Annotated in this window: 55 protein-coding genes and 1 other RNA gene (1 of these 56 cut by a window edge); 51 read left to right on the top strand and 5 right to left on the bottom strand. The window is 48.8% G+C overall.

The genetic code is table 11. The features are described 5' to 3' along the window. The 23 genes from CZ379_RS13670 to rnpB form a co-directional block, all read left to right on the top strand. Positions 1-2,588 (top strand): SbcC/MukB-like Walker B domain-containing protein (locus CZ379_RS13670; RefSeq protein ID WP_110932122.1); only part of this gene is annotated, 2,588 nt, incomplete at its 5' end. 310 nt (positions 2,589-2,898) lie between these two features. Continuing rightward, positions 2,899-3,264, top strand: coding sequence for a histidine triad nucleotide-binding protein (locus CZ379_RS13675; RefSeq protein WP_110932123.1), 366 nt, complete (start codon positions 2,899-2,901; stop codon positions 3,262-3,264). A 130-nt stretch (positions 3,265-3,394) separates the two neighbouring features. Further along, entirely contained in the window at positions 3,395-3,568 is a 174-nt protein-coding gene (gene rpsU / locus CZ379_RS13680; RefSeq protein ID WP_005547957.1) for a 30S ribosomal protein S21, read from the top strand. Between the two features lie 16 nt (positions 3,569-3,584). Continuing rightward, positions 3,585-4,028 carry a GatB/YqeY domain-containing protein gene (locus tag CZ379_RS13685; protein WP_110932124.1) on the top strand — a complete coding sequence of 148 codons (444 nt, stop codon included), beginning with the start codon at positions 3,585-3,587 and terminating at the stop codon, positions 4,026-4,028. A gap of 457 nt (positions 4,029-4,485) precedes the next feature. Beyond that, positions 4,486-4,773: a sporulation protein YqfC gene (gene yqfC, locus CZ379_RS13690; protein WP_110932125.1), complete on the top strand. Its 288-nt coding sequence runs from the start codon at positions 4,486-4,488 to the stop codon at positions 4,771-4,773. Between the two features lie 6 nt (positions 4,774-4,779). Continuing rightward, positions 4,780-5,961, top strand: coding sequence for a sporulation protein YqfD (gene yqfD, locus CZ379_RS13695; protein ID WP_110932126.1), 1,182 nt, complete (start codon positions 4,780-4,782; stop codon positions 5,959-5,961). Between the two features lie 6 nt (positions 5,962-5,967). Further along, complete coding sequence (locus tag CZ379_RS13700; RefSeq protein WP_110932127.1) at positions 5,968-6,939, top strand: PhoH family protein; 972 nt, start codon at positions 5,968-5,970, stop codon at positions 6,937-6,939. A gap of 96 nt (positions 6,940-7,035) precedes the next feature. After that, positions 7,036-9,312 (top strand): HD family phosphohydrolase, encoded by a 2,277-nt coding sequence (locus CZ379_RS13705; RefSeq protein ID WP_110932128.1) that lies wholly within the window; start codon positions 7,036-7,038, stop codon positions 9,310-9,312. Then, positions 9,296-9,796 carry an rRNA maturation RNase YbeY gene (gene ybeY, locus CZ379_RS13710; RefSeq protein ID WP_110932129.1) on the top strand — a complete coding sequence of 167 codons (501 nt, stop codon included), beginning with the start codon at positions 9,296-9,298 and terminating at the stop codon, positions 9,794-9,796. The genes CZ379_RS13705 and ybeY overlap by 17 nt, the downstream gene beginning before the upstream one ends. Beyond that, complete coding sequence (locus CZ379_RS13715; protein WP_110932130.1) at positions 9,796-10,164, top strand: diacylglycerol kinase family protein; 369 nt, start codon at positions 9,796-9,798, stop codon at positions 10,162-10,164. The genes ybeY and CZ379_RS13715 overlap by 1 nt, the downstream gene beginning before the upstream one ends. Before the next feature lie 66 nt (positions 10,165-10,230). Beyond that, positions 10,231-10,638 carry a cytidine deaminase gene (locus tag CZ379_RS13720; protein WP_110932131.1) on the top strand — a complete coding sequence of 136 codons (408 nt, stop codon included), beginning with the start codon at positions 10,231-10,233 and terminating at the stop codon, positions 10,636-10,638. A 44-nt stretch (positions 10,639-10,682) separates the two neighbouring features. Continuing rightward, positions 10,683-11,585 (top strand): GTPase Era, encoded by a 903-nt coding sequence (gene era / locus CZ379_RS13725; RefSeq protein WP_110934375.1) that lies wholly within the window; start codon positions 10,683-10,685, stop codon positions 11,583-11,585. 158 nt (positions 11,586-11,743) lie between these two features. Beyond that, positions 11,744-11,896 (top strand): YqzL family protein, encoded by a 153-nt coding sequence (locus CZ379_RS13730; protein WP_110932132.1) that lies wholly within the window; start codon positions 11,744-11,746, stop codon positions 11,894-11,896. 26 nt (positions 11,897-11,922) lie between these two features. Then, complete coding sequence (recO, locus tag CZ379_RS13735; protein WP_110932133.1) at positions 11,923-12,672, top strand: DNA repair protein RecO; 750 nt, start codon at positions 11,923-11,925, stop codon at positions 12,670-12,672. A gap of 58 nt (positions 12,673-12,730) precedes the next feature. Next, complete coding sequence (locus CZ379_RS26215; protein ID WP_199925605.1) at positions 12,731-12,889, top strand: hypothetical protein; 159 nt, start codon at positions 12,731-12,733, stop codon at positions 12,887-12,889. A gap of 139 nt (positions 12,890-13,028) precedes the next feature. Further along, positions 13,029-13,916 carry a glycine--tRNA ligase subunit alpha gene (gene glyQ / locus CZ379_RS13740; protein WP_110932134.1) on the top strand — a complete coding sequence of 296 codons (888 nt, stop codon included), beginning with the start codon at positions 13,029-13,031 and terminating at the stop codon, positions 13,914-13,916. After that, the gene (glyS, locus tag CZ379_RS13745) at positions 13,909-15,987 is read left to right on the top strand and encodes a glycine--tRNA ligase subunit beta (protein ID WP_110932135.1); all 2,079 of its coding nucleotides are present in this window, start codon (positions 13,909-13,911) and stop codon (positions 15,985-15,987) included. The genes glyQ and glyS overlap by 8 nt, the downstream gene beginning before the upstream one ends. A 32-nt stretch (positions 15,988-16,019) precedes the next feature. After that, positions 16,020-16,481, top strand: coding sequence for a YaiI/YqxD family protein (locus tag CZ379_RS13750; protein WP_110932136.1), 462 nt, complete (start codon positions 16,020-16,022; stop codon positions 16,479-16,481). A 43-nt stretch (positions 16,482-16,524) separates the two neighbouring features. After that, the gene (gene dnaG / locus CZ379_RS13755) at positions 16,525-18,345 is read left to right on the top strand and encodes a DNA primase (protein WP_110932137.1); all 1,821 of its coding nucleotides are present in this window, start codon (positions 16,525-16,527) and stop codon (positions 18,343-18,345) included. Positions 18,346-18,390: 45 nt separating this feature from the next. Beyond that, positions 18,391-19,521, top strand: a complete 1,131-nt coding sequence (gene rpoD, locus CZ379_RS13760) for an RNA polymerase sigma factor RpoD (RefSeq protein WP_110932138.1) — start codon at positions 18,391-18,393, stop codon at positions 19,519-19,521. Positions 19,522-19,704: 183 nt separating this feature from the next. Further along, on the top strand, positions 19,705-20,484 hold the full coding sequence (locus tag CZ379_RS13765; protein WP_110932139.1) for a tRNA (adenine(22)-N(1))-methyltransferase: 780 nt from the start codon (positions 19,705-19,707) through the stop codon (positions 20,482-20,484). Beyond that, complete coding sequence (locus tag CZ379_RS13770) at positions 20,460-21,575, top strand: Nif3-like dinuclear metal center hexameric protein (RefSeq protein WP_110932140.1); 1,116 nt, start codon at positions 20,460-20,462, stop codon at positions 21,573-21,575. The genes CZ379_RS13765 and CZ379_RS13770 overlap by 25 nt, the downstream gene beginning before the upstream one ends. Before the next feature lie 102 nt (positions 21,576-21,677). Then, positions 21,678-22,093: RNase P RNA component class A (gene rnpB, locus CZ379_RS13775), an RNA gene on the top strand. 138 nt (positions 22,094-22,231) lie between these two features. Here rnpB and CZ379_RS13780 read toward each other — a convergent pair. After that, complete coding sequence (locus CZ379_RS13780; protein WP_110932141.1) at positions 22,232-24,151, bottom strand: S8 family peptidase; 1,920 nt, start codon at positions 24,149-24,151, stop codon at positions 22,232-22,234. Between the two features lie 145 nt (positions 24,152-24,296). Between CZ379_RS13780 and CZ379_RS13785 the strand changes: the two genes are divergently transcribed. The 5 genes from CZ379_RS13785 to thiI all read left to right on the top strand — a co-directional run bounded on the left by CZ379_RS13785 (position 24,297) and on the right by thiI (position 28,415). Further along, positions 24,297-24,524 carry a DUF1540 domain-containing protein gene (locus CZ379_RS13785; protein WP_110932142.1) on the top strand — a complete coding sequence of 76 codons (228 nt, stop codon included), beginning with the start codon at positions 24,297-24,299 and terminating at the stop codon, positions 24,522-24,524. 37 nt (positions 24,525-24,561) lie between these two features. Continuing rightward, positions 24,562-24,954 carry a hypothetical protein gene (locus tag CZ379_RS13790; protein WP_234404913.1) on the top strand — a complete coding sequence of 131 codons (393 nt, stop codon included), beginning with the start codon at positions 24,562-24,564 and terminating at the stop codon, positions 24,952-24,954. A 154-nt stretch (positions 24,955-25,108) separates the two neighbouring features. After that, entirely contained in the window at positions 25,109-25,855 is a 747-nt protein-coding gene (locus CZ379_RS13795; RefSeq protein ID WP_110932143.1) for a lytic transglycosylase domain-containing protein, read from the top strand. A 171-nt stretch (positions 25,856-26,026) separates the two neighbouring features. Then, on the top strand, positions 26,027-27,178 hold the full coding sequence (locus CZ379_RS13800) for a cysteine desulfurase family protein (RefSeq protein WP_110932144.1): 1,152 nt from the start codon (positions 26,027-26,029) through the stop codon (positions 27,176-27,178). Between the two features lie 4 nt (positions 27,179-27,182). Next, positions 27,183-28,415, top strand: coding sequence for a tRNA uracil 4-sulfurtransferase ThiI (gene thiI / locus CZ379_RS13805; protein ID WP_110934377.1), 1,233 nt, complete (start codon positions 27,183-27,185; stop codon positions 28,413-28,415). Positions 28,416-28,466: 51 nt separating this feature from the next. On the opposite strand, the gene CZ379_RS13810 is transcribed toward thiI, so the two are convergent. After that, positions 28,467-29,171, bottom strand: a complete 705-nt coding sequence (locus tag CZ379_RS13810; RefSeq protein WP_110932145.1) for a TerC family protein — start codon at positions 29,169-29,171, stop codon at positions 28,467-28,469. A gap of 141 nt (positions 29,172-29,312) precedes the next feature. On the opposite strand from CZ379_RS13810, the gene CZ379_RS13815 reads away from it, so the two are divergent. The 6 genes from CZ379_RS13815 (at position 29,313) to CZ379_RS13840 (ending at position 34,650) form a co-directional block, all read left to right on the top strand. Continuing rightward, positions 29,313-29,966: a TerC family protein gene (locus CZ379_RS13815; RefSeq protein WP_110932146.1), complete on the top strand. Its 654-nt coding sequence runs from the start codon at positions 29,313-29,315 to the stop codon at positions 29,964-29,966. A 104-nt stretch (positions 29,967-30,070) separates the two neighbouring features. Beyond that, positions 30,071-30,568 carry a hypothetical protein gene (locus CZ379_RS13820; protein ID WP_110932147.1) on the top strand — a complete coding sequence of 166 codons (498 nt, stop codon included), beginning with the start codon at positions 30,071-30,073 and terminating at the stop codon, positions 30,566-30,568. Positions 30,569-30,725: 157 nt separating this feature from the next. Continuing rightward, entirely contained in the window at positions 30,726-32,567 is a 1,842-nt protein-coding gene (gene typA, locus CZ379_RS13825) for a translational GTPase TypA (RefSeq protein ID WP_110932148.1), read from the top strand. A gap of 59 nt (positions 32,568-32,626) precedes the next feature. Further along, the gene (locus CZ379_RS13830) at positions 32,627-32,941 is read left to right on the top strand and encodes a YlaH-like family protein (RefSeq protein WP_110932149.1); all 315 of its coding nucleotides are present in this window, start codon (positions 32,627-32,629) and stop codon (positions 32,939-32,941) included. Between the two features lie 97 nt (positions 32,942-33,038). After that, positions 33,039-34,127 carry an LCP family protein gene (locus CZ379_RS13835; RefSeq protein ID WP_110932150.1) on the top strand — a complete coding sequence of 363 codons (1,089 nt, stop codon included), beginning with the start codon at positions 33,039-33,041 and terminating at the stop codon, positions 34,125-34,127. Between the two features lie 70 nt (positions 34,128-34,197). Then, entirely contained in the window at positions 34,198-34,650 is a 453-nt protein-coding gene (locus tag CZ379_RS13840) for a pyridoxamine 5'-phosphate oxidase family protein (RefSeq protein WP_110932151.1), read from the top strand. 40 nt (positions 34,651-34,690) lie between these two features. Here the strand turns inward: CZ379_RS13840 and CZ379_RS13845 are convergent, their stop codons facing one another. Continuing rightward, positions 34,691-35,380 (bottom strand): YhcN/YlaJ family sporulation lipoprotein, encoded by a 690-nt coding sequence (locus CZ379_RS13845; protein WP_110932152.1) that lies wholly within the window; start codon positions 35,378-35,380, stop codon positions 34,691-34,693. A 110-nt stretch (positions 35,381-35,490) separates the two neighbouring features. Here CZ379_RS13845 and CZ379_RS13850 point away from each other — a divergent pair, with 110 nt between their 5' ends. Both CZ379_RS13850 and CZ379_RS13855 read left to right on the top strand, forming a co-directional pair. Continuing rightward, positions 35,491-36,822, top strand: coding sequence for a PhoH family protein (locus CZ379_RS13850; protein WP_110932153.1), 1,332 nt, complete (start codon positions 35,491-35,493; stop codon positions 36,820-36,822). Between the two features lie 160 nt (positions 36,823-36,982). Then, the gene (locus CZ379_RS13855) at positions 36,983-38,254 is read left to right on the top strand and encodes an ABC transporter substrate-binding protein (protein ID WP_110932154.1); all 1,272 of its coding nucleotides are present in this window, start codon (positions 36,983-36,985) and stop codon (positions 38,252-38,254) included. Between the two features lie 21 nt (positions 38,255-38,275). Here CZ379_RS13855 and CZ379_RS13860 read toward each other — a convergent pair whose 3' ends face one another. Both CZ379_RS13860 and CZ379_RS13865 read right to left on the bottom strand, forming a co-directional pair. Beyond that, the gene (locus CZ379_RS13860; RefSeq protein WP_110932155.1) at positions 38,276-39,367 is read right to left on the bottom strand and encodes a hypothetical protein; all 1,092 of its coding nucleotides are present in this window, start codon (positions 39,365-39,367) and stop codon (positions 38,276-38,278) included. 147 nt (positions 39,368-39,514) lie between these two features. Beyond that, positions 39,515-39,751: a DUF2626 family protein gene (locus CZ379_RS13865; RefSeq protein ID WP_110932156.1), complete on the bottom strand. Its 237-nt coding sequence runs from the start codon at positions 39,749-39,751 to the stop codon at positions 39,515-39,517. Between the two features lie 345 nt (positions 39,752-40,096). Between CZ379_RS13865 and CZ379_RS13870 the strand changes: the two genes are divergently transcribed. From CZ379_RS13870 to CZ379_RS13940, 15 genes are all read left to right on the top strand, one after another. Then, the gene (locus CZ379_RS13870; RefSeq protein ID WP_110932157.1) at positions 40,097-40,750 is read left to right on the top strand and encodes an RsfA family transcriptional regulator; all 654 of its coding nucleotides are present in this window, start codon (positions 40,097-40,099) and stop codon (positions 40,748-40,750) included. A 111-nt stretch (positions 40,751-40,861) separates the two neighbouring features. Then, positions 40,862-41,824, top strand: a complete 963-nt coding sequence (locus CZ379_RS13875) for a ketopantoate reductase family protein (RefSeq protein WP_110934378.1) — start codon at positions 40,862-40,864, stop codon at positions 41,822-41,824. Between the two features lie 65 nt (positions 41,825-41,889). Next, complete coding sequence (locus tag CZ379_RS13880; RefSeq protein WP_110932158.1) at positions 41,890-42,273, top strand: DUF3397 domain-containing protein; 384 nt, start codon at positions 41,890-41,892, stop codon at positions 42,271-42,273. Between the two features lie 236 nt (positions 42,274-42,509). Beyond that, entirely contained in the window at positions 42,510-44,210 is a 1,701-nt protein-coding gene (locus CZ379_RS13885) for a peptide ABC transporter substrate-binding protein (RefSeq protein ID WP_110932159.1), read from the top strand. 179 nt (positions 44,211-44,389) lie between these two features. Then, positions 44,390-45,322 (top strand): ABC transporter permease, encoded by a 933-nt coding sequence (locus CZ379_RS13890; RefSeq protein WP_110932160.1) that lies wholly within the window; start codon positions 44,390-44,392, stop codon positions 45,320-45,322. 3 nt (positions 45,323-45,325) lie between these two features. After that, the gene (locus CZ379_RS13895) at positions 45,326-46,276 is read left to right on the top strand and encodes an ABC transporter permease (protein ID WP_110932161.1); all 951 of its coding nucleotides are present in this window, start codon (positions 45,326-45,328) and stop codon (positions 46,274-46,276) included. Between the two features lie 11 nt (positions 46,277-46,287). Beyond that, on the top strand, positions 46,288-47,283 hold the full coding sequence (locus CZ379_RS13900) for an ABC transporter ATP-binding protein (RefSeq protein ID WP_110932162.1): 996 nt from the start codon (positions 46,288-46,290) through the stop codon (positions 47,281-47,283). Beyond that, positions 47,280-48,218: an ABC transporter ATP-binding protein gene (locus CZ379_RS13905; protein WP_199925606.1), complete on the top strand. Its 939-nt coding sequence runs from the start codon at positions 47,280-47,282 to the stop codon at positions 48,216-48,218. The genes CZ379_RS13900 and CZ379_RS13905 overlap by 4 nt, the downstream gene beginning before the upstream one ends. Before the next feature lie 147 nt (positions 48,219-48,365). After that, positions 48,366-50,003, top strand: coding sequence for a bacillithiol biosynthesis cysteine-adding enzyme BshC (gene bshC, locus CZ379_RS13910; protein ID WP_110932164.1), 1,638 nt, complete (start codon positions 48,366-48,368; stop codon positions 50,001-50,003). Positions 50,004-50,059: 56 nt separating this feature from the next. Beyond that, positions 50,060-51,328 (top strand): adenosylhomocysteinase, encoded by a 1,269-nt coding sequence (locus CZ379_RS13915; RefSeq protein WP_110932165.1) that lies wholly within the window; start codon positions 50,060-50,062, stop codon positions 51,326-51,328. Between the two features lie 360 nt (positions 51,329-51,688). Further along, positions 51,689-52,126 carry a division/cell wall cluster transcriptional repressor MraZ gene (gene mraZ, locus CZ379_RS13920; protein ID WP_110932166.1) on the top strand — a complete coding sequence of 146 codons (438 nt, stop codon included), beginning with the start codon at positions 51,689-51,691 and terminating at the stop codon, positions 52,124-52,126. Positions 52,127-52,146: 20 nt separating this feature from the next. Then, a complete protein-coding gene (gene rsmH, locus CZ379_RS13925; protein WP_110932167.1) occupies positions 52,147-53,118 on the top strand; it encodes a 16S rRNA (cytosine(1402)-N(4))-methyltransferase RsmH in 972 nt (323 codons plus the stop codon). 4 nt (positions 53,119-53,122) lie between these two features. Next, positions 53,123-53,551 carry a hypothetical protein gene (locus CZ379_RS13930; RefSeq protein WP_110932168.1) on the top strand — a complete coding sequence of 143 codons (429 nt, stop codon included), beginning with the start codon at positions 53,123-53,125 and terminating at the stop codon, positions 53,549-53,551. Positions 53,552-53,572: 21 nt separating this feature from the next. Next, positions 53,573-55,822, top strand: coding sequence for a penicillin-binding transpeptidase domain-containing protein (locus CZ379_RS13935; RefSeq protein ID WP_110932169.1), 2,250 nt, complete (start codon positions 53,573-53,575; stop codon positions 55,820-55,822). An 81-nt stretch (positions 55,823-55,903) separates the two neighbouring features. After that, positions 55,904-57,671, top strand: the 5' portion of a protein-coding gene (locus CZ379_RS13940) for a stage V sporulation protein D (RefSeq protein ID WP_110932170.1). Its footprint extends 182 nt past the window's final position; the window shows 1,768 of its 1,950 coding nt (coding positions 1-1,768); its start codon is at positions 55,904-55,906; the stop codon falls past the right edge of the window.

Here is a 57,671-nt window from a genome sequence, read left to right on the forward strand (position 1 = left end):
CTCGCGCTGCGACGGAGGCGGCAGAGGCGGCCGCTGCCGAGCTCGGGCGCGAGGAGCCGGTGCTGCTGCTGCGCCTGGACCAGCTCGAGCAGGCGAAGGTGCTGCAGGCGGAGTGCGAGGAGCTGGAGGCGGAGGTGAAGCACCTCCAAGCCAAGCGTGAGCAGGGAAGTGCGCAGCACCGGCAGCTCAGCGAAGAGCTGGACAAGCAGGAGCAGCTGCTGGCCAAGGCGCAACAGCGCAAGCAAGAGCTCGAGGAGCGGCTGAAGCAGAACGAAGTGAAGGCATCTGACCGCAGGCAGGTTCAAGAGGCGCTTTCCCGGCAGCAGAGAATAAACAATGCCCGTGAGGCGTTGAACAAGGCGGAGGCGGATGAGCGCAAGCATGTGCAGCAGTCTGCCGAGGCAAATACTCGCTTGGAAACTCTGGCCAAGGAGGGAGCAATCTATTCGGAGGAGCGTCAAGCTCTGATCGGGAAGGGATGGCAAGCTAGAGAGAGGTTGGCAGGACTGAAAGCTGGGGCTGCTGAATTCGAGAAACGAGTAGAGCGTCATGAAGCGGCTTTGAAGCGCTTCGCTAAAGAGCGGGATGAGCATCAATGGTCTTTGCGATTGGCTGAGGCGCTAAGCAGCGGACAACCATGTCCGGTGTGCGGCTCAACAGAGCACCCATTGCCGGCGGCTCCGAGCACGGATACAAGCAGCTTGTATTTGGGCGAGTCGGAACTGGAGAAGGCTGGGGTTCTGCTGGTGCAGGCTCGCGATCTCCGCTACGCGGTGTCCAGAGATTCGGATGCTTTTAACAGCTTATTAAATACGATGGAGGGCCAGTCTCAGGGTCAGGTTGGTGACAAGGATGAGAACAAGCTTCAGGCTCACAATCTAGATATAACTCAAGATCCAAGTCAAGATCCAAATCAAGATCAAGGTAGTTCTGCCATTTTTGCAGCATACCGGGAGGCTGCCGCATCGATCTCCGTTGAATCGGATGCACCGCCCTCTTTCGAAGCAGATGTAGACGAAATAGAGCTGAATATCGAATCGCCCGAAGCGATAACTGTATTAGTACAGCAGCATGAGGGCCTGACGACAGAACAGGACGACTGGCACAGGGAATTTGCTTATTTTGAGCAACAAGCCAAACTACAGCAGCACAAGTTAACCGAGATACAGACCAAGCTGGCTTCTGCAAAGGCGGAGGCCACCTCGGCGGCCGCATTAGCCGAGCAATCCTGCCAGAACAGCCTTGCATGCCGGGATGAGCTGGCCCAGCTTAATAAGGAATGGGAACAAGAGCATCCGGATTTGACTCCTGATGAAGCGGTAAGCCGAATGGAGCAAATTCACGAGCGTGACCGCATTACGGAGGAGATCAAGCAGCGATTAGCTCTAAGCATACCTTTTATTGAAGAGAAGACGGCGAATATCGCCCAACTGCAGCGCGGCATCACCGAACTTGATAAATCATTATTGCAGTGGGAAATTCAAATGCAGGGCAAACAGGATTTACTCCGAGATAAGAAGGCTCGCCTAACGACCTGGATTGGCGAGGAATCTGCTGACATCCTGCTACATAATACTCGGCAGCGCATTGATTTATTGCGGACACAGGCTGAAGCGGGCAAGCGCAGTCAATCAGAAGCAGAGATAGAACGTCAGCGGCGCAGTCAGGAAGACGTATTGGCGCAGCAAGCTGCCTTGGCGGCCCAAGAGCAGGAGACGAAGCTGTTGGAGCAGTGGCAGGCAGAGCTTGCCGCCTCTCCGTTCGAGCATGAACAGCAAGCATCAGCAGCGCTCATGGATGGGGAGCAGATGAAGTCCTTGGAGCAGCAAATCCAATCCCACCGGGATGCCGAGCGAGAGCTGATGATCAATCTTAAAGAGCTTGAGGCCAAACTGGAAGGCCGGAATGTGACGGAAGAGGAATGGCAGGAGTGCAGCGAAGCGCTGCGATTGGCCAAGGAACAGGATGAGGCTGCGTTGCAATTGAAGGCTAGGTCGCAGCGAGACTTAGAGGATCTAGACAAGAGGCATATTCGCTGGCAGAAGCTTGAGGAAGCCCGCTTGAAACGGGAGCATGAGGCGGGGCTGCTTGCCAAGCTGCAAGCTTCTCTCCGCGGGAATGCATTCGTTGAATACATTGCGGAGGAGCAGTTGATGAACGTCAGCCAAGCTGCATCACAGCGGCTGCGCTTTCTAACAAATCAGAGATACGCGCTGGAGAGCGATTCCGGTGGCGGATTTGTTGTTCGCGACGACGCGAATGGCGGAGTGAAGCGGCCGGTAGCTACTCTATCAGGCGGGGAGACATTTCTTACTTCCTTGGCGTTGGCGTTGGCTCTATCCGCGCAAATACAGCTTCGCGGCCAGTATCCGTTGCAGTTCTTCTTCTTGGATGAAGGCTTTGGTACATTGGATCCCGAGCTGCTGGATACGGTCATTACTTCTTTGGAGCATCTTCATCATGACCATTTGTCCGTCGGGATTATTAGCCACGTGGCCGAACTTCGTGCTAGATTAGCCCGCAAACTGATCGTTATACCTGCTGAAAGCGGTGGCGAAGGTTCTCGTGTTATGCTGGAGAGCCTATAGCAGAAGGCAGGCGAGCGGAATCCTAGAGCAGACAAGCGTATTTGGAACCAAAATAGATTAATAAAAAAATTAGGTGAAAACATTTTCGGAACCGTGATGTATATCACAGATACAGCTTCATCCGGCTGTTATACTACAGTTAGCCGACATCATTTTGCAAGCACCCCGTCGGACGTATTGGTGACAGAGACTCTTTTGGGTCCAATACGTCCGTACGACCAGCGAACTCGATTCCGAGGGAGCAGGGTGCTTCTTTTTTTTGCTAATTTTAGGTATGATGGTACATATATATTCGTAGGAGGCAATGGAAATGGAAAATTGTTTGTTTTGCAAAATCGCAAAAGGAACCATCCCATCAAACAAAGTGTACGAAGATGATACCTTTCTCGTATTCCATGATATTCAGCCGGCGGCGCCGACGCATGTACTGATTATTCCCAAAAAGCATATTGCGACGATGAACGATGCGGGACCCGAGGATTATGCCATGCTCGGAGAGTTGCACCGGGTGGCTCAGGAAGCCGCAAAGAAACTGGGGGTTGCCGAGACGGGCTATCGCCTCATCAACAACTGCGGCCCTGACAGCGGACAAGCTGTCTACCATATCCATTATCATTTAATAGGCGGGGCAAAACTCGGAGCACTTGTTCAAAGTTCCGATTCACATGCCATCTAAAAATTTAATGGTGAAAATGAAAGATAAAAACTAGGTGTTTGGTTGACACCCCATTTATTTTTCCCCTATAATGAAGAGTGATGAACCGTGTTATGCTCTTGGACGGTCTGGTCGGAGGGAGGGAAAACTGGTGTCTGAAACTAAAGTTCGCAAAAACGAGACAATTGATGCTGCACTTCGTCGCTTTAAGCGTTCCATCGCAAAGGATGGCGTATTGGCTGAGGTGAAGAAACGCAAGCATTATGAAAAGCCAAGCGTAAAGCGCAAGAAAAAGTCCGAGGCTGCTCGTAAGAGAAAGTTTTAGGAGGAATTAGCTACCAATGAATCTTAGCGAGCGATTGAACGAAGATATGAAGCAAGCGATGAAGAGTCAAGACAAGTTCAAACTCTCCACCATTCGAATGGTTCGTGCTACGATCAAGAATCTTGAAATAGATCTGAAAAGACCTTTGAACGATAATGAAGTGCTTGATATCCTAAGTCGTGAAATCAAACAGCGCAAAGATGCCCTCCAAGAATTTGAAAAAGCAGGACGCGATGATCTTGCTGCAAAGGTCAAAGCTGAAGCTGAGATTATTGCCGTGTACCTTCCTGAACAGCTTACAGAAGAAGAAATTAAAGTCATTGTACAGCAGACCATCCAGGAAACCGGTGCTTCTTCGAAGGCAGAAATCGGGAAAGTCATGAGCGCACTAATGCCCAAGGTCAAAGGCCGGGCAGATGGGAAGCTCGTGAATCAGGCGGTTCAGCAGCTTTTGCAATAGCATACGCAAACGAACACCTTCTACATTATGTAGAGGGTGTTTTTTGTTGTGTGCATTTATGCTTCAACCAGGTTGAGTTTTTGTAATATTACCGCATACCGCAGCAGGAATGCTGCTTACTCGATCTTATGAACGAAATTGTTAGAAAAGCAGGTAATGAGACTTCGACATGCTTCCATCGTCATTTCCATCAACGGATCCCAGCTCCACGCAAACAATGAAATACAGTTGTTCTGAGGAATAGTCGCCATAAATTCAAATAGAAGCATTAAATCCAGTTAAACTCCAATCTCCAATTTTCAAACTCTAATCTCCAGTCTCCAAACACCAAACTGAACTTGATGAAGAGGGTTACTCGTCAAACTGGTTAATCGCTCTGCCTCCTTTTTGCCCCGGCTCTCATAAATTCATCCTCAGGCGCATATTTTGTAGGGTAGAGGAAGGAGGGTTGCCTTAAATGAGCCAGTTATCACGGAAAATTCGCAAATGGGCAGTCGAAGCTCTCGACTTGCCGGGGGAACTTGTATTCGATTTACCGAGGCTCACCATGATCGGCAACAAGCAACTGCTGATTGAGAATCATCATGGCTTGGTTCACTTCTCTCCGGAGGAAATGCATCTTGAGCTAAAGCAAGGGATGCTGAAGGTGGAGGGAGCAGAGCTTGTGATCAAGGCAATCATGCCCGAGGAAATCATGATTGAAGGCCGGATTTTCGGCATTAAATATCAAGGAGTGGAGGAGTGAACCCTCATGAAATCATCGGTGTTGTCCCGTCTGCGCGGCAGCGTGACCATTATCGTCCGTGGTCAGCATCTCGAGCAGCTAATTAATGAGCTCGCCAAGGAAGGCATAGAGATATGGAATGTGCGTCCCCTACCGGAGCGAAAGATGGAGATGAACATACAGCTGGACGACTACTTCGCCCTTCGTCCATTATTAAAGCGGACAGGCTGCAGGATGTCCGTCAAACGCCGAATAGGCGTGCCATTTTTGCTCAATAGGCTGTGGCGCCGCAAGATTTTTATCGCAGGCTTTGCTCTGTTTATAGCAATAATATTTGCTCTATCCTCTCTTGTGTGGGATATTGAGGTACAGGGAAATGAAGAAATCTCTACCGAAGACGTGCTGCTTGCTGCTCGCGCGGAGGGGATCTATCCTTTCCAATGGATATTCCGCATGCCAAAGCAGGACAAGTTATCGGCTGAATTAACGCGCAAGCTGCCAGGGACATCTTGGGTCGGTGTATCTCGAAGCGGAACGCGGATTACCATTCAGGTCGTTGAAGCCACTCGTCCAAAGGAAGAGGAACTGCATAGCCCGAGCCATCTTGTCAGTAACTCCGATGCCATTATTACGCACATTTATGCCGAGAGAGGGCAGCCTGAGGTGAAGAAGCATGATCGGGTCAGAAAGGGGCAGGTGCTCATTGCCGGGGTTCAAGGCAACAGCTATGTTGTAGCCAAAGGAGAGATTAAGGGAAGCGTTTGGCATGAGTATAATATTGAGGTGCCGCTAGTGCGGAAACAGAATGCATACACCGGGGAAAAAAAGGTGAAGGGGTATTTATTCTTTGGCAAAACGGCCATCCAAATTACCGGCTACGGAAGCGTGGGGTTTGCCCATTTCCAAACATTGAGTGAGATTGACCCGCTGACCTGGAGAAGCTTGAAGCTTCCCATCGGCTGGATGAGCGAGAAGCTGCTGGAAACGACAGAAATTCAATTGAAGATTTCGGAAAAAAAAGCAAAAGAAGACGGTATCGAAAGAGCTTTAAGAGACATTCATGCGAAACATGGTGTCGAATCGAAAATAATGAGTCAAAAAATTTTGCATGAGAAGTCAGACAATGGTAAAGTTTATATGAAAGTGCTTTTTGAAGTAGAGCAGAATATAGCGGAAGAACTTCCGATAGTACACGAGCAAGGAGAATGAGTCTATTTGTCAGAACAAATTTCGCATACAAAAATTACATTGCAAAATGCATCAGAAGGGTTGTCTTTATTCGGTCCGCAGGATACTTTTTTGAAGCTGGTCGAGCGCAGCGTGAGCGCTGGCGTCGTTTTGCGAGAGTCGGAAATATCGATCCGTGGCGAATCCCGTCAGGTGGAAATTGCTAAGCAACTGTTTGAAGTACTGCTGGAGCTGATCCGTAACGGCTATATATTGACCGAGAGAGACGTCCTCTACGCGATCGATTTGGCGAAGGAGCTCCGCGCCGATCAATTGCTTGATTTATACAAGGGTGAGATTGCTGTCACCTATCGAGGGAAACCGATACGGGTCAAAACGATTGGACAGAAGCATTATGTGACGACGATTAAGAAGCGTGACATTGTGTTTGGTGTCGGCCCAGCGGGAACGGGCAAAACTTATTTAGCTGTTGTCCTTGCGATTACTGCTCTTAAGGAAGGCACGGTCAAACGGATTATCCTTACCCGGCCTGCGGTAGAAGCGGGAGAGAATCTTGGGTTTTTGCCAGGTGATTTGCAGGAAAAGGTAGACCCTTATTTACGTCCACTGTACGATGCTTTATATGATGTGATGGGACCTGAGCAAACGGCTAAAGCATTGGAGCGCGGCCTTATCGAAATTGCGCCGCTCGCCTATATGCGTGGTCGGACGCTTGACGATTCCTTTATTATTTTGGACGAGGCCCAGAATACGACGCCGGAGCAGATGAAGATGTTTTTGACGCGACTTGGCTTTGGTTCCAAAATGGTCATCACGGGTGACGTAACACAGATCGACTTGCCCAAAGGGAAGAAGTCGGGGCTGATCGAAGCGAAGAATATTTTGCAGGAAATTGAAGAAATCGGGTTCGTTTATTTTACGGAATCAGACGTTGTGCGTCATTCGCTTGTACAGAAAATTATTGTTGCTTATGACCGTGCTGCTGAAAATCAGGGTTAATCCGACTAGCTTGGAACCTACAGTTGAACCGATCATATTCCTAAATGTATAAATGTAAGGTTGCCGGGCTTTAAATTTTTCAGGAGGGCTGTCACTATGACCTCAAACGAAACGCAAAAAGGTAAAATGCTGCAATCCCGAACAGCCGGATGGAGACATAGCGTATCTGTACGCTATGTTCTGTTTGCGCTGCTTATTATTATGTTCTATGCTAGTTTGGCGCCTAAGCTGCTGCCAGAAACCTATGATATTGCTGTTGGGCTGCCGAGCGACAAAGAAATCCTCGCTCCTATGGAAATTCCGGATACCAAGGCTACGCTGAAGGCGCAGGAAGAAGCAGCTGAAAAGGTGGGGCAAGTTTACACGATTCTGCCGCTACGCAATGAGGCGCTCATCGGGCAAATGCTTGATCGGATATTCCGCCTTAACCAGGATGATCAGGTGTCGACCGACGATAAGATTAAAATTTATCGTGAAGAATTGCCTCAGCGGGCTGAGGATCATATTCAGAATTTTATTCGGAACAACAGAAATTCGCCTAACTATTCCGAGAAGCTGTTCGAAGAAGTGAACGAGCGGATCAGTGAGCAGGCTTATCAGATTTCTGAAGAGACGTTTATTAAAATCCCTCGGCTGACACCGGAGGATATAAATGAAATGAAGCCTGTGGCTGCCGATATTGTAGCTAGGCTGACTACAGATCAAATTGTGGATGCCCAGACAGCGCGTGCCAAGGTTGCGGAGCAAGTGAGCACGAGTTCGTTGAGCAAGCGCGTATCCCGAGAAGTCGTCCAGGAGTTGGCCCGGCTAGCGATTACAGCAAACAAGTTCTATGACGAGGAAGCTACAAAAGCGGCGAAGGTAGAAGCGCGCGAGAACACGCCGACCGTATTCATCAAACAAGGGGATGTGCTGGTGCAAAAAGGGGAGAAAATTACCCCGGAAATGTACTCCTTGCTGGAAAAGAACGGGCTGCTCAAGGATGAAGTGAATTATTGGCCGCAATTCGGCCTGGTTATTCTGTCTTCGCTGCTGGCGGTCGGTCTTATTATGTATATCCGTCAATCGGAAGGCGCCAGCCGCTTCAAGTACAACAACGCGCAGTTCGTTATGCTGCTTCTCATTATTTTGATTACGATTATGTCGATGCACGTCGTCAATATTGTGCAAAATGAACAGCGGCCTTATATCGGCTATATTGCGCCTGTCGCGGTAGGAGCCATGCTGATTACGCTGCTGCTTGATATGTCTTTGGCTTATATTTGTTCTATATTGTTCAGTATATTGGCTAGTATTATTCTTAATGTGCATAAAGGCCAAATTTTTGATTTCCAATTTGGATTCTTTGCAGTCGTAATTTCCTTTGCAGCTATATTTGCCATCCACCGGGCCAGCCAGCGTTCGACGCTGCTAAAGGCAGGGATTATGATTACGCTGTTTGGGGCCTTGGCGGTATTCACGCTGATTCTGGTTGATAATAATGGCTGGACGGAATCCAGTACGCTGTATGCCATTGGATTTGCCGTGGCAGGCGGGCTGCTGACGACGATCCTAGTGATTGGCCTAATGCCTTTCTTCGAGGTCACATTCGGGATACTTTCCGCCTTGAAGCTGGTCGAGCTCTCCAATCCGAACCATCCTTTATTGCGCAAGCTGCTCACGGAGACGCCGGGAACGTACCATCATAGCGTCATGGTCGGCAATTTGTCGGAGGCGGCCGCGGAGGCGATCGGCGCTAACGGATTATTGTGCCGGGTAGGCTCGTATTATCATGATATCGGAAAAACAAAGCGTCCGAGCTATTTTATCGAGAATCAGAACAATATGGAGAATCCGCATGACTTTATCGATCCTAAGCTAAGCAAATCGATTATTATCGCACATGCCCGTGACGGGGTAGAGATGCAAAAGGATTATAAGCTGCCTAAGCCGATCCGCGACATAGCGGAGCAGCATCATGGAACGACCTTCCTGCACTATTTTTATCATAAGGCGCTTAGATTGGCTGAAGAGCAGGGCGTTGAACCGGACTTTACGGAGGAGGACTTCCGTTATCCAGGGCCGAAAGCGCAGTCGAAGGAATCGGCGATTGTCGGAATTGCCGACAGTGTAGAGGCGGCGGTTCGCTCCCTGCGTAAGCCGACCGTGGAACAGGTTGAGACGATGATCGAGAAGATCATCAAAAGCCGTCTCGACGACCATCAATTCAATGAATGCGATCTGACGATGAGAGAGCTGGATGTCATCGCTCAGACGTTGAAGGAAACGGTGATGGGCATTTTCCATTCGCGGATCGAGTATCCGGAAGAAATTAAAAAGGTAAGTAATGGAGAGAAAGACGGGGGGCAGGAAGGTCATGGGGCTAAAGCTTGAATGCAACAATGAGCAAGAAATTCTCGAAATCGGGGAAGATTTAATAAAGCTATTGAATACGCTGCTGCAAAAAGCGGGAGAGGCCGAAGGAGTTTCCGAAGGCGAAGTAGCCCTTACTTTTGTGGATGATGAAGAGATCCATGCGCTCAATCGAGAATATCGAGGGATTGATCGGCCTACGGATGTGCTCTCTTTTGCTATGAATGAATCGCTGGAAGATGAGCAAGAAATTATTTACGAGCTGGAGGAAGGCGAAGAGCTGGAGGACGGCTTTGGCGACATGCTCGGAGATATTATTATTTCGGTGGAGACGGCGAAGGCGCAAAGTGAAGATTACGGTCATTCTTTGAACCGGGAAATCGGATTTTTATTCGTTCACGGCTTCCTGCATCTGCTTGGCTACGATCATCAGGATGCAGCGAGCGAAGCGGAGATGATGGGGAAGCAGGAGGCTGTCCTCGCCCAAGTAGGGCTGACCCGCTAATGAAGCCCGCACCGAAATGGAGCGACACTTTCCGTTATGCTGCTGAAGGCATTGTATCAGCGCTGAGGTCGGAGAGGAATATGCGGATCCATTTGCTAGCCGCGGTCATTGTTCTGCTGGCTGCCATGTATTTTCGGCTTCCAGGTCGTGATATCGCAGTGCTGCTTATCGTCATTGGCCTTGTCATTGCGGCAGAGCTAGTTAACACGGCGTTGGAATCCATTGTGGATCTCGTCTCGCCGGAGTGGCATCCACTCGCGAAGAAGACAAAGGATACTGCGGCCGGCGCAGTGCTTGTCATGGCGATGGTTGCGGTATGTGTGGGATGCTTGCTATTTTATGAGCCGGTCATGGGGTATTTTCAGTAGCTCCTGATGACGAAATGCAAGAGGAGAGTACTTACGTTTTTCTTATTGCCAGAGGAGATGATGACGATGGATAACACGAATTTGCTGTTAGAAGCGATTAAAGCACGGGCTGCTGCGTATATCCCTTATTCAGGCTTTGCGGTCGGCGCCGCACTGCTTGATGCGGATGGCCATGTTCATCACGGCTGCAATATTGAGAATGCGGCCTACGGGCCAACCAACTGCGCGGAGCGCACAGCGCTGTTCCGTGCTATAGCGGATGGACTTGCTCCGCGAAGCTTCCAGGCGCTTGCTGTTATCGGCGAAACGGATGAGCCCATTGCGCCGTGCGGTGTATGCCGTCAGGTTATGCTGGAGCTGTGCAGTCCCGACATGCCCGTTATTCTTGGCAACATGAAAGGCGATATTAGGGAAACGACGGTTGCCGAGCTGCTGCCTGATGCCTTCGGGCCTGCCGATTTGCAGAAAGCGTAATCTCACATCAGATGCAGTATCGCACGAAGAAAGGACTAGAGAAAATGGCGAAGAAAAAGTTTAAATCCGGGTTTGTAGCCATCGTCGGCAGGCCGAATGTCGGCAAATCGACATTGATGAACCATATTATTGGGCAGAAAATTGCAATTATGTCCGATAAGCCGCAGACGACGCGGAACAAAATCCATGGTGTATATACGACAGATAACATGCAGATCGTGTTCCTGGATACTCCAGGCATCCATAAGCGCCAATCGAAGCTTGGGGATTATATGAACACGACCGCATTGAATACATTAGGCGAAGTAGAAGCTGTACTGTTCCTCGTGGATGCTTCCGAGGGATTCGGAGGAGGCGACCGATTCATTATCGAGCGGCTGAAGGACGTCAACACTCCCGTGATTCTCGTCATGAATAAGATCGACCGGATCGAGCCGGAGCAGCTGCTGCCCATGATTGAGCAGTATCGCGATCTGTATAATTTTGCAGAAATCGTGCCGATTTCTGCAATACTCGGCAATAACGTCACTACGCTGCTTGAGCAAATCGGCAAATATTTGCCGGAGGGGCCGCAATATTATCCTGAAGACCAGATTACCGATCATCCTGAGCAATTTGTCTGTGCCGAATTGATTCGTGAGAAGATTCTGCACTTAACGCGTGAGGAAGTGCCGCATTCCATTGCAGTGACGATCGAAGATATGCGGGTGGAGGATAATGGGGTTGTCTATATTTCCGCGGTAATATTTGTAGAGCGGGATTCGCAGAAAGGAATCATTATCGGCAAGCAGGGCGCGCTGCTTAAAGAAGTCGGCAAGCAGGCAAGACAGGATATTCAAAATTTACTCGGTTCAAAAATCTTTCTCGAGCTATGGGTCAAAGTGAAGAAGGATTGGCGGAACCAGGAACGAATATTGAAGGATCTTGGCTTCCATCGAGACGCTTAGCCCGCGGATGGCTGCTTGTTCGAGACGAGCTAATCCGCGGTTTTATGCTCATTTAATACTTGTCAGTTATGGTAGTTATTACATCACATAGTCCAGGCTCACCGGGTCATCCTATTATTCATAATGCAGCTTCATTTCCGAAGAAAGGATGAATACGAATGCGAGATTTTTCGTGGAAGTATTTTGCGATGACTGGAGATGTCGATGCTTACATGCTATACAAAGAATCCGGCAGCGATTCCTCAGGGGAAGCTGCGGCAGCGGCAGAGCTGGATGCTACGGAGCAGGATGTAGACGCGGCTCCGCTGTAACAACAAAGCAGGCTTGGGGGAGAAACATGCTATACAGGGTGGAAGGAATCGTCATCCGCAGCATGGATTATGGTGAGGGGAACAAGATCATTACGCTGTGCACGGCAACGCACGGCAAGATCGGGGTTCTCGCCCGCGGGGCTAAAAAGGTCAAGAGTCGTCATGCTGCTCTGACCCAGCCATTTACTTATGGTGAATATACGTTCTATAGGCAAAAAGAAGGTCTTGGAACGCTTAATCAAGGTGAGATTATAGAATCTCACTTTTCTTTACGTGAAGATTTATATTCGGCGGCCTATGCATCCTATGCGTGCGAGCTACTGGATCGGACGCTGCAGGATGAAGAAGTCGGCAGCTTCTGGTTCAATCAGCTTAAGGCTTGCCTGGCCGGACTCTCCGCTGGCAAGGATCCGGTAATCGTCATTCATTTATTCGAAATGAAAATATTGCAGGCGGCTGGTTACGGCCCGGTCATAGAGGAGTGTCTATCCTGTGGACGGCAGGACGATACGCACTTCATCAGCCCGCGGCTTGGAGGGAGACTGTGCCGCAGCTGCAGGCATCATGATCCTGCCGCGATGAAGGTAGCCCCGGGAACCTTCAAGCTTTTATCATTGTTTGAGCGCATGGATCTGCGCCGTTTAGGCAACGTTGAGGTAAGGGATTCGACAAAGGAAGAGTTAAAAAAAATTATGCGTGCTTTCATTGATATGCAGCTTGGCCTGCAGCTGAAATCCAGGAACTTCCTTGATCAATTAGACAAATATGAAATTTGACTTTATATTCGTAATTCATGTATTATAGAAAAGATTTCTCTTATTAGAGACTCGTGCGTTGAATGGGAAAAGTAGTGGTTCTTTAACCGGATTAGCGACTCGGGGATGGTGCAAGCCCGAGCTGGAGAGATTCATGAAAGGGCGGCCCTGGAGCACGAAAATGATCGTGAAAAAGCGGATTTTGCAAAACGACGGCTCATATGGCAGCCTGCCGTAATGCAAATCAAGTAGGGTGGAACCGCGGGAAGTAACAGCTCTCGTCCCTACGTCTGAACAGCAGGCGTAGGTGACGGGAGCTTTTTGCACGTCATTTTACCGTCAGCTGAACACGAACAAGTGTGAAGGAGTTGTGGTTCATGAATTTTCAACAAATGATATTAACGCTGCAGCAGTTCTGGGCGGAGCAGAATTGTATCGTTGTGCAGCCTTATGATGTGGAAAAAGGCGCAGGAACGCTCAACCCGATGACGTTCTTGCGTTCGATTGGGCCGGAGCCTTGGAATGTCGCTTATGTAGAGCCCTCCCGCAGACCGGCGGATGGCCGGTATGGCGAGAATCCGAACCGGTTGTATCAGCATCATCAGTTTCAGGTTATTTTGAAGCCTTCTCCTGATAATATTCAGGAAATATATCTTGAGAGCTTGGAGCGGCTTGGCATTAACCCGCTGGAGCATGATATCCGTTTTGTTGAGGATAACTGGGAGCATCCAGGTCTCGGCGCATGGGGCCTAGGCTGGGAAGTATGGCTTGACGGTATGGAAATTACGCAGTTTACGTATTTTCAGCAAGTTGGGGGCATCGAAACGAATCCCGTCGCCGTTGAAATTACGTACGGTATGGAGCGCCTCGCTTCTTACATCCAGGAGAAGGAAAACGTATTCGACCTCGAGTGGGTTAATGGAACATCGTATGGCGATGTATTCCATCAGCCGGAATTCGAGCATTCCAAGTACACGTTCGAGACTTCGGATGTGAAAATGCTCTTTACCTTATTCAACATGTACGAACAGGAAGCTTCCAAGGCTATGGATCAGCATCTTGTATTTCCGGCCTATGATTACGTCCTGAAATGTTCGCATACGTTCAATCTGCTTGATGCGCGCGGTGCGATTAGCGTGACGGAGAGAACAGGGTACATTACGCGCGTGCGTAATTTGGCCCGCCAGGTGGCGGCAACGTATTTGGAGGAACGAGAGAAGCTTGGATTCCCAATGCTGAAGAAAGGGGGCGAAATCCATGGCTAAGGATTTATTATTTGAAATCGGGCTTGAGGAAATGCCGGCCCGTTTTATTCGCGGTGCTATGGAACAGTTGAGTGATCGGACGGTAAAATGGCTGGACGAGCACCTGATCCAGCATGGTGAGGTTGCTGTTTATGCGACTCCTCGCCGCCTAGCGGTGCTGGTTAAAGAGGTGGCGGACAAGCAAAAGGACGTTCACGAAGAAGTAAAAGGCCCTTCGCGCAAAATCGCTTTGGACGAAAATGGACAGTGGAGCAAAGCAGCGCTTGGTTTCGCGCGGAGTCAAGGTGCTGATCCGGAGCAGTTCACCTTTAAAGAGCTCGGAGGCACCGAGTACGTATATGTAAGCAAGAGCCAGACCGGTGTTGAGACTTCTTCGATCATAGCCGGGGGATTGGCGGATATTCTGCATGCGATGAACTTCCCGAAAAATATGCGCTGGGGCAGCTATGAATTTAAATTCGTACGGCCGATCCGCTGGATAGTAGCTTTGTTGGGCAGTCAGGTTATCGACATCGAAATCGCGGGTGTAAAGTCAGGCAATGTTACGCGTGGGCATCGTTTTCTCAGTGGAGAGATTGAGATTGGACAGCCGTCGAATTATGTGGAGGCGCTGCGTAAAGGCCATGTGATCGCTGATGTGGATGAGCGCCAGGAAATGATACTTCAGCAAATTAACGCCTTGGCTAAAGAGCAAGGTTGGAATATTTCGGTGAAGGAAGATTTGCTGGAGGAGGTACTGTTCCTGGTGGAAACGCCGACCGTGCTGTTTGGAACCTTCGAGGAATCATTCCTGCACATTCCGCAGGAGGTGCTGATTACTTCGATGCGCGAGCATCAACGTTATTTCCCGGTACTGAATGAACAAGGGGAGCTCCTTCCTTATTTTGTAACTGTGCGGAATGGCAATGCCGATCACATCGAAGTTATTGCCAGAGGCAATGAGAAGGTGCTGCGGGCTCGGTTGTCCGATGCTAAATTTTTCTATGAAGAGGATCAGAGGCTGGCGATTAAGGATGCTTTATCGAAGCTGGAGAGCATTGTCTTCCATGAGGAGCTTGGCACAGTCGGCGATAAAGTACGCCGTATCCGGCGCAATGCCGAGAAGCTGGCCGCTGAGCTAGGGATCGATACGGGAACCGCTGAAGCGGTTAATCGCACCGCGGAAATTTGCAAATTCGATCTCGTTACACAGATGGTCTATGAGTTTCCCGAGCTACAGGGCGTGATGGGCGAAGATTACGCGCGCAAGGCTGGAGAATCGGAAGCCGTGGCGAAGGGGATCTTCGAGCATTATCAGCCTAGATTTGCCGGCGATGCGGTACCGGGCTCCGAAGTAGGCTCGATTGTTAGCATTGCCGATAAAATCGATACGATCGCAGGCTGTTTCTCTATCGGCATTGTTCCGACGGGGTCGCAGGATCCTTACGGTCTTCGCCGCCAGGCTGCAGGGATCGTACAGATTATTTTAGAGCACAAGCTCTCGCTTACGCTTCCCGTGCTGTTCGAAATCGCCTTGGAAACACATCAACATTTCCATGATTTGAAACGATCGAAGGAAGAGATATTAAAAGATCTGACGGACTTCTTTGGACTACGGATTAAGAAGACGCTGTCTGATCATGTCCGTTACGATGTCGTAGATGCGGTCATCTCAGCGGGCTATGACGATGTAGTTTCCGTTATGGCAAGAGGAGAAACGCTGATGGCTGCGGTGAACAATCAAGACGATTTCAAAACGACGGTCGAATCGTTTGGCAGAGTAAGCAACTTGGCTGCGAAGGCATCTTCTGAGAAAGTGCGTTCGGATTTATTGAATGAGCCAGCGGAATCACAGCTGTACGAAGGCTGGAAGTCGGTGAAGACTGAATATCAAAAGGCATTGGAACAACGGGATGCCGTCAAGGCTTTGCAATTGATTTCTAGCCTGAAAGGCGATATTACCTTGTTCTTCGATAAAGTCATGGTTATGGCTGAGGATGAAACGGTTCGTGCCAATCGTCTGGCATTGCTCAAAGCCATTGATGAAGACCTGAGAATATTCGCCGATTTCAGCAAGCTCGTTTGGGCATAATACCAGATTAAAAGGGTGGGAGTCTGAGTCAGATGAGTATACGTATTGTCGTTGACGGGGACTCCTGTCCTGTTAAAGCTGAAATTGTTGATACAGCTGCAAAGTTTGGTGTCGGTGTACTGATGGTATCCTCCTATGACCATGTGATTAAGCAGGTCTCGGGGGTTACCGTTGTTCAGGTTGACCGCAGCCAGCAAAGCGCGGACTTGTACATTGCCAACCATATCGCTAGAAACGATGTGGTGGTTACCCAGGACTATGGATTGGCTGCGCTGGCTTTAGCCAAATCTTGCCGAATATTGTCGCCAAGGGGCGACGAGTATCATTCGGGCAATATTGAATATTTGCTGGAGCGTCGTCATCATCACGCAAAAGCAAGGCGCGGCGGCCGTTATTTCAAAGGGCCAAAGCCCTTTACGGACGATGACCGTAAAAAGTTTATCGATGTGTTGTCAAAAGTTTTGCGAGATATGCAGGAGAATGTACAATTTTAGCGAATTACTATTTACGTGTTATATAGAGATGAAGGTGGTTTGGATGAGTACCGGACGAGGAATTCCGGAGGAGATCATCGAGGCGGTCTTGCAGCAGCATGATATCGTCGATACGGTGGGCAAGCACGTTCATCTAACTAAACAGGGCAAATATATGAAGGGGCTTTGTCCCTTTCATTCGGAGAAGACGCCGTCTTTTACGGTGACGCCCGAACGACAAATGTTCCACTGCTATGGCTGTGGCAAAGGCGGAAATGCCATCAGATTCAGGATGGAAATCGAAGGACTATCCTTCCCCGAAGCAGTCAGAGCCATGGCGGAAGAGGCCCATATTCCATTTGAGGATAGAGCCTTTCGGCCAGGGGGTGCCCCTGTAAGCCGGGAAATGGAACAATTATTGCAGGCCCACGAATGGTCTTCCAAGCTGTATCATTTTCTACTGAAAAATACAGAGCATGGCAAACCAGCCATGGACTATTTGAAGTCAAGGGGGTTTAGCGATAAGGCTATCGACACATTCCAAATCGGTTATGCCCCGGCACGCTGGGATACGCTTGTTCAATTTTTAGACAAACGCTCATTTGATCTCAGTGCGATGGAAAAAGGCGGTTTACTGTCGTCCAAGCAAGACGGATCAGGGTTTGTTGACCGCTTTCGCGACCGGATCATCTTTCCGTTGCATAATCGCAGCGGTAAAGTGATCGCTTTTGCAGGCCGAATTCTCGGGGAAGGCCAACCCAAATATTTAAATTCCCCTGAGAGCAGGTTATTCACCAAGAGCCGAACGCTCTATAATCTTCACCAGGCTAAGACGGAAATCCGCAAGTCGCGCCAAATCGTATTATTTGAAGGATATGGCGATGTGATCAGTGCATGGGAGGCTGGAGTTCATAACGGGGTTGCCACGATGGGAACCGCGCTGACCGAAAGCCATGCCAGTATGATGAGGACTCTCGCAGACGAAATCATCGTGTGCTATGACGGTGACAATGCGGGACAAGCCGCAGCCTTGAAGAGTATTCCTATATTGGAGGCTACAGGCTTCCAAATCAAAATTTCACTGATTAGTGAAGGACTCGACCCGGACGAATTTATTCAGAAATACGGGGCCGAGCGTTTCAGGATACAAGTCTTGGATGGCGCTGTTTCAGCAGTTAAATTTAAGCTTATATATCTGAGAAAAAACCATATACTGCTAGAAGAAGATGGAAAGGTCGCCTACATCAAGGATGCTCTGGAAGTAATAGCGCCTCTGCCGTCGCCGACAGAACGGGAGATTTATTTGAAGGAATTGTCTGCCGAGCTGCAGGTTTCATTCGATAGCTTAAAACAGGAATGCAACCAATTCCGCCAAGGTATGCAAAAAAGGACATCCCATGGGGATAATAACGCCAAAAGGTGGAATAATGTTAGGCATAAAAAAGGCAAGGCTTCCATGCCTACATTGCTGCCTGCTTATCATGTCGCGGAACGTAGATTGTTATCCTTTATGCTCCAGCATGAAGAAGTCGCCCGCTATGTGGGCGATCGCCTTGGAGATAGTTTTAACATCAATGATCATGCGGCGATTGCTGCTTATCTATACGCCTATTACGCAGGGGGGAAAGAACCGGATGTCAGCCGTTTTATATCATCCTTACAGGATGACCGGCTGGAGCAAGCCGTCACTTCCATCGCAATGATGGATACTCCCGATGAGTGGACGACTCAGGAGCTGGACGATTGTATTCGGGAAATTCAGCGTGTTCCGCTGCAAGCCCAAATTCAGCGTAAGAAGGAAGAAATGGTTTCGGCAGAGCGTGCCGGGGATTTTTTGCGAGCGGCACAAATTGCAAGTGAGATTATAGCCCTAGAGAGACAATAGCTGGATGAATTTTCGCGGATGTTTCTAGGGAGGAGGGAGTCAAGTATGGCGAACGATCAGCATACGGAATCTGAAACAGAACTGACTTTGGATCAGGTTAAAGATCAGCTGATTGAATTAGGCAAGAAAAGATCTTCGTTGACGTACAAAGAGATTATGGAGAAGCTTTCGCCTTTCGATCAGGATCCAGAGCAAATGGACGAGTTTTTTGAGCATTTGGGGGATTTGGGAATAGATGTTGCGAATGACAGCGATGAGGAGCTTACCCATCGCAGTAGTGATGACGAGAGTCGTGGAGAAGGCGATGAATTTAGCTTTGACGACGATTTGACATTACCCCCCGGAATCAAAATCAACGATCCGGTGCGGATGTACTTGAAGGAAATCGGCAGAGTGCCCCTGCTATCGGCTGACGATGAAATTGAACTAGCCAAGCGGATTGAGAACGGTGATGAGGAGGCGAAGCGACGTCTGGCAGAAGCTAACCTCAGACTCGTGGTCAGTATTGCGAAGCGATATGTAGGCCGCGGGATGCTCTTCCTCGATTTGATTCAAGAAGGAAATATGGGTCTCATTAAAGCGGTGGAGAAGTTCGACTTCAAGAAGGGCTTTAAATTCAGTACCTATGCGACATGGTGGATTCGTCAGGCCATTACGCGGGCGATTGCCGACCAGGCTAGAACGATCCGTATACCGGTTCACATGGTAGAGACGATCAATAAATTGATTCGAGTATCCCGGCAATTGCTGCAGGAACTCGGACGCGAACCGACGCCAGAGGAGATTGCTGCTGAAATGGAGCTAAGCGTCGAGAAGGTTCGTGAAATTATGAAGATTGCTCAAGAGCCTGTTTCGCTAGAGACACCGATCGGTGAAGAAGACGATTCGCATTTGGGCGATTTCATCGAGGATCAGGAGGCGTTGGCTCCAGCCGATGCCGCAGCATATGAACTGCTGAAAGAACAGTTGGAGGACGTGCTGGATACGCTGACCGAGCGTGAAGAGAACGTTCTGCGCCTGCGCTTTGGACTTGATGACGGCCGGACGAGAACGCTGGAGGAAGTCGGTAAAGTGTTTGGTGTAACGCGGGAAAGAATCCGCCAGATTGAAGCGAAGGCTCTGCGCAAGCTTCGCCATCCGAGCCGCAGTAAACGGTTGAAGGATTTCCTGGAATAGTTGTGTAACCTTGACCCTTCTGCAGCAGCAGAAAGGTCTTTTTTTTCAGAAAAGTTGCACCTATTTCCATTACATTTACTTTTTACCTATTTTTTCTTGCTGATTTTATTTTAGCTTTTTTCCGGGCCTATTGCAAATGAAAATGGTGTGGATATTTGTTGGATGGAGGGAGTAGTTACTCGGATGAAATTGTCATCAAGATTGCAGCAAATTGCGGACAGGCTGCCGCCAGGCTGCCGTTTTGCAGATATCGGCTCGGATCATGCGCTTCTGCCGGTATGGGCTGTTAAGCACGGAGCAGCGGTATCCGCTGTGGCCGGAGAGGTCAATGCCGGGCCATTGGAAGCCGCAAAGAGACAAGTGGCGGAAGCTGGATTAAGCCAGAGAGTCGCAGTTCGTAAGGGAAACGGGCTTGAAGTGATCGCTGCTGGCGAAGTAGATGCGATTACAATCGCTGGAATGGGTGGCGCGCTTATAACCTCGATTCTTGAGGCGGGACAAGATAAGCTTAAGAGAGTGAAGCGGCTTATTCTGCAGCCTAATGTGGGAGAGGATTTCGTCAGGCGCTGGCTGCTGGAACATGATTGGTATGTAACGGATGAGACGATCCTGGCTGAAGACGGTAAAATTTATGAGATCATTACGGCGGATGCCGTGCCTGATGCCAGCCAGCTGAATGAAGAGCTGTACAAGGACAGGCTGCTGCAACAAGGGGAGGAGGATGCAGAGAGCGGCGTAGCGTTAACGAAGGAATTGTTATTGATGCTAGGCCCTAGGTTAGCCGCCCAAGCCAGTGACGTATTTCTGGAAAAATGGAAATCGGAAATTTCCAAGCTGGAGAAAATCCATCGTTCCGTTGCCGCTTCTCAGCTCCCAGCTTCCCGGGACAAGGCGCAGGAGCTAAGTTTATTAATAAAGCAACTTAAGGAGGTGCTGGCATGTTTGCCAAAGGTCAGACAGTAATCCAATATATGGAGCAGCTGGCTCCAAAGCACGTTGCCATGGAAGGCGACAAAATCGGCTTGCAGCTTGGAACGCTGCAGAAAGAAATTCGCAGCGTACTGATTGCCTTGGATGTAAATGAAGAGGTCGTCGATGAGGCTATATCGCTGGGCGCTGACTTAATTATTGCACACCATGCGATCATTTTCAGGCCGCTTGCGGGACTGCAAACGGACACGCCGATGGGGAAGGTTTACGAGAAGCTGATTAAAAATGATATTGCCGTCTATATTAGCCATACGAATCTGGATGTCACCGAGGGTGGGATGAACGACTGGATGGCTGAGGCGCTGGGCATTGAGGATGTGATTCCGCTCGAGGATATTCATACGGATAAGCTATATAAGCTCGTCGTCTTCGTTCCGAAGGATCATCATCAGAACGTATTGGATGCTATTCTTCATGCAGGGGCCGGCTGGATCGGCAATTATAGCCACTGCAGCTTTAATCTCGAAGGTTATGGCACGTTTATGCCGCGTGAAGGAACCGACCCTTATTTAGGTCAGCAGGGAAAGCTGGAGCGCGCGGAGGAAATTCGCATTGAGACGATCATCACCGATAGCGTTCGCAATAAGGTCATCCAGGCCATGCTCAAAAAACATCCTTATGAAGAAGTGGCCTATGATCTTTACCCGATGGATCTTAAAGGCCGCGCTCTAGGTCTCGGAAGAGTCGGGCGAGTGGCGGAGCCTGTTACACTTGAAGCTTTTGTCGAACGGGTAAAAGAGAAGCTGGAGGTTCCGGCCGTTCGCGTCATCGGGGATTTGAATCGGCAAATTAAGAAGGCTGCTGTCGTTGGAGGATCGGGTGGACGCTATTGGAAGCACGCCCAATTCCGCGGAGCCGACGTGCTCGTTACCGGAGACATTGATTATCATACCGCTCAGGACGCCCTCATGGCGGGCATTGCGCTGATTGACCCTGGGCATAATGCCGAGAAGATTATGAAGTCGAAGGTAGCGGACTGGCTCAAGGATAAGCTCTCTGAGCACAAGTATGAGACGAAGGTGCATGCCTCGGCCGTTGATACAGAGCCGTTTATGTTTCGATAACAGCGTAAGGTGCGGGCATCTTGGCATAAAACGTCAGCTTTGGTGGCGATTCATACTTGTGATTATGGAGCAATCCCTGTATACTAACAAGTGTTGCCTTCGAAAGTTTGACAGACAATCGCCGGCGGCTAAATGGCCGCGGGAGGAAAGTCCGGGCTCCATAGGGCAGGGTGCTGGATAATGTCCAGTCGGCGCGAGCCGAAGGATAGTGCCACAGAAACGGACCGCCGATGGCCGCCGCAAGGCGAGCACAGGCAAGGATGGAACCGAGGTGTAAGAGACCCCGAGGAACGCTGGTGACTTCGTTCCTGGTAAACCCCACTTGGAGCAAGACCTAATGAGACGCAGCTTGCGCCCGTATGGGCCATGAGCAGCTTTTGCCCGAAGCGCGTCTAGGTTGGTCGCTGGAGCCGTGCAGTAATGTACGGCCTAGATAGATGATTGTCGCCTAGTAGCGGAAGGGTAGTTCCCGAATGACCGCAAACGGTACAGAACCCGGCTTATGGCAAACTTTCATCACTGCAACATGTTATTTAATTGCGAACAGACATTGCGCTGTTCTATTCCAACAATCAGAGAAGATCGCTAGCCTTTGCCTAATGGCAGCCAAGCGATCTTCTTTTTATTATGCGTATGAACGTATATGCGAATCAACGTCACATTTTTTGCTCCAATAGCCGCTTAAGCCTCTGATCAATGTGCTGGGGCCAAAGTTGAAGCGGAGCCGTGCTGCCACCGGCGGCCTCCAGCGCCGCATAGACATCAATTTGTCCGTGGCCGTATAGATTGTCGTGGCCAGGGTCGCCAAGATCGATGACATTGCTGCGGATAATGTCCATTACTTCCGTATTTTTTAGATCCGGATTAACGGAGCGAATCAAGGCGGCAAGCGCGGCGACGTGGGGGCTCGCCATGGATGTACCCGATAATGCAGCGTATTGGTTGTCCGGGTAGGTGCTGGCAATGCTCTCTCCTGGCGCCACAACATCGACATAATCGCCGTAATTGGAGAATGACGCCTTTTGCAAATTGTAATCGGTGGCGGATACGGACAGTACCTCTGGATAAGCTGCGGGGTATCCTGGGCGTTCCGTATTATCATTGCCTGTAGCCGCGACAAGAACGACATCCTTGTCATAAGCATATTTGATCGCTTCATGCAGAAACTGGGCATCAGCGTAATTTCCGAGGCTTAAATTGATCACTTTAGCTCCATTATCCACGGCCCAAATAATACCTTGCGCAACAGAATAAGTCGTGCCGGAGCCGGAATTATCCAGCGCTTTAACCGGTAGAATTTTTCCTCCCCACATCATTCCGGCGATGCCTTCCCCATTATTGACATTCGCTGAAATAATTCCGGCAACATGAGTGCCGTGGCCCACATCATCGATAGGCTCCTCGTCAGGAGCGACTACGTTATACCCCTTGAGAAGCCGTCCTTTCAGATCCGGATGAGACAAATCCACTCCTGTATCCACTACAGCCACGATGACATCGTTGCTGCCCTTGGATAATTTCCAGCCTCGGTTCGTCTCGATGATGGGCAAATTCCATTGATATTCCGAGAAGAGCATATCGTTGGGAATTTCCGGGCTATCGGCGACCGGAGCCGTTTCATTCGTTAAATACAAATAATGCGGCTCGATAAAGGCGGGATGCCATTTTTGGACGAAGTATTTTTTCAATTCCTCCATGCTCATGGTTTCGGATTGAAAAATATAGGTGTTGCGAATGGCTCTTGGGCGTTTAGCCGTATCTGCCTTAATATCCGCCTGGATTTGGGCGAGTTGCCGCTTGGACGGAGGCTCGTTAAAAGTTACCACGATTTCATTCTCGTAATAATGGCTCGCTTTCTCATTGTCATGGCCCGTCTTTACAGTAATGTCTTTAAGCGTATCCGTATGCACGGATTCGATTTTATATTTACCCTCTTTCGGGTAAGGGATCAAGCGCAGATTTTTGTCTTGGTGTTCCTTCACTCGCTTTAGGATGTGGGTATCCATGACGGCGATGACCCCATCCTTGTTATGCTTGGAAGGCTCGGCAACGACAAAAAAATGAGGATCTTTTTCGGGAAACGCAGGTGATTCGTACGTTTGGGACTTGCGGAGCGCTTTACGAGCGAGTCCCGTGTAGTAATCCATTTGCTTCTGGATTTCCGGTGAAATCCGTTCATTAGAGCTGTGGAATCGCTTATCCTTTTTTTCCGCGGAGCTGTACAGCATGATTGTACGGAATTGCTTATGCCCCTTTTGCAGTTCTCGTATATCGGCGGACAGCTTAGGGAGCGAGGTGTCTTTTAGCTCTGCGGCCAATTTCTTTAAATGCCCTTTGGAATCGAGCCTCGCCAGTCTTTCCGTCGCCGTCACGTCTCTCCGCAGCATAAGCTGCTTTAAATGTTGCTCATCGGCCGGGCTCGGTACGTTTAGCTGCTTGGATTGCTGTATACGCGGCCTCGTTTGCTGCTGCTTGACTTCGTGCTGCGAGCCCGGACTAAGCGTCGGAAAAAAAGAAAAAATCGCTATGGCTGCAGCCGCGAATAATCCAATTACAACCCATCTACCCCATTTCATTGACATCCCTCCTGCTGTAATTTCATGTATCCGTAGGTTGAGGAGTTAGCCTTCATATTATTCCTAAGCTGCTGTATCGAATTGACATTAATTCGGTCGCATAGCCATCATCTTGGCGGGGGAAAATGTATGCGAGGTGATCATAATGCCAAATGGCAATAAACCAATCGTTAGATGCAGCGTCTCCAATTGTTCGTATTGGGGAGAACAGAATTATTGTAATGCGGATCTGATTATGATCGATATCGATAAGCATGCGGATCGCAAATATGATGCGGAATTCGCAGGCGAGGAATTTGATAGCGAACATAAGGATACCGCCGCTTCATCTGCTGCTACTTGCTGTCACACATTTAAGCCCAAATCATCGTAAGAAGCAGGGAAAGTCATAATACTTGGAGGTGCTGAAGATGACGGACGACAATAAGGATAAAATGGAATTGTTTAAAGATGAGTTGGATAACGATAGCGAGCGTGTGGATTATCCTCGCCGTACCCATCAGGAGGAGTATTCCGCCGAGGTAGCGCCGACAGGGACGTTTGAGAGCTCGCGGGGAGACCGCGAAGCCGACCGGGACGACACAGCAGATGATACCGGAACAGCCAGCCGCACTGTTGGTTATGTAGGTGTGGGTCTGGGAATTGCCTCCTTGTTCGTGTGGTCGATTATTCTAGGGCCCCTTGCCGCTGTAATGGGCTTCTACGCTTATAGCCAAGGCAGCAAAACATCTGGAGCTTGGGCGATTGGGCTGGGTGCTATCGCTACGTTAAGTTATTTCTTTTTGATTCCTTTTACTCGATAATTTTTGTTTTTAGCGCAGACTTTCGTCTTTACACGACGAAGGTCTTTTTTTATTTAAGGAAATTATTTTCGGAAAAAGGTGGTTATTGTCGGATTTCAAGTGTAAAATATAGGATAGATCATTCCGTGGGGAGAAAGAGGAGTTAAAGAATAAGATGGAAATCGATACGCGCACAATGGGACAGCTGATTCAGCTCCAAATGATGAATGATATCGACCTTCAAGGCACTTCTGTTCAAAGAACCACTTCCGGTGGCGAAGATTCTTTATTTGATATATTGCTGCAAGAGCTAATGACGGCGGAGGGACAAGAGAAGACTATGACGCAGGACGGCATGCTTAATGCGGGCCAAATGCTGTCAGGTTCGATGGACAATGCCCTTTGGTATATTCTCGGGCAGCAGATGTATAGTGAGACGGAGATCGCCTCCATTCCTGTTGAGGGCTCTTATTCTACTGCGGGAATGTCTATGGCTACAGGTGCAGGGCTAGGTATTGACGAGCTTGTTAGCCGTGCCAGCCGAGCTTATGGTGTCGCGGAGAGTCTAATCAAGGCCGTTATCGAGACCGAATCCTCCTTTAACGCAAATGCCGTATCGTCCGCTGGGGCTAAAGGGCTGATGCAGCTTATGGATGGAACTGCCAGAGGTCTTGGAGTAAGCAATCCGTTTGATCCGGCTCAGAATATCGATGGTGGAACGCGTTATTTGTCCTCCCAGTTGAAGCGTTTTGGCGGCGAGGAGAAGACGGCTTTAGCAGCTTATAATGCAGGGCCTGGACGCATTCAGCGTCTTGGAATAAGCAATGATCTTGAATTGATGGAGAAGTTGCACTTGCTTCCGAAGGAAACGCAAAATTACATTACAAAGATCGATAATGCTCGATTAAAGTATGAAATATAACGGTTGACGGGAGAGCTTGCCCGTATGTTTGGATATGCAATAAGTCAGAGATCATTTGAGAAAACGCTGATTCGCTGCGATTTCCCATTTGGTCTTTTTTTTGACAATGACGATATAGCAATAATTCCGTTACAATAGACAAGGATTATATTGATAAACTAGGGGGATGAAATGAAGTATTTTGATCATGCTGCTACAACCCCGCCCCATGAAGACGTCATTCGTACGGTCGCGGAAGTGATGACCCAGCATTTCGGGAACCCATCTTCCTTGCACCGGTTGGGGGAAGACAGCAGCAAGCTGCTGTCCAGAGCTAGAGAGGTTTGCGCGCATGCTCTTGAGGTGAAACCGGGGGAAATCATATTTACGGCCGGAGCGACTGAGAGCAATAATTTGGCGATCAGGGGCATTATGGCCGAGTATCGTCATCGCGGTAATCATATTGTTACAACATCTATAGAGCATCCGTCTGTATATGAAACCTGCCGCCAGCTAGAGAAGGAAGGATGTATGGTTACTTACGTTCCGGTGCAGGCTGATGGCATTGTACGCGTCGAGGATGTCATATCTGCAGTAAGAGAGGATACGGTGCTCGTATCTGTCATGCATGTGAATAACGAAATCGGGTCGATCCAGCCGATCACAGAAATTGGCAACAGATTAAAAAGCCGTCACCCGCTCGTTTACTTTCATGTTGACGGTGTACAAGGCTTTGGCAAGCTGCCGTTATCTATTCGCGATAGCCGAATTGATCTCTATAGCTTATCTGCCCATAAATTTCGCGGACCCAAAGGAATTGGGCTGTTGTATGTCAAGGAAGGTGTAAACCTTGCACCGTTGCTGACAGGCGGGGGACAGGAAGGCGGGGTGCGTTCCGGAACCGAGAATATACCCTATATCGTCGGCATGGCGAAGGCGGTCAGATTGGCTACAGAAGGGCAGCCTCGTTTTGCTGAACATCTGGCTAAGCTGAGTCATGAGCTGCATGAGGGCCTGCAGTGCTTAAGCGGGCTGGAAGTAAATTCATCTTCGCGGGGAGCGCCGCATATTGTTCATTTCTCCTTCCCTGGAATGAAGGCTGAAACGATGCTTCATATGCTGGAGGAGGAGGGCTTCTTCGTTTCTACGCAGTCCGCGTGTTCTTCGAAGCGAAGCGAACCGAGCCGTGTACTGCTCTCTATGAACAAAGAGATGGATTGCGCTCTGTCCGGATTACGCGTCAGTCTGGGGGAAGAGCATACGGAAGAAGATGTCAGACAATTGCTGCAGGCTATAGAGCGTACTATTGAACGCCTGCAAAGAGTGAAAGGTGGAAACAGTTAATATGCTGCAATATGATATGCTCCTGCTGCGCTTCGGCGAAATTACCGTGAAAGGGAGAAATCGCAGCCGCTTTGAGAAAGCGGCATTGGCGCATGTACAAGACTTGCTTCGGGCTTATCCGGCAACCGAGATCAAGAAGGAATACGGTCGGATCTATGTGGTGCTGAATGGGGAGCCTGCAGCAAAAATTATCGATCTGCTCAAAAATGTTTTCGGGGTAACGTCCATTAGTCCGGTTAAGGTAGCGGCTTCCGAGATTGGGGAAATTATCGCTCAGGCGGTCAGCTTCATCGAGAGCATGAACATCGCCAAGGAGACAGCCTTTAAAGTAAATGCAAGAAGGGTGTGGAAGAAATTTCCTGTATCCTCGCAGGACATGAATCAAATTATAAGCTCGCCGATCCTGAAGGCGTGTTCTCATTTAAAAGTCGATGTCCATCATCCGGAAATCGAGCTGCGGATCGAGGTTAGAGAGCAGGGAACTTATCTGTTCTCTGAAGTCGTTCCCGCTGCCGGTGGATTTCCGCGAGGGACGAACGGCAAAGCCATGCTGCTGCTATCCGGGGGAATCGATAGCCCTGTTGCCGGCTGGGCGGCGATGCGCCGCGGGCTGGAAATCGAATGTGTTCATTTCCATAGCTATCCGTTCACGAGTAAAAAAGCGGAGGAGAAGGTCATCGATTTGGCTCAGGTGCTATCCGGATATTATGGCCAAATCAAGCTTCATCTTGTGCCATTTACGGATATCCAGACGACGTTGGCCCAGGGGAATCATGAGAATGTCATGATTACGCTGATGCGTCGAGCGATGCTGCGGATCGCATCCGCACTAGCGGATCGAAACCGCGCGCTTGCTCTAGTCACTGGGGACAGCCTTGGGCAAGTTGCCAGCCAGACGCTGGCCAGCATGAATGTGATCGGCCGAGCGACTACGCTGCCGATCCTCCGGCCGCTAGTTACGACCGATAAAGAGGAGATCATCAGCTTAGCACAGCAAATCGGCACCTATGAATTATCAATCCTTCCTTATGAGGATTGCTGTACACTGTTTGTGCCGAAATCGCCATCGACGAATCCCAATTTGCACGTGATCGAGAAGATCGAGGCATCCTTGCCTCAGCTGGATGAGCAAATTGATGAGGCTGTAATGGGAACCGAGACGATCATCATCAAACCGGGCGTGGCCGTAGTTAGAAGATCCGAAGCGGAACCGGTCGTGCAGGATAAGTGGTTTTAGGAGAACAACAAACAAGGTTGCCTCGTATACAGGAGGCAACCTTGTTTGTTGTTAGCGGGTAGCTGCCCGCGAGGGGTGCTCATCCCCCTGCTCACGTTGACGCTGTCTGGATGAGTAGCCGGCCCAGAGAACGGCAATAACGATGAGAGCGATAAAGAGGTAGCGGAGCAGAGGCTTGTCTGCAAAGAAAGGCAGCAGGTGCGGCTCTTCTGTGATCATATGCGATGCGGTATAAGCCAGCACGGCTGAGCCTGCGTAGGCAATCCAGGGAAAGCGTCCGAGCAGTTTAATGAATAGCGTGCTTCCCCAGATGACGATCGGGACGCTAATCAATAGGCCGAGGACGACGAGAGTCATATGCTGTTTGGAAGCCCCTGCGACAGCGATGACATTATCCAGTCCCATTGCGGCGTCGGCAATGACGATCGTCCTCACTGCAGGCCACAGCGAATCTTTGGCGTCTATCGTATCGTGGGCGCCGTCATCCGCAAGCACTTTGTAGGCGATATAGACGAGCATGGCGCCGCCAATGGCCAACAGCCAAGGGATTTTAAGGAGCCATACCACGATTAGGGTTGCAGCGATTCGCAGCACAACTGCTCCGGCCGTACCTAACAGGATGGCTTTCTTCTGTATATGGACGGGCAGCTTTCTAGCTGCCATGCCGATTACAATTGCATTGTCTCCCGCTAGGATTAAATCGATGAAGATGATGTTAATCAAGGCGATAAAAAAAGCGGGGCTAAATAGTTCCACTGTTGTCACTTCTTCCTCATTTATTTATAGGCGCTAATATTATTAATTCACTAAAAATGGATTTTGTCCAGTGTTGATTTTACAAAGAAAGGGTATAGCTTGGCACCTCCTCACATACATCTGTAATGGAGGGATAAGCCTATGGAGCATTTGTTATTGTTATCCGAAATACTCATTATTAATTTAGTACTTAGTGGCGACAATGCTGTAGTCATCGCTATGGCAAGTAAGCATCTTCCCCCGCAGCAACGTAAACAAGCTGTATGGTGGGGAGCATTCGGTGCGGTGCTGATGCGATGCATCCTAACATGGCTAGCGGCGATTTTGTTAAAAATTCCCTTTATCCAAGCGATTGGAGGATTAATGCTGGCAGCGATCGCTTTTAACTTGCTTCAGCACCGGGAGCATAGTAGTGAAAAAAGGCACGCTGATACGATCTGGAAAGCGATTCAAACAATCCTTGTGGCCGACTTCATCATGAGTCTGGATAATGTGCTGGCGATAGCGGCAATAGCCGACGGGGATGTTGCGATATTAGTTATTGGTATTGCGATCAGCATACCGATTGTCATTTGGGGCAGTAACCTAATTTCGGTCTGGCTCCAGCGTTTGCCGATATTGACATTTGCCGGAGCGGGTATTTTGGGTTATACGGCAGGGGACATGATGCTGAAGGATGCGAAATTCGGCTTTTTGTTGACAGAAATACTGCCATCCATGCACAGCTGGATCCCGTTCATCATTGCAGCGATTGTTATTGTGTTCGGCTGGCTAGGCAATTATAGGGCTGCATGAGAGAGTGGCATTTTCGCCCATCTTCATATAAACTGGAATTAGGTGGGATGTCACAAAATCGGTGGCCATGTCCCTAATTGTCAATTGGAAGGTGAGTGACGGAAATGTCCGACAACAACAAGCTTATGACCGGAATACTGATCTTGGCTGCTGGAATTATCATCCTGCTTGGAAAGTGGGGAGTGTTCAGCTTTCTCGGCAAAGCTCTCTGGCCGCTGATCTTGTTAATTCCGGGCATCCTGCTGCACCTATGGGTATTCGCCAGAAGGGGATCGTCTGAATTGCTGCTGCCCGCAGGTATTCTTGTGGTATACTCCATCCTGTTTTTTATTGGCATCATCTGGGGCTGGACGTTTCTGTTTCACAAAATGTGGCCGGCATTCATACTCGGGATCTCCATCGGCTTGTTTGAATACTATGCTTATGCGCCGCAGCGTCAGAACGGCATGCTATTGATGGCTGTAGTGCTGGGTGCCTTTTCTATAATTTTGCTGGGGTGGAGCATGTTCTCCTTCTCCTTTGTTTATTTACTGGCCATCGTGCTTATTGCCGCAGGAATCTGGCTCATTCTTGCCCGAGGGAATAACCGCCGAATCTGGTGAAACTCTGGAAAGTTCTTGAATTATTTCTGGTTTTGCGTATAATATTAAGGATACGATTAGCGTCGGAAGTTTTCGTCCGACGCTTCTTTGGGTGGCAAATAGTCAACTATTTGTAATGCTGTAAAGACACAGACATGAAAGGATTTGGAGAAATCATATGCACAAAAGAAATCATATTCGCAATATAGCCATTATCGCTCACGTTGACCATGGCAAAACAACATTAGTCGACAAGCTGCTGCAGCAGTCCGGGATTTATCGGGACAATGAGACGGTGCAGGAACGCGTCATGGACTCCAATGATTTGGAGCGCGAACGGGGCATTACCATTTTGGCCAAGAACACGGCGATTACGTACAAAGATTACTTGATTAATATTGTCGATACACCGGGGCACGCCGATTTCGGCGGAGAAGTGGAACGGATCATGAAAATGGTGGATGGTGTTCTGCTTGTCGTCGACGCCTACGAAGGCTGCATGCCGCAAACGAAATTCGTACTAAGCAAGGCGCTTGAGCACCAACTGACACCCATCGTTGTTGTGAATAAAATCGATCGTCCGGCCGCACGGCCGTCCGAGGTGATCGATGAGGTGCTTGATCTGTTCATCGAGCTGGAGGCAAACGATGAGCAGCTGGAATTCCCCGTAGTATATGCATCCGCTTTGAATGGTACTTCCAGTTTGAATCCAGAGCAGCAGGACAGCAATATGCAGGCTCTTTATGACACGATCGTGGAGCATATCCCAGCTCCGACCGAGAACGTGGAAGAGCCGCTGCAAATCCTGGTTACGCTGATGGATTATAATGAATATTTGGGGCGTATCGCCATTGGCCGGGTGAATCGCGGGGTAATCCGCCAAGGTCAGCCAGTCGCCGTGATGACGCGGGAAGGCGGCAAGAAATCCGCTCGGATTGAGAAGCTGTTCGGCTTCAAGGGCCTGAATCGGGCAGAAATCTCCGAGGCCGGCGCGGGTGATATCGTAGCGATCGCCGGAATTAAAGATATCAACATCGGCGAGACGATTGCAGATTCGAACCATCCAGAAGCGTTGCCGGTGCTCAAAATAGACGAGCCGACGCTGCAGATGACGTTTCTTGTAAACAACAGCCCGTTTGCGGGCCGCGAAGGCAAATGGATAACTTCCCGCAAGCTTCGCGAACGTCTGATGAAGGAACTAGAGACCGATGTCTCCTTGCGCGTGGATGAGACGGATAGTCCTGATGCCTTCATCGTATCGGGCCGCGGTGAGCTTCATTTGGGCATTTTGATCGAAAATATGCGCAGAGAAGGCTATGAGCTTCAGGTTTCCAAGCCGGAAGTCATTGTAAAGGAAGTTGATGGCGTCAAAATGGAACCAATCGAGCGCTTGCTCATTGATGTCCCTGAGGAACATATGGGAACGGTCATGGAGAGTCTCGGCTCGCGCAAAGCGGAAATGGTCAATATGGTTAACAGTGGCACGGGCCAGGTTCGTTTGGAGTTCCTTATTCCTGCCCGGGGGTTGATCGGATATGGCACACACTTTTTGACTCTTACTCGCGGTTATGGGGTTATGAACCATGCATTTGACAGCTATGGTCCATTCGTTGGCGGACAAGTCGGCGGACGTCATCAGGGGGTGCTGGTATCGAGCGAGAACGGCGTGTCGACGATGTACGGCATTCTGTCCATTGAAGATCGCGGTACTCTGTTCCTTGAGCCGGGAAGTGAGATCTACGAAGGCATGATCGTCGGCGAGCATAACCGCGACAATGATATCGTCGTTAACATTTGTAAAGAGAAGCAGCTTACCAACGTTCGTTCGGCAACGAAGGAAGAAACGGTCAAGATGAAGACACCACGGCTCTTCTCCTTGGAGCAGGCGCTGGAATACCTCAATGACGATGAATACTGTGAGATTACTCCTAAAAACATTCGTTTGCGCAAGAAACTCCTAAACAAAAGCGAGCGCGAACGTGCCGAAAAACATCGCAAAATGTCCGAAACCAACTTATAATGGTAAAGTAGGCCATAAGGAAGAATAATTATGTGACTGCCTCGAAGGAGGGAACTGCGTTGCAACAATGGTTTTCCGATCACCCCGTGATCGCGTACATTCTCATTTTTGTATTGGTAACTTTCGTGTACAATAAAGTGTTCCGGGCTCAGCAGAAGCTTCCCCTATGGAAGGAAGTTATTTTGTACGTGTTGATGGCGTTCGGCTCTTTCATGCTGCTCATCTTTCAAATCGACAAGCTGCCGATTATCCAATGTCTTCTAGTGGCCGTCGTTCTCATGCTTATGGTGCGCATTCGCTACTTTGTGGAAGGACGCCGCAATAAGAAGAACGGCTCATCCGTGGTTGATGGCGATGGGGGAACTAACCCGTAATGGCCGGAAACGGGATAAATGTAACTTTATGATGTGCCGAAACGTTTTTAGACTGTAGGTTAAATTGCTAATTCATATGAAAAAGGTGTTTTAATCCATGAGTTCTACACGTAGTGGCCTGCCTCCTCGAGAGCAAAGCCATAGAAAGCCGACCAAAAAAAGCTCTCGCAAGAAGAAAAAGAAAGCTAGTGGTTTTAAAGTATTTCTAAGAATACTGCTGACGCTGATGATTGTGCTGGCCCTTGGTGTAGGTGTGTATATTGGGTATTTATCCGTGACGCTGGATCAGGTTATTCAAGAAACAGGAACCGATGAGAAGGTTGCGCCCGAGCAGTCCGCCAAGGTTAAACCATTGACGATGCTGCTTATGGGGACAGACTATCGACCTGAGACGGGAACACATCTGACCGACGTAATGATGATTATGGCGATGAATCCGGAGACAAAATCGGCTACAGTCGTCTCGCTTCCGCGGGATACGCTGGTGGAGCTGAAGGGATACAAGGCGAATAAGCTGAACCATTTCTATCCGAACTTCCTTGTCCAGGAGAAGAAAACGGGAATTACGGCTAAATATGAAATGAAAACGATGATGAGCAAATATTTCGATTTGAATATCGATTACGTAATCGTTATAAACTTCCAGGGCTTTCGCGATGTTGTCGATTCGCTTGGCGGCATTGATATTAACGTCGATGCGGATATGTGCTATAAGGATACCGCGGATAATACGAACATCAATTTGAAAAAAGGTCCGCAGCATTTATCGGGAGAGGAAGCCCTCGGATATGTTCGCTACCGCAAGTCCAATTGCAGTCCACGAACCAAGGCTTCCGATGATTTCGACCGCAACCGCCGCCAGAATGAAGTGCTGCATGCGCTTATCGATCAGGCTAAATCGCTGGATGGCGTGCTCGGAGCCGGCAAAGTGATCCAGTCGGTTGGCAAGAATATGGAGACGGATCTGGAATCCCAGCAAATGAAGAATATGATTTCCGCTTACTGGAGCATCTCTAAGGAAAATGTAGCGTTCATGCCAATCACAGGTCAATGGAAGAGCCCATACGTCTACTTGAACTCTGACGAGCTCGAGAAAGCCAAACAGGCGCTTAATGATGAACTGGCTGGTAATAGGGTGTTGGTTGAAGATGCCGGAGAAGCAGAGCAGGACAAAGCGGGCAACTGATCATTGAAGGCAAGTTTTGCGTCATGATATAATACAATCATATAGAAGGATTGTATAGGAGGGCTGGCTCATGTCCGAGATCGTTACGCAGTTATCCGAACCGTTATACACCGCATTCCAGTCCGAGATGTTTGTACTGCTAAGCACGGTTGATGCCGAGTCCGGCGGCCCTACATCAAGCGCGATTTCTTGGATTTATGCGCTTGATCATTCCACGCTGCGGCTCGCGCTTGACCATCGCTCGCGGCTGGTGGGAAATATCAAGGCTCATCCCAAGGTTACGATCACGGTCTTTGGCGAGGGGACGATCTATGCCATCAACGGCCGGGCATCCGTCGCTAAAGATCCGCTTGAAGGAGTTCCTTTCCAAATGTGCTGCTTCGACGTGCACATCGAAGCGGTTCGCAACGCTCTGTTCTACGGAGCGCAGCTTGTATCTGCCCCTGTGTACAATAAAGTTTACGATCGCCGTGCAGCGGACATGCTGGACGCTCAAGTGTTTGAAGCCATGAAAAAAGCCTAGCGAATTATTTTTCGCTGGGCTTTTTTCTTTCTCATGCTGATTATTTATATCCTTGCGGGGCCAATTGCATGTTGTTCCCTTGCTGTTTATTTTGGCGCGATTTGGATTTGTAGGTGTTACTTTCAGTGGAAGGCTGGCGCCCTGACCCTGGTTTGCGTCCTTGGATATCATTTTCGGTTCTAGGAACCGTATCTCTTGGCATTTGCGGCATGATCCGTCCGATAATGTCGGCTAACTCCGTCGCAAATCCGGATACGGGATGGCCTGCACGTATTTTATCGCCGATTTCGGCAATCCGGTTGTTCAGATCGATGTCAGCGGTAACGATAGCACCGGCGCCCTGTGGATCCTTCCGCAATGCCTCTGCTACGGTGTACTTAATATTGCCGACACGAGCTCTTTCCAGTTTGCCGTCTACATCAATGCCGACAACGGCAGTGTTGCCCATAATGACGCAATGGGCGCCTTTAACGCCTGGCACTCGCATAACGAGCTGCTCCAGATGAGCCTGCTTCGTAAGCTGACCTTGGTTATTCGCGTTAGTTGCATTGTTCATCTTGTTGGCATTGTTGTTGGCATTATTAGCTATAGGCATTCCGTCATTTCGAATGCTTTGGGCCTGTGGGTTATTATTTTGTTGATTCTGGGGAGAGGGTGATGCCTTTTGTGAAGCTGTTCCACAGCCTGTAAGAAGAATAGCCGTCAATAACAAACACAGCCATATTCGCATGTTAGATCGTCCTTTCGGGAATAATGTCTGTCTTTACGGTTCCCGTCTTTGGGAAGAAATATGTATGTGAATATAAGAGGCTGCAAAGACAAGCGGTGGAGGGGATATCTGTGAAAAAAATATTTGTATTGGATACGAATGTATTGCTGCACGATCCCAATGCGATTTTTGCCTTTGAAGAAAATGAGGTTGTCATTCCGGCCATTGTCTTGGAGGAAATTGACTCTAAGAAGAGGAACGCTGACGAGCTTGGCCGAAATGCACGGGGAGTCTCCAGACTGCTTGATGGACTTCGCGAGACGGGCCATCTTCACGACGGAGTAAAGTTGAACAACGGCGGAACCGTGAAGGTGGAGCTGAATCACCGGAGCTTCGCCAAGGTACAGGAGATGTTCGGGGACATCTCCAATGACAATCGCATTCTTGCTGTAGCCCTTAACTACCATCTTGAGGAAGTGGAGCTCGGCTCGCCGAGAACGGTCGTGCTCGTCAGCAAAGATGTCCTTGTCCGCATCAAGGCGGATGTTCTCGGTCTTACAGCCCAAGATTATCTCTCCGATCGTACGGCAGGCCTCAGCGAGCTGTACGCGGGACATTCCACCGTCAAAGTGCATCCTGCCGTTATTGATGAATATTATTCTTACCGTTCCCTGTCCGTCAAACCGTTGGGGTTAAGCTATCCCCTTTATCCTCATGAATTTGTCATCATGAAGGATGAGATGGGGAGTGGGAAGTCGGCCCTGCTGAAGGTCAGTGAGGATCGCTTGAAGCTTGCGCCGCTATTTCTCAGCAACGAGCCCATCTGGGGGATCAGCGCACGCAATGCCCAGCAGCGAATGGCCCTTGAGCTGCTGTTAAACGACGAAATCCCGCTTGTAACTATTACAGGTAAAGCCGGAACCGGGAAAACCTTGCTTGCACTGGCAGCCGGCTTACTGAAAGTAGAAGATGAGCATAAATATAAAAAGCTGTTGATTGCCCGTCCCGTCGTACCGATGGGCAAAGACATCGGATATTTGCCCGGGGAGAAGGAAGAGAAGCTCCGTCCGTGGATGCAGCCTATTTATGATAACCTGGAGTATTTATTTGATACGAAGAAATCAGGAGATATCGATAAAATTCTCATGGGACTCGGCAGCATTCAAGTCGAGGCGCTCACTTACATTCGCGGCCGATCTATTCCGGGACAATTCATCATTGTCGATGAAGCCCAAAACCTGACGCGCCATGAAGTTAAGACGATCGTTTCGCGCGTTGGAGAAGGTAGTAAAATCGTCCTGCTCGGAGACCCGGAACAAATCGATCATCCCTATTTGGATTCCGCGAGCAATGGATTGACTTATCTCGTTGAACGCTTCAAGGAACAAGGATTAAGCGGCCATATTACCTTGGAGAAAGGCGAACGCTCCAAGTTGGCTCAAGCTGCTGCTGATCTGCTGTAACGATGGCTCGAAAATTGTGAATAAGTATCCTATTAAGCCGCCGGACTTAGTTCGGCGGTTTTTGCCATGTTTTGTAGGGGACAAAGTACGAGGTAATTTGTTACAATAAGGTTTGATCGAATGTCGGCTGAAGATTGGAACGCGGAGAGGAAGAACAGTTGTGAAGCGTAGAAATCATTGGGTACTTTTTGCTATCCTTTTACTTGCTTTGATTAACTTGTCTCCAAGTAAGCAATCGACCCTTATTCGCAATGAGGAAGGTACTATTCCAGAGCCCGTAGCACTTCCGAATCCTAAAGAAGTGCAAGAGCCGGGCCGTTTCCGTGTTGCTGTTCAAATGAATGAAGGGGAATTTCTGAGATTGCAGCAAATGAACTATGAATATATGAATCAATCTGCGGATCAGGTGGAATTAGTCAATATTTCTTCTGGTGAATCGTATCTGACTTTGCAGCAGCAGTTTGAGCTGGGTGAATCTCCGGATGTTCTGCTGCTGGATAATGATTGGATTCGCAAATTTGCATCCAGCGGTTATCTGATGCCTGCTGAACGCTATTATTCGAGTCCCTTGTCAGGAGAGGTGCTGGGCGCTTCGTTGGCCCAGAATGAATGGAACGGATACATCTGGGGAGTTCCCTTTGATACTGATCCTTATGTATTCGCATACAATCCTGACTTGATCAAGGAATTGGGGCTAGAGCAGCCCCCGAAATCAGCCGATGATTGGGACAGGATCTTATCTGCGTTCAAGAAACAAAGCCGGATATCAAATCTGCTTGCTGCGGATCTAAGCGAGCCTTATGCCGCTCTGTCGTTATTATGGCAGTTTGGCGGGAATACGGCGACAGGCAGTCCATCCATTTTTGAAATCACGGAAGGAATGCAACGCGGAATACGGCTTTTGGAGGAAATACGGCCTTATTTGCTTCGTTATCATGTGGAAGCAAAGCCTTCTCCAAGCATTTGGAAGCGAATGTACGACGGCGAGGTTGCGATCTGCCTTACGCGTGCGTCTGAAATCAGAAACGGACAGCATCCTAGAATGGAGGCATTTATCCCGGAACCGGGGAATACAGGCAAAGCGATGTGGAGCTATGGGCGCAGCTTCGTAGTGTCCGCTAAGAGCAGCAACGCTGAGGCAGCTGGCACGTGGATTGAGGAAATGACCACTGCCGGCAAGCAGCGCGAGTGGCATGAAATTACGGGACATATGCCTGTATTAAAATCACTTTATTTTGACTTCGAAAGGAATAAAATCCCAGCTTGGGTTCCGGCATCGCTCGTGGGCAGCAAGTCGGACGCTCTGCCTATAAGCAACATGCTTCCCGAACAAATGGAGCAATTTGCCCGTCAATCCATGGATTTTATGAATGGTCATATCGGTTCGGAGCAGTATATCAAAGAAATATCGAAAATCGGCGACACAAAATAACATCATAAGCAAAGAAGCCCTCTAGAGAGAGAGCTTCAGCTTTACCGTCAAGGTTCCCTTCTGAATGACCGCCTCATCGGCTTTCACGAAGGGAACTATTTTTTGTGGATAAAATCCGAGGTCAAAATCGTTCTGCAGCTCCATGCGCGTTGTATCGGGTAACTCCAAGCCGTTAAACACGAGTTGATCCACATGGAAAACAATGGAGTTCTGAGGTTCGTTCTCTACGGTATAATGACCTTCTACCCGAAGATTAAGACCTTCCCGGCTCCCTGTAGCAACGATTTTCTCTTCTTCGAAAATGAAAGCCATATTGCTGAGCAGGGCATTTTTGCTGTGCAGAAAAGCATTCAGATCTTCCTCGCGAATCACGAGCACGTACCCTCCGTTGTCGGAGACTAGGCTGTCCTGATGATCCTTCAGAAAGTCTTGGAAATCCATCATGGCAGAAGCGAGGGCGCGGAAGTAGCGGCGCACTTCATGTAACCCGACATTTTCCCAATAGGTTGTCAATTCCTCAATCATAGCTTGCAAATGCTCTGGGTCGGTGCTGCTTCCGAGCTTTCCGTCCACACTTCGCTGCAGCTCAACGACCCGCTCACGCTGCATCAATAAGTTGGTTTTCATTTGCGCAAGCTCGCTTGCCAGCGCCGACAGCTGTTTCCTCGATTTATTCAGCTTGGCAAGATCTTTCTTGTATGCCGCTAGGACGTCGCGATCTCTTTCCATGATTAACTCGTAATAGTCCAAAACCTTAAAGAAGTCCTTCCAGCTGTTTACCGATAACAAAGCTGTAAGCAAGTCCTCGCGTTCCCCCATATAGTAGGCTCTGAGCCGGGCGCCAGCGCGTTCCTGGCTGTTAAGCATTTGTCCTTCTGTCTTGCCTAGCTCCCGGTTCAGGGGAAGCATGGAGCGCTCGGCATCTTGCTGTTTACTTTCGATCCGAGCGATTTCTCTGTCGATTTCTACGATGGACAAGCTCTTCTCCAAAATTTCCTGCTCCTCTTCTGAGAGCGGAAATGCATTAGCCGAAGGAATAGGAAAGATCGATGCCATGAATAAGGCCGCAATTAGTGCGCAAGAGGAGCAGAAGGATTTGATACGTCTGTTCAAGAGCGTTCCTCTCCTTGGGTTGAATCTATATATACATATGATAACAGTAAATGAAATAGTCTTCACGAAAAAGGGCGCTCCGGCCTTAGCCGAATCGCCCTTGAATGAAAGAGTGAGTTGGGTATACTCGTCCTTCACGCTTATAGATTAGAGAGGCAATCCCATCTGGAAGATCGTCCAGTAACTGAAGCCCGTGAAGGCCACAATCATATATCCCCAGAAAAGCAGGATATACGTTCTCTCCGTAAATTTTAAGTAACCGAAGATGACGAAAAAAGCCGTTTGCAGGAAAAATAGCAGGGCCATTTCAATATGGTTACCAGCGAAAGCCATAAGTCCAATGGTTAACGTGAAGAAGCCCAGGACGCGGTACATGCGTGCCACAAATAAGTCCCCCTTTCGTATGTATCGGCGACATCCAATTTTCTATACCTCATTATACCCGTAACCCTAACAACTGTAAACGAAAAGTCATTAAAGTTTAACTGTTTAATCTTGATAAGTGATTAATGTTATGGATTGTAATTTGTTAAGGCGGAGAATTTTCCGCTTTTTCTCTAATGAGGTATGACAGCCCTTTATTTTGGATATACAAAATAGTATCAAATAGATTCTATGAACTCTATGAGAGGCATAGGATGGAGTAAGAAGCTTTTTTACCGATACACCGGCCCGGAATCGTGCCCGGAAGACGGTTATATTAGGATGTCGTTAGGAGGTTTTTATAGCATGACAGCTGTGAGACAAGATGCATGGAGCGCAGAGGATGATTTGATACTGGCTGAGGTAACCCTGCGCCATATCCGCGAAGGCAGTACCCAACTGACTGCATTTGAAGAGGTGGGAGAACGGATCGGGAGAACGGCAGCGGCTTGCGGTTTCCGCTGGAACAGCTGCGTTCGCAAAAAGTATGAAGCGGCTATTGGCATCGCCAAAGCGCAACGGCAGAAACGGAACTATATGAAAAAGCAAGGTTCGATCACGAACCATTCTTCGATCGCCTCCTTGGCCTCTGTAGATCTGGAAGAAGGACTCTATAAAAGTGAAGGGGTTACAGAAGAAACGATTTCTATCGATGCGGTGATCCGTTTTTTACGGGGGTGGAAGAACACGGTTCAGGAAACGAGCAGATATGTGAAGCAGCTAGAGAAAGAGCTTCGCGAGAAAGATGAGGAACTGGTCATACTGCGCGAGGAGAAGAACCGTCTATCCAATCAAGTCAATGAAGTGCAGACGGATTACCGTGTCGTAAACGACGATTATAAAGCGCTGATTCAAATTATGGATCGGGCACGTCGGCTTGCTTTCCTCAATGAAGAGGACGAAGAGCAGAAGACAAGATTCAAGATGGATGCGAACGGCAATCTGGAGCGAATTGAATAGTCGATTTTGTGTTTAGTGAAATTCCGGCATACTCATGCCGGAATTTCTTTGTGTTATGAAGGCAAGGTTTGGTATAAAGGAATTAACAGAAATGCGAAAAGGGTGGACGAAATGAAATTCGACATGATTGGAGCCGGGGCGCTGGGTTTGTTATTCGGCGGCAAGTTCGCAGCTTCCGGACAGGAGGTGCGTTTTTGGACGAGAACGCATGAACAGGCCGCACTGCTGGTAAAAGAGGGAATTATGCTTCAGGAAGGTGAAGGCTGTTCTCCCGTGAGGATTAGCGACCTGACAGTCTACTCGCTTCAGGAGGGCGCTTCCCGAATAGAAGCTGAAGCTCATACGCCTGCCGATTGGATTATGTTGGCGACGAAGCAGCGGCATATCGATAACGAATTAGCTAAAGCGCTAGAGCCATTAGTAGGGCAGGACACAAAAATCCTTTGTTTTCAAAATGGAATTGGGCATGCGGAGTTTTTGAGCCAGGTATTTCCTGAGACGCCCATCTATGCCGTTATTACGACTGAAGGAGCGAAACGGATCGATTCGTACCAAGTCATACGTTCCGGAAAGGGACTTACCTCGATCGGTCAAGTAAAAAGCGGTGGAAGCAGAAAGAGTTTATCCTTAAAAAATGCAGTGGAAAAATTAATTGATACCTTTGAGACGGCAGGATTTTGCGCTCTTCTGTCGAAAGACATCGATAGGGAAATTTATAGGAAATTATTGATTAATTCAGTGATTAATCCGCTAACCGCCATATGGCGTATTTCCAATGGAGAGCTGTTGGAGACGGAGGAACGGAGAACGCTGCTGCAGCAGCTATGCCAAGAAGCCGCTGCAATTTATTCGGCGAGAAATATCCCTTTTGAGGGAGATGCCTACGACGTCGTTGCGGAAGTATGCCGCTCAACGGCGAGCAACATGTCTTCGATGCTGAAGGATGTTCTGCAAGGTGTACCGACGGAAATTGATTATATTAACGGTCGTCTTGTCGAAATGGCCAAGTTATCCGGCGTGTCAGTTCCCGGTCACGAAATGATGTGGCGGCTCGTTCGCGGATTGCAAACGTGAAATACCGAATTATGGGATTGGAATGCGGAAGTTAATTGATTTGAATATTTGCAGGAGGTGGAACCATGAGTCTGCTAAGTGACACATTAACCGTTCTCGCTATTGTACCCATCATTCCTTTTTCTCTCGTCTATATTATTCATTATTATTTGAAAAGAGATAAAAAAGCGGCTCTGCTTCTCGCGATGGATGTAACGACGCTATTTCTAATCCTGGCTGCAGCAGCCCTGTTTAATATTGTATTCAAATCCGGCTTCGGTCTTTATTTGATCGTTCTCATTCTGCTTATCGCCGGCGGATTGATCGGCGGAGCCCAGAATCGCCTGAAAGGGAAAGTGGATGTCAGGCGTCTGCTTCGCGCGGTTTGGAGGCTTGCATTCGCCGGAACGGGCGTTGCGTACATTCTTTTATTTTTGATCAGCTTTATTACATATATTTCGGCAGCTTGAACCAATATAATGAAATAATGAGTGTGAGAAAATATTTTCACAACTTGCACACTTTTTCCGTTCAAAATTGGGGCATATGATGAAGCCAATATTGTTAAAAGGACTATTTTGTTAAGAAAAAGCAAAGGATTTTATTGACAATAGTTCAATTTTTGAAATTATGTATTGGTTTTTTTGACCGCTGGTTGTATAATCTAAAAACATATACCACAAATTTTTAAGGGGGATATTGCTAGATGAAGAAGAATAAGAGTCTCTTGCTTCTTTTGACATTGGTATTGGCACTCAGCACATTGCTTGCTGCTTGCGGATCCAATGACAAGGGCGCCTCGAACGGCGGCAAGAACAACGCACCAGCCGAGAATGCAAACAGCGGTGAGGAGAAATTGGCTGCGGATCAAACGCTTAGAGTTAACTTAAGCGCTGAACCGCCAACTTTCGACCCAGGCCAAGCACAAGATAGCCAAGCTAACACTGTCCTCAAAACGATGTACGAGGGTCTTTCTCGTATGGACGATCATGGACAACCCGTTCCTGCTGCAGCAGAAAAATGGGATGTGGACGGTACGAAATATACGTTCCACCTGCGTCAAGACGCGAAGTGGAGCAACGGCGACCCTGTAACAGCACATGATTTCGTGTTCGCATGGGAGCGCGTTCTGAGCCCGAATACTACTCCAGCAGCACCTTATGCATATCAATTGTACTACCTGAAAAACGGTCAAGAATATAATGAAGGCAAAATTACTGATTTCAGCCAAGTTGGTGTAAAAGCCGCTGACGACTATACATTGGAAGTCGAACTGGTTGCACCGACGCCTTACTTCCTTGGTCTGACTTCTTTCTACACCTTCTACCCTGTGCACCAATCTGTTAAGGATGACGCAAAATGGGCAGTAGATGCAAGCAAGATGATTGTCAATGGTCCATTTACGTTGACAAACTGGACAAAAGGCCAAACGATCGAAGTTACGAAGAATGATAATTATTGGGACAAAGACAGCATTAAGCTGAACAAAATTACGATGTCTCTTGTAAATAGTGGAGCAACAGAAATTACGAGTTACAGAAACAATGAACTGGATCGCGCAGGACATCCTAACGGTGAAATTCCTACCGACCAAATTCCAATTGTTCAAAAAGAGCTGGAAGACGAATATAAAGTTAAAGGTATTGCAAGTACGTATTACTATCAATTCAACCTGACAGCTAAGCCGTTTGACAACGATAAAATCCGTAAAGCATTCGCGATGGCGATCGATCGTCAAATTATCGTCGATAAAGTAACGCTCGGCGGACAGCTTCCGGCATTCGGCTTCATTCCTCCAGGCATTGCAGGGGTAAATGACGAATACCGTACTGAGGTTAAAGACGACTACTTCACAGAGAATTTAGAAGAAGCTAAGAAACTTCTTGAAGAAGGCATGAAAGAAGAAGGCTATACTAAGCTGCCTGACATTACATTGACTTACAACTCCAGTGAAGGCCATAAGAAAATTGCCCTTGCTGTAGCAGATATGTGGAAAAATAATCTTGGTGTTGACGTGAAAACGGAAAACCAAGAGTGGGGCGTATTTATCGAGAACCGTCAAAACTTGAACTACCAAGTAGCACGTGCTGGCTGGAGTGCAGACTATAACGATCCAATGACATTTATCGATATGTGGACTTCCAACAGCGGTAACAACGACATCGGCTTCAAGAACGAAGAGTACGATAAATTGATCGCTGAAGCGAAAGCTACAGAAGATAACACAAAACGCAACGAAAACTTCAAAAAAGCTGAAGAGATCCTAGTTAAGGACAACATGGCAATTATGCCTATCTATTACTACACGAACGTAGCGGTAGAGAAGCCATGGCTCAAAGGCGTATCGCTTGATTTCAGCGGAGCGATCGACTATACTCGCGCGTACATTACGGACCAACGCAAGTAATCTGAATAGATACTCCGGGATATATATGTGGGTATTCCATATATATCCCGTTTTTTTGTATGTGGTCAGGAAACTTCCAAGCTTTACGTACTTATGGCAATTATATTGAATAGACATTGTGAAAGAATTATCCTAAAATCGATTTATGTCGAATTTTATCAAAGGAGGTGCTAACGGGCATGGTTCGTTATATTGCCAATAAGTTTTTCTATATGTTGGTCTCGTTGTTTATTCTGATCTCGGCCACCTTCTTTCTGATGCAAGCAATTCCGGGGGATCCACTAACCTCAGAGAAGCAGGTACCGCCGGCGATTAAGGAGCGCCTGTATGAGCAATTAGGTTTGGATAAGCCCGTTTATCAGCAGTATTTAAAATATTTGGGGAATGTTGCTCAAGGGGACTTCGGGATTTCGATGAAGAAAATCAATCAGGATGTCTCTGACATTATCGGGCAGACATTCTCGACTTCATTGAAGCTTGGGTTGGTTGCTATTATCGTAGCGGTCATCGTTGGTGTATTGCTCGGAATGCTGGCAGCGCTGTATCATCGCAGGCTGATCGATAACGTGGCGATGGTGCTAGCGGTGCTTGGCATTGCTGTCCCCAGCTTCGTTGTCGCAACCTTGCTCCAATTTGTATTTTCGTCAACGCTTAAATTACTGCCGACAATGGGCTTCAACGGGCCGTTGTATTACATTTTGCCGGTGGCTGCCTTGACGGCACAGCCAATCGCGTTTATTGCCCGCCTGACCCGTTCAAGCATGCTGGAAGTACTGCATGCCGATTATATTAAGACAGCTAAGGCCAAGGGGCTCGGCTGGATGGCCATCTTGTCCCGTCACGTTATTCGCAACGGCATTATGCCGGTTGTTACTTATTTGGGGCCAATGACGGCGAATATCGTTACCGGTTCCGTTGTTATCGAGCAAATTTTCGGAATCGGCGGCATCGGCAAGCAGTTTGTTGAAGCCATTGGCGTCCGTGACTATCCGGTCATTATGGGGATAACGATTTTCTACGGAATCCTGCTGATGCTGGCCCGCTTTGTAACGGATATCGCTTACGTATTCGTAGATCCCCGCATTAAACTCAACAAAGGAAAGGAGGGGTAACGGATGGATCTAAAACCGATGAAAGTAATGCCGGCCCCTGCTGACCTGAAGCCGGAAGATTTCCGCAAAATCGGCACGGATGAGAAGGAAGCAGAAGTCATTCAGCGTGAAAGTGTTTCGGCCTGGCAAGATGCCTGGTATCGTTTGCGCAGCAACAAGCTGGCGATGTTTGCTCTTCTTATACTAGTATTAATTTCTCTCGCGGCTATTTTTGGCCCGATGATCTCTGAGTACAACTATTATTCTAACGATTACGTGAATATGAATGCGAAGCCGTCGGCAGAGCATTGGTTTGGAACCGATGACCTGGGACGCGATATGTTCGTCCGTACTTGGATGGGAGCAAGAATTTCCCTGATTGTAGGTTTGGCCGCCGCCTGTATCGACTTGTTGATCGGTGTTATTTACGGGGGGATTATGGGGTATTTTGGCGGTCGAGTGGATGAGATTATGAATAAATTTTCCGAAATTTTGTACTCGATTCCTTACCTTCTAGTGACAATCTTGCTTCTTGTTGTGATGGAGCCAAGTCTGGGCACGATTATATTGGCTCTGACCATTACCGGCTGGATTAATATGTCCTGGATCGTCCGCGGTGAAATTATGCAACTGAAGAACCGTGAATTCATTCTTGCTTCGCGTTCCATGGGGGCAGGCTCTGGACGTCTATTGTTCCGTCATCTGCTTCCAAACGCTGTGGGGCCGATTATTGTTACTGTTACATTGTCTGTTCCAAATGCGATCTTTGCCGAGGCGTTTCTCAGCTTTCTGGGTCTAGGCGTACAAGCGCCGATTGCTTCGCTTGGTTCGATGATTAGTGACGCGCTTACCGCGTGGCAGTACTATCCATGGCGCATGTTGTTCCCAGCTATTCTCATTAGCTTAACTATGTTATGTTTTAATATTTTCGGCGATGGTCTTCGTGACGCGCTGGATCCAAAACTGAAGAAATAGGAGGTGGAATGATGGAACCGATTTTACAAGTTAAGGATCTACATGTATCCTTTCAGGTTAAAGGCGGAGAAGTAAAGGCTGTTCGCGGCATGAACTTCGAAATAGGTAAAGGGGAAACGGTTGCTATCGTCGGTGAGTCAGGCAGTGGTAAAAGTGTCACCGCCCAAACAATCATGCGCCTAATCCCGTCCCCTCCATCGATAATCAAGCAAGGTGAAGTTCTGTTCCAAGGACAGGACTTGTTGAAGAAAAGCATTAAACAAATGGAAGCTATTCGCGGTAAAGATATTGGCATGATATTCCAAGACCCGATGACCTCCTTGAACCCAACTATAAAAGTCGGTAAGCAAATTACCGAAGTGCTAGTCAAACATCAGAATATGTCAGCGGCGGAAGCTAAAGTTCAGGCGATTGAAATGCTGAAACTCGTCGGCATTAAAAATGCGGAAGCCCGCTTTAACCAATATCCTCATGAATTTTCCGGAGGGATGCGTCAACGCGTAATGATCGCGATCGCGCTGGCCTGTCGGCCTGCTCTGCTGATTGCCGATGAGCCGACGACCGCCCTTGACGTGACGATCCAGGCGCAAATTATGGATGTCATGAAGGACATGCAGCAGCGTCTCGGCACATCTATCATTCTCATTACACACGACCTTGGTGTTGTTGCCGGTATGTGTGATCGCGTTATCGTCATGTATGCCGGGGAAGTAGTAGAAACCGGAACGAAATGGGAGATTTTCAAAAATCCACAGCACCCTTACACTAAGGGGTTGCTTCGTTCCATGCCGCGTCTGGATCAGAAGAAAGGTGAACCGCTTATTCCAATTATCGGTACGCCCCCAGATTTGATTAAACCGCCGTTAGGCTGTCCGTTTGCAGCCCGCTGTGATCAGGCGATGAAGATTTGTGAACGGATCGACCCGGAAGCTACCGTGTTTAGCGATACGCACACAGCGCGTTGCTGGGATCTGCATCCGATGGCGAAGGAGGCGCAGTCGTCTTGAGCAAAAATTTGATCGAAGTCGAGGGTTTAAAGAAATACTTCAATGTCGGCGGCGGAAACGTGCTTAAAGCCGTGAATGATATTAGCTTCTCTATCGCGGAAGGTGAGACGCTGGGACTCGTTGGCGAGTCCGGCTGCGGCAAGTCGACGGCCGGCCGTACGATTCTTCGTTTGTACGAGCCTACTGCAGGCAGCGTAAAATTCAATGGTACGGACATTAGCAAGCTGCCTCCGAAGAAGATGAAGGCGATGCGCCGCGATATGCAAATGATCTTCCAGGATCCGTATGCTTCGCTCAACCCGCGATTCACCGTTACCGATATAATCGGCGAGGCGCTGGATATTCACAATATGGCCGGCACCCGCGCGGAGCGGAAGAAAAGGGTGGAAGAGCTGCTGGACATGGTTGGCCTTAACCCGGATCACGCGACGCGTTATCCGCATGAGTTTTCCGGCGGACAGCGCCAGCGGATCGGGATTGCCCGCGCGCTTGCGGTCAATCCGAAATTCATTATTTGTGACGAGCCGATCTCTGCACTGGACGTATCCATTCAGGCGCAGGTCGTTAACTTGCTGAAGGATTTGCAGGATCGTCTTGGGCTGACGTATTTGTTCATCGCCCATGACTTGTCCATGGTAAAGCATATTAGCGACAGAGTAGCGGTAATGTATTTGGGGCGCATCGTGGAGCTTGCGGAAAGCGAGGAGCTATATGCTAACCCGATGCATCCTTATACGAAGACCCTTTTGTCCGCCATTCCGATTCCGGATCCGGAAGTCGAAGCGAACAAGAAGCGCATTTTGCTGGAGGACGACGCCAATGGCCCGATTCAATCGGCTAAAGACGGCGCTTCGAGCGGAGGTGCCTTTGATCTGGAGAACTCGGAGTTGGTTGAGGTATCCAAGGGACATTGGGTATCGATGCCGAAGAAATAACAAGTGTAGATTAAGCTCTCTTAGTGTCGCTTTGCGCCACTGAAGAGAGCTTTTTGCTGAGATAAATAGATTCACTTTGACGGGGGAGGAAGACATTCGGTACAATCGAATGGAGGTTTCCGATAAGAACAGGAGGATATGAACCTGATGAACGTTGTTCAAGCACCTATACAATCTGGTCAACCGCTGGCGGAGTCTTTTATATCTGATTTCCAAGCAGTGGAGCATTTATATGGTGGTAGTCCTGCTGACGAGGGAAGCTGGACGGCTAGACTGCAGTGGCTGGATCAGACGGAGCACCTTCGAGCCGAGCGGAGGGAGCTGGTTGATCGGCTGCGGCAATATAATGAACGCTTTAACCCGGATGCCGCCGTCACGAAATCATTGAATAAGCTGGAACAGCCTGGAACCGCAGTTATCACTGGCGGACAGCAAAGTGGCCTGTTTACAGGGCCCTTGCTTGTTATCTATAAAGCCGTGACCCTTATCAAGGCCGCAGAGCGGGCATCCGATCTGTTGGGCCGCGATGTTATTCCGGTGTTCTGGATCGCTGGAGAGGATCATGACTGGGATGAGGTGGATCATACATACGTACTCTCCCCCGAGCTTGAGATATCCCGCATTCGTATTCCGCGCGAGGAAAGCCGCCGGGGTTCGGTCAGCCAAACTTCGGTTAGCGTGCATGAATGGGAGACGGCGGCGAGAGAACTGGAGCAATTGCTTCCGGACAGTGAGTTCAAAGGGGATCTGCTGAAGCAATTAAGAGACACCTTATCCGTCTCAACTTCGTTAACTGAAGCTTTTGCAAGATTGTTTGGTACCTGGTTTGGAAAGTATGGACTCGTCCTGCTTGATTCTGCCGATCCGGCACTGCGCAGGTTGGAGATACCGATGTTTGAAACGATGATCCGAAGCAATGATGAGCTGGAGTCTGCCTATCATGCCGCTTCCAGGGAGGTTGCCTCGCAAGGCTACCACCCACAGGCAGAAGTAGCGGAGGGCGGAGCGAATCTATTTTACATTGCTGAGGGCGAGCGCTTGTTATTGTTTAAACGGGAGGATAAGTATGTCGATCGCAAAGGCTTAGTTGCTTTTACGCGTGATGAGCTTATTGCCGAGCTGCACAGACATCCCGAGCGCTTTAGCAACAATGTGTTAACCCGGCCTTTGATGCAGGACTATTTACTTCCCGTGCTCGGTTCTGTTCTTGGCAATGGGGAAATTGCCTACTGGGGGCTTACGGGCAAAGCATTCGAGCTGCTCAAGCTGCGCATGCCGCTGTTGCTGCCAAGGATGTCGTTTACGGTCATGGACGGCACGATACAAAAGCATATGGACAAATATTTTCTATCATGGGAAAATGTAATAGATCATGCTGTATTTGGAAGGATCAAGGCCGATTGGCTGGCAAAGCAGGATAAGCTGCGGCTCGAGGAACAGTTTGAAGACATGAAGAGGGCATTCTCCAGCTTGTATGATCCGCTAGTTAATCAGCTAGGCCAAGTTGAGAAGGGTTTGATCAAGCTTGGCAGCACAAATAAAACGAAGATTATCGAGCAGATGAACTTTTTGCAGATGCGCGTCAAGGATGCGCTGGAAAGAAGCAATGAAACCGGCCTGCGACATTTTGACCGTATTGAATTAACCCTATATCCGCAGCATAAGCCACAAGAGCGGGTATTCAATATTTTCGCCTATTTAAATCGGTACGGATTCGACTGGATTGACCGTTTGATGGAGATTCCGTATGAAATGATGGGGCAGCACAGAATAATTTATGCTTAAAGGCGATTCATACAATTGATAAAGGGTTCAACAAAAATTTATAGGAGGGTTTTACTTTGACAACAAAATCGATTCAGGACAGTGTGATTACTGATTTGAAGCTAGCCCCTGAAGGCCATTTAAAAATCGACTGGGTTGAAGCCCATATGCCAGTGCTCAGCCGCATTCGCAAGCAATTCGAGCAGGAGCAGCCATTTAAAGGCTTGAAGGTTGCAATTTCCTTGCATTTGGAGGCGAAAACCGCTTATTTGGCTAAAGTAGTTCAAGCTGGCGGAGCAGAAGTTACGATTACGGGGAGTAACCCGTTGTCCACTCAGGATGATGTGTGTGCGGCGCTTGTAGAGGATGGCGTGACTGTGTATGCGAAATATAACCCGGATCCGAAGGAGTATAAGGAACTGATGATTCGCGCTCTGGAGAACAAGCCGGATCTCATTATTGACGATGGAGGGGATCTCGTCAGCATTCTTCATTCCGAGCGTCCGGATTTGCTGGAGAACGTGCGCGGCGGCGCGGAAGAAACAACGACCGGCATTCTGCGTCTCAAAGCGATGGAGAAGGAAGGCCAGTTAAAATTCCCTATGGTCGCGGTAAATGATGCTTACTGTAAATACTTATTCGACAATCGCTACGGAACCGGGCAATCGGTATGGGATGGCATTAACCGGACGACAAACCTCGTCGTTGCCGGGAAAACCGTTGTAGTCGTAGGCTACGGCTGGTGCGGCAAAGGGGTTGCCATGCGGGCCAAGGGACTCGGCGCCAATGTTATCGTGACAGAAATTGACGCGATTAAAGCGGTCGAAGCTTATATGGACGGGTTCCAAGTTATGCCGATGATCGAGGCGGCCAAAGTTGGCGACTTCTTCGTAACGGTAACGGGCAACCGAGATGTCATTCGTGGCGAACATTATGATGTAATGAAGGATGGAGCTATCCTGTCCAACGCAGGCCATTTCGATGTTGAGGTGAACAAGCCGGAGCTAGAGGAGCGTTCCTCATCGGTGCGCACCGTTCGACGCAATATTGAGGAGTATCATTTAAAGGATGGACGCAAAATGTATATTTTGGCGGAAGGCCGTCTAGTAAATCTGGCAGCTGGCGATGGCCATCCTGCCGAAATTATGGATATGACCTTTGCGCTTCAAGCATTGTCCTTGAAATATGTAAATGAGCAGTATAAAGAGATCGGTGCTTCTGTCGTTAACGTGCCATATGAATTGGACGAGTTGGTCGCCCGCAACAAACTGGAAACCCTCGGATTCGGCATCGATCAGCTTACCGAAGAGCAGCGCGCTTATTTGGATAGCTGGCAGGAGCATTAAGATAAAGCTTGAATCTATAGTTGCATCTTCTGTGAACCAAGGCAGCCGGGAATATATTTCCTGGACTGCCTTTTTTTATTTGTGTTACGTATCCCAACTATATGCGTCATGATTTTTAAATTGGACATCATTTAGTTCTACTGTTTTTGTTAATTGGGACTTTAGTCCTTTTGTCAATGTTCTTTATACCTAACTATTTTATGTAAAACATGGAACTATGCATATGTTTTTAAAAAGTTATACTTTCGCTAAAAAATAATTTGCTTTATAGGAGGATTTTACGCTAGAATGCAGAATAACTAGTCATGAGTGGTGGAAAGTGGTGCAAAGTGGGGGAAAGAGGTAAGGAGTGACTGCTCAATGTTTATGGGGGAGTTCCAACATAGCATTGATGACAAGGGTCGGATTATTATACCGGCTAAGTTTCGTGATCTTCTTGGAGCCTCTTTTGTCGTTACCCGTGGTTTGGACCAGTGCCTCTTCGTGTATCCGATGGAAGAATGGGCAGTGCTAGAGCAGAAGCTCAAAGCCCTCCCTTTGATGAAGTCTGATGCTCGTGCCTTCACCCGCTTTTTTTTCTCGGGTGCGACGGAATGCGAGTGGGACAAACAGGGAAGGGTAAATTTACCGGGTAATCTGCGACAGTACGCTAAGCTGGAGAAGGATTGCGTTGTTCTTGGTGTGTCGAATCGCGTTGAAATTTGGAGTCGCAACACTTGGGAGCAGTACTTCCAGCAATCGGAGGACACCTTTAATGACATTGCAGAAAAATTGGTTGATTTTAATTTTGATTTGTAGACGGTCTGGAGGGCTGCAGCTTGTTTCATCACATCACAGTACTTAAAGAAGAAGCGACAGAAGGGCTGCGCATCAAGCCGAATGGTATTTATGTAGATTGTACCTTGGGGGGCGGGGGGCATAGCTCGGTTATACTGTCCAAGCTGGGAGCAGAAGGCAGGCTGATCTCCTTTGATCAGGACGATTGGGCTCATGATCATGCCGAAGCCAATTTGTCTTCCTACGGGGAGCGATTAACCTTGGTGCGAAGCAATTTTCGATATTTGCAGGAAAAGCTGTCCGAATTGGAATGGGTGCCGAAGAAGGAGGGCGTGCCGCAGGTCGATGGCATACTTTTTGACTTAGGGGTATCATCTCCCCAATTCGATGAGGGCGAGCGGGGCTTTAGCTATAATGCGGATGCGCCGCTGGACATGAGAATGGATCAGACAGCGGGCCTCACAGCGAGAGAAATTGTGAATGAATGGCCTGAACGTGAGATCGCTCGGATTTTGTACCAGTACGGTGAAGAGAAATTTTCAAGGCGGATCGCGAAAGTAATCGTTGAAAAGCGCTCCGAGCACCCAATTGAAACGACGGGGCAGCTTGTTGAGCTCATTAAAGAGGGAATTCCGGCAGCCGCGCGCCGAACCGGTGGCCATCCTGCTAAGCGAAGCTTTCAGGCGCTACGGATTGCAGTCAACGATGAACTCGGTGCATTCGAAGATGGTCTGCATGCCGCGATTCGTTGTTTGGCGCCGGGCGGAAGAGTTTCGGTGATTACCTTTCATTCGCTAGAAGACCGGATTTGCAAGCAGATTTTCGCGAAATTTGTCGAGAGATGCACATGTCCTCCCGATTTTCCGATGTGCGTATGCGGAGGAAAGGGAGAGCTCAAGCTGATCAACCGAAAGCCGGTGATTCCTACAGAACAGGAATTGGTCGATAATCCCCGGGCGCGTTCAGCAAAATTACGCGTGGCGGAGAAATTGCAATCAGTAGCGGAGGAGTAGTGAAATGGCCTATACACGGGGTAATTTGGCGGTAAAAGAAAAAACACAACAACGCGGCTATCAGTCGCAGCGATATCGCGAAACGACCAAGGTCGTCACTCGCAGATCTACGCTTCCTGTCCGGGAGAAGCTGCTGTACATGTTTACAGTGATGTTCTGCGTTGCCGTAATGGGCGGATTGCTATGGCAAAATTCCAATCTTTATAGCATAAAGCGGGATATGTACAATCTGAATACAGACATACAGAAGCTGAATGCAGAAATGAATGAACTCACGATTCAGAAAGAGAAGCTGGAGGAGCAAATTCCTCAAGAAGCCGCTAAGCTCGGTTACACCGAATCGAATGAAGAAGGATTCCACGTGCAAATATCTACGGAGCCAGGCAGCAAAACAGCGAATTCGGGAGATGCCGCCAAGATCGCCCGGAAATAAGGATTTAAAGAGGTTCTAGCCATGATCAAGAGAATCAAATTGCGGACACTGCTTATAGGGGGAATAACCACCCTCTTTTTTGCTGTATTGATGGGAAGAGTGTTTTGGATACAGGTCGTAGAGGCGGATTTTTGGCAGGCTCATGCGGAAAAAGTATGGTCGAAGAAAAAGACGATCCCGGCCACCCGCGGCAAAATCACGGATCGGAACGGCGATATATTAGCGGTGGATGCTCCCGCCTACACTGTGGCGATCAATCCCCAGCTTATTCATGATCTTGGCATACAGGATGATATCGTCAAGGGGCTGCATGAGATTCTCGGTAAGAAAGAGGATGAGCTCCGCGAGCTGTTGAATGCCAAAAATGAAGATGGGAAGTACTACAGGCAGAGAGAAGTGCGCAGAGAGGGTTGGAAGGTCGACCAGGAGGTAAAGGAGCAGGTCGAGAAGCTAAGAGATGATCTGGAAAAGAAATATGAGCGTGAGGATGTTGGGATTATACTCATCAAGGAGCAGAAACGCTATTATCCGAAGAAGAGTGCAGCAGCGCATATACTCGGATATGTCAATCGCGAAGGCGAGGCTGTCCAGGGGACGGGCATCGAATCTTATTATGATGAGGAGCTGAAAGGCCAGGATGGATCGCTTGAGTATAAGAGCGACGGGCGTGGCATTGAGATTCCGAAAGCGAGCGAAATATACACGCCAGTAAAGAATGGAAACGATTTACAGCTGACGATCGACTACACAATCCAGTATTATATCGAAGAGGCGATGAAGGAGGCTTTCGCTGAACTCAAGCCGATCAGTATGACGGTCATTGCAGCAGATCCCCAAACGATGGAGATTCTAGGCATGGCGAATATGCCGACCTACGATCCGAATGAGTATTGGAAGAACGTTGATCAGAAGAATTTCTATAATCATGCGATTAAATCGGTGTATGAGCCTGGTTCTACGTTTAAGATCGTTACCTTGGCAGGAGCGGTTCAAGAGGGTCTATTCAATCCGAACGATAGTTTTATGTCAGGTAGTATTCGCGTACCGGGTCAGACAATTCGTGACGTGAAGCGTTCAGGGTGGGGAGCTATTTCGTATTTGGAAGGAGTCAAGCGCTCCAGTAACGTCGCTTTTGTCAAGCTCGGCTACGAAAAGCTGGGGCCCGAGCTGCTCAAACAGTACGTTGACGAATTCGGCTTTGGGCAAAGGACAGGCGTCGAGCTTCCAGGAGAGGCTAAAGGGACGGTAAGTCCCGTATACCAAGCCGACTATGCAGCAATGTCCTACGGGCACGGTAAGCTGCTCGTGACCCCGATCCAGCAGGTAGCGGCGGTAGCGGCGGTGGCCAACGGCGGCAAATTGATGGAGCCGCATATCGTCAAGTCTATCACCGACCCGCATACCGGGGAGACGGTGACTACGCAGCCAAAGGTCATTCGCGAGGTGATGTCGCGGGAGAAAGCGAAGGAAGTGAGCGGTTATTTAGAGCAGGTCGTCTCGGATCGAAAGATCGGAACCGGGCGCCACGCCTATATTGAAGGATATCGCATAGCCGGTAAGACGGGTACTGCAGTTAAACCCGCCAAGGGCGGTGGATACGACTATTCCAAACAGGTTGTCTCCTACCTTGGATATGCGCCCGTGGAGGATCCGAAAATCGTTATTCTCGTGCTAATTGATGAGCCGAGCAACTCTGAACTAGGCGGAGGTACTGCGGCAGGGCCGATCGTTAAGAAGATTCTAAATCAAACACTGCAATATATGGGGGTACCGAAGCAGTTAGACCATGCAGGGAATCAGGCAGCATCCTCAACAAGCGGGGCGAAGGCACCGGATCTTAGTGATTTGCCTGTACAGCAAGCTAAAGATTTGCTGGCAAGCAAAGGGATTTCCTACGCTACCTTAGGGAACGGAAGCAAGGTCGTGTCGCAATTTCCGAAGGCTGGAACTTATATGAAGTCAGGACAGCATATGTATATTCTGACGGAGGAAGGCCAGTATTTAAATGTTCCTAACGTAAAAGGCCAATCGCTGCGCGATGCGATGGAGCTGTTGTCCGTGCTGCAGGTATCTGTAAGAACGGTAGGAGAGGGGTATGTTGTTGATCAGCAAGTCGCCGAGGTTCAAGGGCAAAGGCAGGTAACGCTGGTGCTGGAGCCTCTTGGCAAAGAGCTGGTTGAAGAAGAGGCAGACCCGGCTGCTTTGGATGAAGACGAAGAGAATGATGCTGAGGCTGCGGATCAGGATGATTCGGGAAGCTCCTCTCCATAGCTTGTTCTAACCCCTGTTTGTCCTGAATAGTCATGATAGCAGTATGATCATGTCTTGAGGAACAAACAGGGAGGGCAATCTATGAAAGTATCCAAGGTTACCGTCAGGAGAAGACTGCTACTGCTTCTGCTGCTGCTAGTTCTGCTTTTTGCGGCCCTAGTCATAAGGCTAGCTTATGTTCAATTAGGCCAAGGAGCGGAGCTATCGGCCAAAGCGGAGGATTCATGGCGCCGTAACATCCCTTTCTCGGCCAAACGCGGGGAAATCAGCGACCGTAACGGGGTTACGCTCGCCTATAATATAACGACGCCGACGGTCATGGCGATTCCAGTACAAATCAAAACTCCTGAGGCTACAGCTCGCAGCTTGGCGCCCTTGCTCGGAATGAGCGAGGAAGAGATTCTGAAAACAATCACGAAGCGACAATCGATAGTTAGGCTGCAACCCGGCGGACGCAAAATTACGATGGAGAAAGGACAGCAAATTCGTGATTTAGCTCTCCCGGGTATTGTTGTTGCCGAGGATAACAAAAGGTATTATCCTTATGGAGGATTAGCTGCTCATATTCTTGGTTTTACGGGAAGCTACAACCAAGGTCTTACCGGAGTGGAGAAAAAATACGATAGCCAGCTGAACGGGATGAATGGCAGCATTTCGTATTTATCCGATGCCGGCGGCAGGTTAATGCCGGGTTCATCGGAGAAGTATATCCAGCCGAAAGATGGGTTGAGTTTGCAGCTGACGATCGATAAGACGATCCAGAGCATTATGGAGCGGGAGCTCGATCAGGCGATGGCTAGATTGCAGGCGGATTCAGCGATCTCTATCGCTATGAATCCTAAAAACGGAGAAATACTCGCGATGGCAGCGCGTCCTGGATATATGCCGGGGCTCTATCAGGAATATCCCGCAGAGGTGTACAATCGCAATCTGCCGATTTGGATGACGTATGAGCCGGGCTCCACGTTCAAGATCATTACCCTTGCAGCAGCTTTGGAGGAGAAAAAAGTAAATCTTAACGAAGGTTTTTTTGATCCAGGCTATATTAAGGTAGCCGGCGCTTCGCTTCGCTGCTGGAAAAGGGGCGGACATGGCAGTCAGACCTTTCTCCAGGTCGTGGAGAACTCCTGCAACCCTGGGTTCGTTACGCTTGGACAGCGTCTCGGCAAAGAAACTTTATTCAAATACATTAAAGATTTTGGTTTTGGCAGCAAGACAGGTATTGATCTTAGTGGTGAAGAGAACGGTATCTTGTTCAAGCTTTCTCAGGTTGGGCCGGTGGAGCTGGCAACAACTTCCTTCGGTCAAGGGGTGTCGGTAACCCCGATCCAGCAGATTACTGCCGTTTCGGCGGCGATTAACGGCGGCAAGCTGTTTAAACCGCATGTCACGAAATCCTGGGTCAATCCAGAAAGCGGTCAGATTGTCGACGAGGTAGAGCCGACCGTCGTTCGGCAGGTCGTTTCCGAAGAAACCTCGAAGCAAGTGAGGAATGCACTGGAAAGCGTCGTTGCGAATGGGACGGGAGGCAATGCCTTTATCGATGGCTATCGTGTCGGCGGCAAGACCGGGACAGCCCAGAAGGTCGTAAATGGGAGATATTCGACGAGCGAACATATCGTGTCCTTTATCGGTTTTGCGCCTGCGGATGATCCGCAAATCGTCGTCTACACCGCCGTGGATAATCCGCAGGGCATTCAGTTCGGGGGCGTTGTGGCTGCCCCGATCGTTCGGAATATTTTGACCGATGCTCTGGAATATATGAAGGTTCCACCTCGCAAGGAGCAGGTCGCAAAAAAGTATAAATACGGGGAAACGAAAATCGTTACCGTTCCGGATTTGATCGGCC

The sequence above is a fragment of the Paenibacillus bouchesdurhonensis genome (assembly GCF_900155685.1).
Lineage (GTDB): Bacteria > Bacillota > Bacilli > Paenibacillales > Paenibacillaceae > Fontibacillus > Fontibacillus bouchesdurhonensis.

Coding starts and splice junctions, on each gene's coding strand:
- yqfD (WP_110932126.1), top strand. CDS start 4,780: ATGAAATCATCGGTGTTGTCCCGTCTGCGCGGCAGCGTGACCATTATC.
- CZ379_RS13685 (WP_110932124.1), top strand. CDS start 3,585: ATGAATCTTAGCGAGCGATTGAACGAAGATATGAAGCAAGCGATGAAG.
- mraZ (WP_110932166.1), top strand. CDS start 51,689: ATGTTTATGGGGGAGTTCCAACATAGCATTGATGACAAGGGTCGGATT.
- CZ379_RS13750 (WP_110932136.1), top strand. CDS start 16,020: ATGAGTATACGTATTGTCGTTGACGGGGACTCCTGTCCTGTTAAAGCT.
- era (WP_110934375.1), top strand. CDS start 10,683: ATGGCGAAGAAAAAGTTTAAATCCGGGTTTGTAGCCATCGTCGGCAGG.
- recO (WP_110932133.1), top strand. CDS start 11,923: ATGCTATACAGGGTGGAAGGAATCGTCATCCGCAGCATGGATTATGGT.
- dnaG (WP_110932137.1), top strand. CDS start 16,525: ATGAGTACCGGACGAGGAATTCCGGAGGAGATCATCGAGGCGGTCTTG.
- CZ379_RS13900 (WP_110932162.1), top strand. CDS start 46,288: ATGGAACCGATTTTACAAGTTAAGGATCTACATGTATCCTTTCAGGTT.
- CZ379_RS13880 (WP_110932158.1), top strand. CDS start 41,890: ATGAGTCTGCTAAGTGACACATTAACCGTTCTCGCTATTGTACCCATC.
- CZ379_RS13930 (WP_110932168.1), top strand. CDS start 53,123: ATGGCCTATACACGGGGTAATTTGGCGGTAAAAGAAAAAACACAACAA.
- rpoD (WP_110932138.1), top strand. CDS start 18,391: ATGGCGAACGATCAGCATACGGAATCTGAAACAGAACTGACTTTGGAT.
- CZ379_RS13785 (WP_110932142.1), top strand. CDS start 24,297: ATGCCAAATGGCAATAAACCAATCGTTAGATGCAGCGTCTCCAATTGT.
- CZ379_RS13835 (WP_110932150.1), top strand. CDS start 33,039: ATGAGTTCTACACGTAGTGGCCTGCCTCCTCGAGAGCAAAGCCATAGA.
- CZ379_RS13845 (WP_110932152.1), bottom strand. CDS start 35,380: ATGCGAATATGGCTGTGTTTGTTATTGACGGCTATTCTTCTTACAGGC.
- CZ379_RS13765 (WP_110932139.1), top strand. CDS start 19,705: ATGAAATTGTCATCAAGATTGCAGCAAATTGCGGACAGGCTGCCGCCA.
- CZ379_RS13875 (WP_110934378.1), top strand. CDS start 40,862: ATGAAATTCGACATGATTGGAGCCGGGGCGCTGGGTTTGTTATTCGGC.
- CZ379_RS13870 (WP_110932157.1), top strand. CDS start 40,097: ATGACAGCTGTGAGACAAGATGCATGGAGCGCAGAGGATGATTTGATA.
- CZ379_RS13730 (WP_110932132.1), top strand. CDS start 11,744: ATGCGAGATTTTTCGTGGAAGTATTTTGCGATGACTGGAGATGTCGAT.
- CZ379_RS13840 (WP_110932151.1), top strand. CDS start 34,198: ATGTCCGAGATCGTTACGCAGTTATCCGAACCGTTATACACCGCATTC.
- typA (WP_110932148.1), top strand. CDS start 30,726: ATGCACAAAAGAAATCATATTCGCAATATAGCCATTATCGCTCACGTT.
- ybeY (WP_110932129.1), top strand. CDS start 9,296: ATGGGGCTAAAGCTTGAATGCAACAATGAGCAAGAAATTCTCGAAATC.
- CZ379_RS13935 (WP_110932169.1), top strand. CDS start 53,573: ATGATCAAGAGAATCAAATTGCGGACACTGCTTATAGGGGGAATAACC.
- glyQ (WP_110932134.1), top strand. CDS start 13,029: ATGAATTTTCAACAAATGATATTAACGCTGCAGCAGTTCTGGGCGGAG.
- CZ379_RS13800 (WP_110932144.1), top strand. CDS start 26,027: ATGAAGTATTTTGATCATGCTGCTACAACCCCGCCCCATGAAGACGTC.
- CZ379_RS13795 (WP_110932143.1), top strand. CDS start 25,109: ATGGAAATCGATACGCGCACAATGGGACAGCTGATTCAGCTCCAAATG.
- CZ379_RS13820 (WP_110932147.1), top strand. CDS start 30,071: ATGTCCGACAACAACAAGCTTATGACCGGAATACTGATCTTGGCTGCT.
- CZ379_RS13790 (WP_234404913.1), top strand. CDS start 24,562: ATGACGGACGACAATAAGGATAAAATGGAATTGTTTAAAGATGAGTTG.
- CZ379_RS13780 (WP_110932141.1), bottom strand. CDS start 24,151: ATGAAATGGGGTAGATGGGTTGTAATTGGATTATTCGCGGCTGCAGCC.
- CZ379_RS13895 (WP_110932161.1), top strand. CDS start 45,326: ATGGATCTAAAACCGATGAAAGTAATGCCGGCCCCTGCTGACCTGAAG.
- CZ379_RS13890 (WP_110932160.1), top strand. CDS start 44,390: ATGGTTCGTTATATTGCCAATAAGTTTTTCTATATGTTGGTCTCGTTG.
- CZ379_RS13720 (WP_110932131.1), top strand. CDS start 10,231: ATGGATAACACGAATTTGCTGTTAGAAGCGATTAAAGCACGGGCTGCT.
- CZ379_RS13675 (WP_110932123.1), top strand. CDS start 2,899: ATGGAAAATTGTTTGTTTTGCAAAATCGCAAAAGGAACCATCCCATCA.
- glyS (WP_110932135.1), top strand. CDS start 13,909: ATGGCTAAGGATTTATTATTTGAAATCGGGCTTGAGGAAATGCCGGCC.
- CZ379_RS13715 (WP_110932130.1), top strand. CDS start 9,796: ATGAAGCCCGCACCGAAATGGAGCGACACTTTCCGTTATGCTGCTGAA.
- CZ379_RS13885 (WP_110932159.1), top strand. CDS start 42,510: ATGAAGAAGAATAAGAGTCTCTTGCTTCTTTTGACATTGGTATTGGCA.
- CZ379_RS13705 (WP_110932128.1), top strand. CDS start 7,036: ATGACCTCAAACGAAACGCAAAAAGGTAAAATGCTGCAATCCCGAACA.
- bshC (WP_110932164.1), top strand. CDS start 48,366: ATGAACGTTGTTCAAGCACCTATACAATCTGGTCAACCGCTGGCGGAG.
- CZ379_RS13770 (WP_110932140.1), top strand. CDS start 20,460: ATGTTTGCCAAAGGTCAGACAGTAATCCAATATATGGAGCAGCTGGCT.
- CZ379_RS13815 (WP_110932146.1), top strand. CDS start 29,313: ATGGAGCATTTGTTATTGTTATCCGAAATACTCATTATTAATTTAGTA.
- yqfC (WP_110932125.1), top strand. CDS start 4,486: ATGAGCCAGTTATCACGGAAAATTCGCAAATGGGCAGTCGAAGCTCTC.